The sequence below is a fragment of the Candidatus Seongchinamella marina genome, from assembly GCF_026262685.1.
In the GTDB taxonomy this organism is placed as follows: Bacteria; Pseudomonadota; Gammaproteobacteria; order Pseudomonadales; family Halieaceae; genus Halioglobus; species Halioglobus marinus.
Genome location: NZ_SHNP01000008.1, coordinates 57,672 through 114,552 on the forward strand (window position 1 = coordinate 57,672; position 56,881 = coordinate 114,552).

Sequence of the window (56,881 nt, forward strand, 5' to 3'; positions counted from 1 at the left end):
CTTCAGATCCACCGGACACTCCAACTGCTCCTATGAGCACATCGTCTTCGACTATCGGCACACCGCCACCAAAAGTAACGACTCTCGGGCGCTCGACCATACCTGCCTGGAGTTGCACATTCCCTGCGAGAACCTCTTTCCAGTCCATGGTTGGGAAGCCAAAGCCCGCGGCTGTGTAAGCCTTGTCTTTGGCGATACCCATCGACGGTAGGAACGCATTGTTCATGCGTAAGAACGCGATTTCGGTAGCGGAAGAATCTACCACCGAAACATTGATCGCTATACCCAGGTTGCCGGCGTGGTCAACAGCGGCTTGAGCGATTGCACAAGCCGTTTTCGTTGCAACGTTCCTGTTTGTGACACTGGTCATGAGTTTAGGATACGACTGCCATAAAGCTCTCTACCATAGTGCGGGAATGGTAGAAAATAGCCTGGCCCGAATTATCGGCAGTCCAGGTTAAAACGGGGCTGTCTGGATACCGGTAGCTGTCTTCGGCAAAGACTTCGTTGCGATTGCCCGATGGGTCGAAGTAATAGATTGTCATGCCTCGGGTCAGTCCATGGCGTGTAGGCCCAACGTCCAGAGGGATATCTTTCATTGAAATAATATCGGCTGCCCGTAATACCTGCTCCCACGATCCTAGCAGGAATGATGCATGGTGCAATTTCCCGGGTTCTCCGTGGCGAATAAAGGCAATGTCATGTGCCTTGGTACTGCAGGACAAAAATGCCGCGATTTGTGTCTCACCATCAACAACTTGCTCAGCAAGTTCGAATTCCAGCGCTTCGACGAAGAACCGTACTTCTTCATCATGGTCATCGCCATACAGTAAACAATGATCAAAACGAATCGCTTTCATTCCCACCGTGTCTTCTGACCAAGGAGCGGGGTTAGTTGTGGGGATGCCGTTTCCGACCGATTCTTTTACGGCGTAAAGATCGAACCGGTGACCACCGGGCGCAACGAAACTGACGCGCTCGCCACAACCGTTGAGTTCCCCTGCGGGGATCCTGGTAGTTTCGACACCGAAGTTCTTTACATTGGATTCGAATCGCCACAAATCCTGCTCTGTACGGACCTTAAACGCCATATGATTCATACCAGAAGTGTCTGAAGGTTCCAGAACAACAGAAAACTTATCGTGTTCGTCCCAGCACTTAAGATACACACGACCTTGATCATCCCGATCAGTTTCAATAAGTCCCATATTGTCGCAATAATGAGTTACAGCCTCATCGATATCGAGAACACGTAACTGAACGTGCCCCGGACGCAAAATTCCTGTCATAGCCATGTTGTTTCTCCTGGTTTGTTGAGCAAAAAACTACGCTTTCGTAGTATTTACTGCATCATTCAGGTGACCTAGCACCTGTAATTGAATATCGGATTTAGGAAAAACACGGCAGGCCAATAATGTACCGGCGTTTTCTTCCTGTTCTGTAATACGCACTCTACTCATCTTCTTTGTTTCGTATGTACCACTTAAAATGTGGATTTTACATACACCACAACCTCCACCCCTGCACCCGATGGGAATACCTTTCTTCCCTAACTGCATCATTCCGGCAAGAAGGTGCTGTGTTTCTCGACAACTGAAGGTTTCCTCTGTGTCTGTGATTGTGATTGTATACGTCACAGTAGATCCTAAATATTTTTGAACAGGGGGCTTTTCGTTTTTTCGGTGGCACCGTCCGCAGCGGTCAAAAATTTTTCCATAAACATATCTTTTTCGAAGACGCGGCCACGTATTAAGGCAGTAATACAAGCATCAATCATAGGAGGAGGGCCGCACATATAAGCCCTATAGCCCTCGAATTTTCCTGAGAAGTGTTCGATTGCAACCTCGTGCACGAAACCGGTGGCGCCGTCCCACTCCGCTTCGATATCGGGGCCAGACAAGCCGGGAATATAAGTAAAGTTGTCGTGCTTGCGTTCCAGCTCCAAAAATAAATCCCTGTAATACAGCTCTTGCAGGTTTCTGGCTCCCTGAAACAAGATGATCTCGCGTTTGTCTCCACTTTCTAGTAAATCTAGGACCATGGATTTAGGGCTGGAGAGTCCGGAGCCGCCGCCGAAGAAAAGTAGCGGTTTGGGATCAGAGGTTCTGATGAAAAAATGCCCGTAGGGACCTGAAAAGTCCAGTGTGTCGCCAACCTTCAAGTTTTCGTGAATCCAGGTCGTGGCCTCACCACCTTGAATCAAGGCGATATCAAATTCGATAATATTCTTGTCGTTGGGGGACTGGGCCATGGAGAAGGGTCTGGGTGTGTCTAGCCCAGGAATGTGTAGATTGGCGTATTGTCCGGACTGAAATTCGAGTCCATCGCCTTCGACCTCAAGGAAAACCCCAAGAATCCTTGGTGTGAGTTTCTCCAGTTTTACCACGGTGCCTATATAGTCTTTCACCGGGATATATTGGGCGTCCGGCTCTTCCTCGACGTCCGCCTCAATGACCAGATCGCTTAAGGGCTTACAGCAGCAGGTCAGGCCTTTACCTTCATCGCGCTCAAAATCCATCAGGGCAAAGGGCGATGCCTCGTCACCTATTTCAATGTCACCTTCGAGAATGTCTACTTTGCAGGTGCCGCACAAGCCGTGCCCGCAAGCATGGGGCAGGTAGACGCCCTGTCGCAAAGCGGCATCGAGTATCGTTTGGCCTTCCTCAACCTCAACGGTGACACCCAGAGGTTCAATCAACACCTCATAGCTCATAGACTATATCCTGGTGCCATTGAGGCCTGTGAGACCGGGTGTCTTGAATCGAATGAGTGATTTGTGCTCCACGCCATTTTCAGCCAAAGATTTGTCCATGTCTGGAGAAAAAGCCTTTCCGTCCAGGTTCCACTGGGCCTTGGCCCAATCGATGTCTTTGAATTCATCATGCCAGTTAAATACCGACGGCATTACCTCTGCCACTAGCGCGGCAAAAGGCATTTCGGGGGGAAGCGGAAACGCCTGCGCAGCGCAGAAGACCAAATGATCATCCCAACTGACGTAGACCAGTTGGTTGCCGTGAAAATTCTCGACCTTATCCCGGACAAAATCGATATATCCATCTTTTGCAACAATAGCCACTGTAATCTCCTAGGAAAATGTATTCAAAGAATGCTTAGTCGTCGGAACCGGTTTTTGCCGGTTCGCTCTTGCCGTGCCACTCCTGCCAACGTCTGAAATCTTGTGAGTCGAAATAGTCACTGCCGTCTTCTGCTTCAAACTTGTACCATTTGAGGACTTCTGGAATGGTGGCGCCACCACAATTCCCCTGGAATATCTGATGCACGGGCAACCAGGCCTGTACGTATTTTTCAGGCTCATTTTCAAAAATGTCTTTACAGCCGTCCGAGCAGAAATGGTAGTTATCACCCTTGAATTTAGTACTGCGGAAGCTCAGCTGCATTGGGTCAGTTTCCACTTCGGTGAAGATCATTGGGATCTGGCAAATCTGACAGAGTTGAGGCAAGCTGGGCAGATATTCAAAAGTGCCTTCTTCTTTCTGTTTTTTCCAGTGCTCAAAGCGGGGCCGGTAATACTTGTCAAAGGTATTTGGGTATTTTTCTGACAACCAGTCCATTTTTTCGTCGGACGGTTCGAATGTGTGGAACCCCGTTGCGTTCCCCAAAGCACAAAATACCGACCACACCTGATGGCTGAGGTGTTCAGCTTCTGCGGTGGCCAGCTCATGGTGCTTGGGCATTTTCAAACCGTAGCGACCCAGGTCCTCAAAGAGTGCGCCGCCATTTTCGACAAAATAGATGTCCCAGGCTTCCTTCCAGGACATGGGTGTGTTGGTTAGCATATAGTCCTGCATCGCTGAGACCAGGGCCAATACTCGATAAGCGCGCCAGAAATGTTTGTCTATCCAGCCCTGAATAATAGGCAGGTTGTCTTCGTGCTGTTCCAACATGAACTTGATGATTTCCAGTCCCAGGGTCATGTGCCGTGACTCATCTGACTGCGCAGAAAAGCCAAAGGTCGTCGTGGCCATATCACCGTTGTATGCCGCACCCGACATGAAAGGTACAAAAAGCATGTTGGTCAGCACATATTCAAAGGCGAACGAAATTGAAGTGATAAACTCAAACGGCCCCGCCGATAACGCATCCTCTCCGAATGACTTGGGTACCGACAAATACCAGACTCGATCAGATTGATAGAACGGGTCGTGCAGGCCGGTAAAATGTTTGTTGTAATGGCTAATAGTGTGAATTTGAGTTTGCGCGTGGCGCAGCTCATCGATCGCCTGCATTTGGCATGCGACTCTTGCGCCTTCACCTCGGAAGTGCCGTCCGAGATGTGAAAATCCGTGGTGGGCAGCATACTCCAGCGGTGTTACGCCGGTTATAAAGAGCTTAATGGCGCTGAGATAGCTGGCGTCCACGAGATTGGTCTGGCCATTGTTCTGCGCAAAGCTATCTATAATGGCGTACAGCTTTTTCTCTTTTTCAGCCTGAAATTTCCAATAGGCATCCATGGTGAGACGGAAGGGGTCTTCCCATTTGTCCCAGTCAGTAATCTTGATTCCCTCAAAGGTGTCGTAGGGGAATACATCGTCCATCTTCTGGTAACTCGTCTCCCAACCCATACCCCGGGTCAGTAATTCATAGCGCTTGCGCATATTTAATTTTTTCGCAGCCATTCCAATAACCTCTTATCAATGTTGTCCTGCCTAGGCCTAGCCCCAGCTCAGCTCGAATTTTTCGTCGTCTTCATCAACGTGGCCCGCCAGGGAAATAAGGACGAGGTGAAGTTCTTGTACATCCCATTCGCGACCCGTGAGTTCTTCTACAGTTTCACGTTTCACTATTAGGCTGGCAGCACGTTCCATTCGAACCATACCGGGTTCGTACTGAATATTTACCCCTGGGTTGTCCTGTTCAACCGCCTCGATAATAGGCCTAGCGTCTTCGTTGTCTTGAACAATTAAAAATGCCGTATTTTTTTTCTTGGTGGTCATTTTTCTCTCCCGATTAAATAGTCAGGCCCTGTTTACCCAGCCTGGCAAGCAGTTCTTCTTTGACTTCGGCCAGCTCTGACGTGCCTTCAGGTCCGAATGCCTTGATCGCAACGGGCTCGATTGCCTCACACAGGCGGCTGACCCATTTCTTCAGCCATGCGGATAACAGCTCTTTATTTTCTGTAGATTCTGCCGCGGTAACTTTGGCCAGCGCGTTTGTCCAACGGACTGTTTCGCTATACCACTGGGGCATGAACTCAGTCAGTAACGCGATGGTTCCACCGCCACTTTTCGAAAGTTTTCGTTCAAAGCGATCCCAAAAAAGAGGGAACAACAGGCCATCGAGCACGAAATTTTGGGCAACCATTAGTTCGAACCAATCCTCCAGTACAAACATATCCTCTACGGCATGTCGCAAGCCTTGCCATTCCGGCGCCTCCATCCAGTCAATTTTGGCAGCGTCCAGCGTCGTAGTTTCGTTGCCATCGAGTAGGAGTCCCATACGCGATATATATTGAGCCATACCCAGGCGGTCCATTGCGTTGAACATAGCGACCGAGCAAATAGTTGAGCCGTAGCCCATACAATCGATCTGACAGTTGTTCATATTTGCACCCCATTCGATATGGCGCAGTGGGATTAGGATGTCTCGCACAGACTGCTTGATATCATCGGGTAGTTCTTCCAACAGGTCGCGTTTATCAACGAAGGCGTAATTGTGTTCAGCCACTTCCTGTTGTTTTGATCTGGCGATCGTATAGGTGCCGTAGTAATACTGGCGGGGGTCGGCAAAACTGTACCAGTCCTCCATCACTATGGCCGTGCGACTGGTGTCATAAATTTCATGATTTTTGTCCCACAAGGGGCGATAGTGGAAATTGGTTGTGGGTTGAACGTCGTAAGCCGCTTCCTGATAGCGAGAAGGGGGTCTTTTGTCACCAAAGCGTTCGATCAGGTTTCCATAGCTTAGCCGGATGGGTGTAATTGCCTTCGCTGAAATTTCAATGCTCATGTTTGCTCCTGTGAGGTGACCGTATTCGTTTTTTCATCGGTGAGCCCGGGCACACCAAACCGCCATTTCAGTTTATCGAAGTCGACGGCCGCTTCCTGCTCCGCCGTCAGATGTTGAGCATCGTTGTCTTCGCAAAATTTTCGGAAATGTTCGAAAGGCATGACCAGTTCAACGTTCAAGTTCGGGTCGCCAATCGCAAATTCGAATTCCACGTATTTATCGTGTAACACCTTGGTGACACGAACGTAGCGCTGGCCCGCTATTCCTGCTTGTTGTTTTGATGTAATTGTCATATCACCATATGGCAAAGCAATATCCATGCCAGAGGCGCACTCTGCTGCGCAAAGCATTGCGGCCTTATAAGGTATAGGCACGGGGCTTGGTCAACTTGCAACAACCGCTGGCTGCTGCAGACAGGGCAGTCGCGAGTATCTAAATGCTGAAGTGAGTGTGTGCGTGATCATTTCTTTTATGAATTGATCAAATTGTGCTTATCTTTCTTTCAAGCGAAAAACGTGCTCCAAGAATCGTTTTGGTCGACCGGGAAAACCCGGGAGCATCAGGCCTCCCTGAGGAAGTTTTTCAGCAGTTCGATAAATCGAGCATTGTGCTCTATCTGCGTCCAGTGCCCGCAGCGGCCAAACATATGTAATTGCGAGTTGGGGATCAGCTCGAATAAGGTGGTGGAGGTCACTGGCGGGACAACCAGATCTTCACGGCCGTGCAGTATGAGTGTTTCATGTTTTATCGCCTTGATGTCCTGTGGCTTGCTGGCCAGCGCCTCGACACTCCGCTGACGGGGAGGGGGGAACATCTGGCTGAAGGTCTCTTGAAAGCCGGGCTGGATGCTGGCCTCGTAGCGCAATTGAGCCAGTTCATTGCTCACTAAGCTGCGGTCGTAAGCAAACAAATCCATCATACTGCGCATGTTTTCCACTGAGGGCTCATAGCCCCAGACCTGGTCCAGGCCGGGGGTCAATTCAAAATTGACGCCGGCGGCGCCCATTAGTATCAGCTTATCGACTCGCTCGGGGTGCCGAATGGCTAGGGCAATGGCCAGGGCACCACCAAATGAATTTCCCACCATATGAGTTTTTTCTATGCCCAAGGCATCCATCAGCTCGATGGCGTGCCGCACCCAGTTGTCCATCGTATAGTGGTAGCTATCAACGCGTTCGGTATAGCCAAAGCCCGCCATGTCGGGCGCTATCACCCGATATTGTTCTGCCAGCGCGGGGATGACTAGGCGCCAGTTTGCCCAAGCCGTCACACCGGGTCCGGAACCATGAATGAGAAACAACGGCTCACCCTGACCCACGTCGTGGTAGTTGGTTTTAAAGGCACCTGTTTGGATGGTGTTGGCGATTTCTGGGTTGCTGCTCATGGTCTATGCTCCTGTGGCGTTCGGAAGTTCGAATTGCTCCGCAAGCATTTGGTAGGAACTGATCCGCGGTTTAAACGAGTGTGTGACATTAACAATCATGAGCTCGTCGACATCAAAGGTTTTGGCGATGTGTTCCAGCTCCTCCCGGCACTGGGCGGGAGTGCCCAGAACCATGGTGTTCATGGTTTCCTCGTAGTAGGCCTGGTCTGATGGTTTCAGCTGTTTTACCTTATCCATCACCACATCGGGCGGGAAAAGCGGGTCGCGTAGGCCGTGCCGAAAAGCCTGCACTTTCCAGTAGGTATGACTACTAGCAAGCCATCGAGCCTCTTCGGTCGTATCGGCGCAAATGGTCGCCACAGCGATCGCCGCTTGAGGTTTGTCGAAACTCCCGTTCGATTGAAAAGCCTTTTTGTAGCGCGCGATAATGTCTGGTGGGCGGTCGTGGGTGCCGATGAAGAGTGCCAATACGAAGCCTGCACCTAACTCACCCGCCAGCTCAGCGCTGCCGTCGCTGGAGCCCAGCATCCATACGTCGGGTGCACCCACGTCTCGCGGTACAACAGTGGCGTCGTGATAGGGATGTTCCGAGGGGGTGTTGTTGTTCACGAATCCAATTAAATCCCGCGCCTGCTGGGGATAAAACTGCGTGGGAATAGCCTGCCTGGGAGCTGCTAGAGCTCCTGAAGAAATAGGATTGCCCCCGGGAGCTCGTCCCACACCTAGGTCGATGCGCCCGGGGTGGAAGGCTTCTAGCATTTTGAAGGTCTCTGCTACTTTAAACGCGCTGTAGTGGGGGAGCATCACGCCACCGCTACCTACGCGGATCCTCTGGGTTGCATGGGCGACATTGCTCACCATCATTTCCGGGCACGGGCTGGCGTAGCCCGGAGTATCGTGATGTTCAGCCACCCAGTAGCGGTGGTAGCCAACACGGTCACACAGTTTCGCCAGTTCAATGGTGGTGAATAGTCCGGATGATTCGGAGCCTTCGTCGTGCACTGGGGATTGGTCCAAAACGCTAAGTTTTAAGCTGGACATTATTACTGTAGCCATGATTCAAAGAGATAATAGCCATGGGCGAAGCAATCTTCATGCCACATGAAGGTGTAGTTGAGCGTTATTCAGCGGCTGGTGTTGGTAGCTTGGCGAGCCGGTAGGCAAAAGCCGGGCGAGACAGGCCCAACAGTCTGGCTGCCTTTGACACATTATTGTCGGATAATGCCATGGCCTTGTTTACCAATTCCGCCTCCACCGCTTCCATGGATATAGACTGCTCAAAAATGGTGTCGGCCCAGCTGTCTTGGTCACCATTATTCGTTGCCGTCGAAGTTATACCATCGATGGCAATATCGACATCCAACTGCTGAGCTGCGCGCGTGCCTGAGAGCAACGAGTCCGCGGTAATGCGTTGATTTTTCTCAGTCAGGATCACCCCGCGTTCAATGGTGTTTTCAAGCTCTCGGATATTGCCAGGCCAAGGGTGGTGGAGGAGATGACCCATTGCCCGGTCTGTCAGGCCCAGGGTTTTTGTTGTATAGAGCGATTCGTATTTGTCGATAAAAAATTCTACCAGTAGCGGTATATCGTCGTGACGCTCTCTCAGTGGTGGTATGTGCAGAGGGAAAACATTGAGGCGGTAGAACAGGTCAGCGCGAAATTTTCCGCCCTTTACGGCCTCCTCCAGGTCCTCGTTGGTGGCGGCTATAATGCGCACATCGACGCTGCGGGTTTGGGTGCCGCCCACGGGCTCGAATTCGCGTTCCTGCAATACCCGCAGCAAGCTGGCTTGGGCACGCGCCGACAACTCGACCACCTCGTCGAGAAAAATGGTGCCTGTGTTTGCGCGCTCAAATCGTCCCTTTCTCGCGTGTGTGGCCCCGGTGAAAGCGCCTTTCTCTACCCCGAACAACTCGGCTTCCAGCAGTTCCTGGGGAATCGCCGCACAGTTAAGGGCAATAAAGGGCATCTCGGATCGTTCGCTGTGCAGGTGTATACCTTTGGCGATCATCTCTTTACCTACGCCGGTCTCGCCGGTCAGCAGGACAGAGGCCTTCGAAGTGGCGACCTTGTTTGCCATGGTGCACATTTTTTTGAAAACAGCAGATTCGCCTACCAGCGCGGAAAAGATTCGTTCTTCTTTATGATCTTCTATAGAGGATCTGTCGATCGTTTTGGCCTGCAGGTCATACAGTGTTTCAATTAAAGAATCTGAACTGCTAAAAATCTCGTAGTCTTGGGCGTCCTCCCAATCAGCCAGCGTTTTGCCAACAATATGGCATTCATTGTCGCCCTTGCCTCGGCAGCAAACTTCCTTAAATAAAATTTCAAAGCCCATAATGGTCGAACTAAATCCGCAGGCATAACCAAGCAGGTTCCAACACACAGGCATGTCAAGAACGCCGAGTTCTGCAAGAGAAATTTCCACTTCGTAGGAATCAACCCAAGCAAGCTCCATTAAGAATTGTTTTTTTACGGCGTTCAGTTCTAAAACCGAGGGTATTACCTTGGCCATACCGCGAAGCATGTGTAACTGAGGGCCTGCCAGGAATAGGTCGGTAAGACTGGCCTTTGGTCTTTGCTTGCGGGCTAGCTCAGCGTCTATCTCGCCATTTCGAAACCCCGAGCGCATAAACAAGTTTCGCGAGCGTTCAACGCCGATAGAGGTGACAATTTCCCGCCATATGCTGGCCATAGCGGGAAGGGTCTGGAGAATGCCCCGTTGTTCATCCAACCACACTTTCCCCTGTTCGGGATTAAAATGGACATGGCTGGAAAGATCCGAAGCATCGGGAAGTTCAATTACCACAGCAGGCTCCTGTTATAGGGCGGTGGGGCGAGTTGTAAATCTATTATTCTTGCTTATAAATTCACTATATCATCAACCCGGCACATCACCCAAGTCCTATTTTTTGTTAGCTGGCCAGATGTTTTATTAAATGGTGATAATTTGTTAGATCTCGACTATCTCTCGATAAACCTCCTCCTGTGGTATAGATATTGCTTTAAGAATAACTATATTGTTTATTCTATCGGGCACAACGGATGGCACATCAGGTAACAGTCGGGCACCCGGGGAAAGTTTTTCAGGTGGAGGAGGGGCAAACCATTCTCGACGCTGCTCTTCGCAGCGGTTTCTATTTGCCTCACGCCTGCTCTAGGGGCGTATGTTCAGCGTGTAAAATCCAAATAGTGCAGGGGGAGGTCGACGTCGGCAACGCGTCCGAGTTTGCTTTGATGGACAGTGAGCGCGATGAGGGTCAGTGCCTTGCTTGCTGCGCATCACCGCTGAGCGACCTGACCATTGAAGCGGATGTGGACGAGGAGCCAGATGCACAATACCACACTGTTCGCGATTATCAGGGTGTGGTTACCAGTATTAAGACGCTAACACCCAATATTAAGTCTGTATTTCTCGCCCTGGGGGATGACGGAATTGCTTTTCAGGCGGGGCAATATATCAATTTACACATCCCGGGAATCGGAGGTGGACCGCGTGCATTTTCCATCGCGAGCCCGCCTTCTTCGAACAATATTATCGAGCTCAACGTCGCCTTGATTGAAGGAGGTGAGGCGACTCACTACATTCACAACGCGCTGACAGTGGGAGATGTTCTAAGTTTTAGTGGTCCGTATGGACATTTTTACCTGCGTAAATCACTGCCCGAGCCCTTCGTATTCTTCGCCGGTGGCTCGGGCTTGTCGGGAGTCAAATCGATGATCATGGAGCTAGTCGAGGGGCACGACCCCAGGCCGGTAACATTGATCTATGGGGTACAGAATGAAGAGGATGCCTACTACCGGGAATTGTTTGAGCTCTACGCTCGAGAGCGCCCCGGTTTTACGATGTTACTTGCGGTGAATGAGCCTGGTTCGAAGCAGAGTCACGATGGCGGCTGGGGCTATCTGCAAGAGTGCGCCAATCAGCACTTTGAGGGGAGTTTTGAAGGCAATAACGCCTATGTTTGCGGGCCTCTCGATATGGTCGACGCCTGTCTGGTCAGCTTGATCCAAGGCCGATGTTTCGAAAAGCACATATTCGTCGAAAATTTCTACCATAAAGGCAGTCAAGTCGACAGGTCGAAGCACCTCCTCTTCAAGTATATCTAGGCACCCTTTTCCCGTTCATCGACTCTAGTGAGGTTTTATCATCTGCGCAACTTTCTGTCTGGGGTACCCGGGAGTTAACCAAATGACAATGTTATGTCTATGTATGCGTTCCGGTATACCTGGGTCAGCTGGCCCTTCGTGACTTGGCACCACATTTGCATAAGGTAATCGAGAGGTTGCAAAAATTCTTGGGTTATCCTAGCATGCTTGCATGTTAGTGCGCCCAACCAAAATAATTAAGGAGCGTGTCTTGAAGTTGTGTTTCACCACTCTGTCTGTCGCTAGAGCCGTATTCGTCGGAGCTGCAGCTCTTTTTGCGGTTTGGGCTAGCGCTGCCGATGAAGGCGAGTCATTTCACCGGTTTTGGCCGGACAACTTGTTCGCCGTGGATTTTGTTTCCGAGCAAACGGGCTATATCGCCGGTCAGGGTGGCACCGTATTACGTACCACGGACGGGGGTGAGCAATGGGATGCCCTTTACGTTGGCAAGAACGAGTTGATCCGACGGCTCGACTTTGTCAGTGACACTGAAGGTTGGGCAATTGGTCATCGTGGCTCCATCTTCCATACCTCCGATGCAGGTCTTAGTTGGGAAATTCAATTTGAAACCCCCGGCACTTATCTGCGTGATGTCGCCTTCGTGGATAAGAACCATGGTTGGGTAGTCGGCCACGACGCCACTATATTGCATACCGCTGATGGCGGCGTCAGTTGGAAGAAACAGAAAATGCTAGGGTTTACTGGCCGCGATCTACCGCGCTTGCATGGTGTTTATGCCAAAGACAAAAATACCGCAGTGATCGTGGGAGAGTTTGGCACTGTCGTCCACACTGAAAACGGCGGCGAGTTGTGGCTCCTTACGCCATCCGACATCGGCGTTACATGGCTGGCAGTGTCCGGTCAGGGGGGCTTGATTTATACGGTGGGTGCAGATGGTACTGCAGCCTATCTGGCATTGGCTACGGATGCGCAGCGAAAGGAAATTGACAGGGAAACTGCTGAGGTTGCGGTAAAGAAAGAACTAAAGGCGCGCAAAAAAGCTAAGCGGCGCAAAAAAGAATTTGTAGCCAAGATGGTTGAAGCGCTGCCCCGCGCTGATATCGAGTATATCGTTAATCCCATCGATACGGGAACGGAGGAACATCTTTTTGATTTGACCGCGTTATCCGATGGATCAGCACTGGTGGTGGGCCGTTCTACTGTGCTCAAAGTATCAGTAAATGGCGCCGAGCCACTGTCTCCCGCCATCGATGTGCCTCTCGGCTTTGTTTGGATGGGCGGTGTTTCAGTCGCGCCATCGGGCACTTTCTGGGCAGTGGGGATTCGCGGGATGGTGGTGAAGGGTGATACAACAACATTGCAGTTCGCCACCGCTTTTAATCTGGCCTCGTCAGACAATATAACCCTAATAAGTAATCAGTGGACGGAACGCAATGGTCAGTAGAGTTAGCAGGTTTGTGACGAGCCGCGCGAAGGCAGTCTTCGCGATCTTGATGCTGCTCACAGCTGTGCCTGCGTATTTTGCCTACAGCGGCTTATCTCTCAATGTGGTGCTTGAAGAAATGCTGCCGGAGGGCTCGAAGAACGTCGAGTTATTCCAGCGTTTTGGCGCCGAGTTTGGCGGCGCCAATACCACGCTGATAGAGGTGAAAAATGAAAAGGGCAACATCTACTCAATAGATTTCCTGGAGAAGTACAAGGAGATAGCGGACGAGGCCTATTACAATCCTGATACGCAGCGTCACCTCAGCCAGTCGTTGGTCTTGCGTAAAACCAAAGCGATTAGCGGCGGGGGGGGTAAGGTGGAAATCAGCGCCGTTTTATGGCCAGACTTGCCCCGGGATGAAGAGGCCATGGCGCAGTTCCGGCGAACAGTCAATAACCAGTACCGGGGATTTCTGGTCTCCGACGATGAAACATCGGCGATGGTGATTGTCGATTTCAAAGACGATATTGACTTTGAAAAGACGCTGGAATTTTTCCAAGAGCTGCGCACCAAATATGAAGATGACAGCCTGACGTTGCAGGTCGTGGGCCGACCCATATTATTGGGTTATATCTACCAGTCGCTGGATTCAGTTCTTTTAATTATGCTGACGTCGCTACTCATTATTGCGGCAGTTCTTTACCTTTACTTCAGAACCTGGATCGGTGTATTTGTGCCGATGTTTACGGCGACCATCGCCACCACCTGGGGGCTTGGCGCAATGGGGTTCGCGGGGTATAACCTGGATCCGCTACTGATTCTGTTGCCGGCATTTATTTTCGCCATTGTGTTGTCCCATGGCGTTCAGTTGACAACACGAATACTGGATCACCTGTCAGATGAGGGCGTCAATCCCGAGAACTGTGTAGAGATAACGGAGCGCGGTCTAAGGGGGGTTTTGCTGCCCAGTACCGGCGCGATTATAACTGATGCTGCTGGCTTCGGCGTGTTGGGCTTGGTGGCGATCCCCAGTATCCAGGGCCTTGCGATAATATGCGGCGTATGGCTTTTATCCATAGCGCCAGCACTAATTCTGGCATCGGCGACAATGTGTCTGCTGCCGCCTCCCAAGTCGCATAATACAGGCTCGGTTCTGCTTAATAAGGTGTGGACCTCTGTGGTGAATATTGAGGACCATAAATACATCGTGATTACCATTGCGGCTTTGCTGTTTGCTGGCGGGCTGTACTATTCAAAAAACCTGACGGTGGGCGATACCAAAGGTAGCGCCATTCTATGGCCGGATTCTCGTTTTAACGCCGATTCCGAGGCGGTAAATTCGCGTTTTTCGTTCCTTGGATCAGATGTTATGCAGGTGTACATCGAGGGGGATAAAGACACCATGCTGTCCCCAACCGTCTATCAGCAGACCGAAGCGCTAGACCGCTACATGTATGAGCATATGCCCGAAGTACGTCCCGCGCAAAGCCTTGTGCCAATTATAAAACTGGTTAACTCGGTATTGTTCGAGGGTGACCCCTCTTATGAATTATTGCCGGATAACAAGGAAGAAATTGGTTTTGATATCTATATGTATCGCTCCCGGGGGGAGCCGGGTGATTTTGCGGCCTATACCAATAAAGATTGGGAGATAGGTAATGTCTCGTTCTATCTTCAGGACCACAGCATGCCCACCATTGGCAAACTGAGGAAGCACCTTGATGACTTCTTTGGTGATGAAGCGAATATCACCAGTGAAGCTGACTTTTTGTATTCAGGAGGGCAGGTAGGCATCACTGAAGCTCTCAATGATGAGATCTCGACCTCGAATCAGAAAATCATGGTTGCGATTACGCTCGTCATTGCCGTGTGCATCATGACGTTGTACCGCTCGATATCTGTTGCGCTAATACTCATATTTAGCCTGGCCACTGCAAACGCGCTCACCTACGCCTTTATGGCGTGGCAGCAGGTTGGCCTCAATATCAGCACATTGCCCTTGGCCGCGCTAGGTGTCGGCCTAGGGGTGGACTACGGAATTTATATGATGGATCGGATTAAGGAAGAGTTCAAGCTATGCGGCAGCGTGATTGAGGCGATGCACCGTGCGCTCATGACATCGGGTAACGCCATCGTCATTACAGCTTTAACGATGATACTGCCGCTGGTGCCATGGATAGTCATGTCTCCGCTGCGTTTTCAGGCGGAGATGAGTATGTTGCTGGGCATGGTGCTAATGATGAATATGTTGGGCTCGTTGTTGTTTGTTCCGGCGGCACTGGCAGCCCTGAGACCGAAGGCAATTTTCCCAAAAGAAATACATTGCGACTCGGAGCAAAAAATAGCGGCGTGAAAACGATCATTTTACCTGCAGTTCTGTATGGGTATTAGCGTTAAAACTGGAAAGAGTAAAGATATGAGTATTCTAATAATGAGAGGTGATGTATGAAACTGAAGAAGATTCGAATTGGTCTACTTTCCCTATGTGCGCTTGCAAGTTCGTCAGCTGTGTTTGCACTGGATACCGGGATAAAAGGCTTTACCTTGGATGGACGTTTTGTCCAAAGCTATTCAACACTCTATGACCTGGACGAGGGTGGGTCTGAGGAGGGGCCTGCCAACTACACTGGCGAAGTGAAATTCTCCTTTAGGCCCGACCGGAAATTTACTTTTGTCGGCAACTTTTGGATTCGTGGGAACTGGAATGACCCGGACTGGATAGAACCCGAGGGTGGTTTGAAGAACCTGTTCAACGGTCCTCAAACCGGATTCTCAAGCGGGAGTTTTCAGCACGGCACCAGTCGTTGCGACCTCAATGCCAGGGAGTTTTGCGCACCTAATGACCAGGTCGATATTTACGATGATTTCAACGACGACATTATCCGTGAATTGTCGATGAAATATCGTGACCCCAAGAACCGTTTTACGGCCAAGATTGGTAAATTTCAACGCGGATGGGGCCAATCAGATGGATTGCGATTACTTGATATCGTCAACCCTCAGGATCTTCGCAGTCACTTTGTTTTCAAAAATGCAGATGAAACCCGAATTCCTCTGTGGATGCTTTCCATGGACTTTAACCTTAAAAAAATGGGTCTTTCCAAACCTTTTGAGGCAATTGGTATGAACCGACCCGTTCTGGAGCTAAACATAGCCCCAGAAATTCGTCACAGTGAAATAGTCGTCAATAACCCGACTCCTGGCGCTAATACAGACGGCGGTCTCTTCGGCTTGCCGTGGCCTGATCTGGTTGACGCAGGCTTGCCGCATCAGTCTGGTTTGGGCGCAGTTGGATTTGGTGCGGCGCTATCTGATAACGAGCGCGATGATTTCGAATGGTCCGATCCGGAAGTGTCCGTACGACTAAAGTTCGAAACCCTTGGCGGTACCGCGACACTTAACGGGTTTTACGGGTACCAGGATCTTCCCCTGGTACTGCTGCAAGGCGGAACAGTGCATGTTGGTTCCGGCGTCAATGATGCGTCAGCAGCAGTAGCTAACCAAGATGTAAGTCACCAGGATTTGATAGGCGCAATTTGGGCTCCCAGCTTCGACGGCTCTCCCACTACCGCCGGTACACCCTCGGGGTACCTGCCATTTCTGCGCGGGGCTGCAGGGAAAGGTCCATTGACCACCAGCCCGCTGACTGCCCTAACCGGAGGTGCGTGTAATGACCCGGTGAACAATCCCGGCGGTGGGGGCCTAGAGTGCTCTGTCACGGCCAACCTGGACCTGGATTACACTTTCAGGCAAAAAGTTGTGGGCTTTAGTTTCACGCGCGACATGAGTGATTTTATTTCGGTCGGCCCTAAGGGCACGGGACCGGCTCTCCGGGCTGAGGTTTCCCACGAATTTGACAAACCGTTCAATTCGAGCTTGGTACAGAACCCGTTTAATCCTGCGCAACTCGAGGCGGGCAGCCCTGCTTTGTTGGTATCTCCGAGCGCTGCAGTGGTGGAAAGAGACGTGACATCGGTAATGATTGGGCTGGATTATCCCCTTTGGGTTCCAGGTTGGAAGTCTCAAGAAAAATCCATTTTCACCAGTATCCAATGGTTTAACATCCATACGGAAGATGCAGATAACTTGTTGGCGCAGGCTCCTTATGCCTTCACCGAGGTAGAGGAAGATCAGAATTTTGTCACCTTTCTCTGGGACATGAAGCTTGACAACCAACGCCTGGTTGCTGAGGGACTGTATATCCACAATATACAGGGGCATGGTACCGCCTACAGGCAGCGCATAGACTTCAATTATTTTGGAGGCCACTGGCGTCCGCGCATTGAAGTGCAGAGTTTCAGCGGTAGAAAGGAAGTTGCCCCCGTAGGATTGTTTGACGACAAGGATTACGTCGAAATTTCATTAACCTATCAGTTCTAACAAGTACTCTTTTTATTAAAAAGGATATAGCGATGAATTATTTAAAAGTTTCAATTCGTGCAGTTCTGGCAGGCACTGTGTTTACCAGTTTGTCTTTGGCTGCTGATACCAACCGCGCACTGGATGCGTGGAAGGCTTACGCAGCGCAATCGGGGAATCCCGATCACGCCAGGTGGGTGGAAGAGATTTCAAAGCCGGAAGCTCTGCGCTTGGCCAAAGAGTGGTCGGAATTAAGGGGTTACGATGCCTATGACTTAATTGATAAAGCTGAAATACCGGCTGATTTGAAGCCGGGGTTGAAGATCACCAAAGACAATGCCGACAAATACCCTTGGCTAAAAGACTACTTGCCAGCTGAGCACCTTGCTGCGCTGACCTCAGATTGGGGAAACATAGCTGAGATCACCATTGTGCCAACCAATACCTATTACATGCACGAAGGGTATTTGAAAGGCACCAGAGAACTCAAGGAAAAGGGGGTTGAAATACAAATCTCTGACAAAGGTGAGCTGCTTTATCCGGATGGCTCCTACGCTTTGATGTCGGGTGCGGCGGCGACGGCCATTCCTTTTTTAGACCCGAAGAATGGTCTAGAGCTGAACTGGGATTATGTGGCTCACTCGGTGGGTACCGATACACTGGATTTTGAGCCCATTCACATGCGCGCCTGCACACCTGATGGAAAGATCGACGTTGATTATAAGGCCGACCTGTGGTGGTGGCATTATCACAATCGACAAAACGTGGGACCAATGGGTGAGATCGAAGGCAAAGAAGATTACATTGAAGGCGGTTCCATCTTCTTTAAGGAACCCTACGATATTCGCGGCCTAGCCGGTGTTCGTCAACGCTACCCGGAAGCAGGGAAGCCCGATGATTTCAAGGTCTTTATTCCCAGTCTGAGACGAACGCGGACTCTCACGGGGTCAGACGCCCAGGACCCCATCGCTTCGGGCTTGGAGCTGACCTGGGATGATTGGCGGGCCTACTGGAGTAAAACAGATGTCGACAATTTCGAGTATAAAATGGTTGGCCAAGGATTTATCCTCGCCTCACCCGAGGTAGGCTATGTCTACGACTCCATGGTGTGGACCGAGAATGCATGCAATGTCAAGTCGCTTGAGTTGGAACTCAGACCGGTCTGGATTTTCGATATTATCGATAAAACGGGCAAATACATGTACTCCAAGCGCCGCACCTGGGTGGATAAGGAGTTTTATTACATGCAGTACCATATGACCTGGGATCCCCGCGGAAATCCGCTTCGCAATTGGGATGATGTAAGAGCCTGGCGTCCTTCTGTAGGAGACGCACAATGGAAATCTGTTATCGTCAATAACTATGTCACTAAGCGCTTTAGTTCACTCAACATGGACTCGCAGTGGGAAGACCGGGAGGACCGGGTTTCAGAAGAAATGTTCGATGTCGACCAATTGCGTGATTATCAATAAACGCAGTTAGAAGCTGTACTTTTCTAGAACCCTGTAGACTTTTCTACAGGGTTTTTCGCTATTTGGTCCTTTGTAAACTCGGGGATACTCGCGGCTAATTGTTTGTCTTAGTTTGAAATTATTCTTTGCTATGCTAGCATGTAAGTTGATTGAAAAGACGACTTCATGTCTGCGGAGACTCCCATGGGAAAACAAAAAACAAGGCTAACGGTAGAAGAAGTCAACGGTGCCTGGGCAATAATACCCACGCCTGCCATCGAGGGGTCTGAAGACTGGCGTATCATAGACACAGTAGACTATGACGAGGTAGCCCGTTCTGTCGCAGGTTTGATTGATGCCGGCGTCGATGGGATTATGTGTCAGGGCACCTTTGGCGAAGGTGCCACCATGACCTGGGATGAAAAGAAAAAGATGACCGAGGTGATGGTAGAGGCCTCAGCCGGTCGTGTTCCCATTTTTGCGGGAGTGACCACCCTCAACACCCGCGAAACTATTGTGCAGTTGAAACATGCGCGAGATATCGGCGCGGACGGCACCATGCTGGGCGTGCCCATGTGGCAGGAAATTGATGTACCCGGTGCCGTGCAGTTTTATAAAGATGTGGCCGAAGCTGTTCCGGAAATGGCAATCTGTATTTACGCCAATCCTGAGGCCTTTAAGTTCTCCTTCCCCACGCCGTTCTGGGCGCAAGTTGCAGATATCCCACAGGTTGTCAGCTGCAAATATATCAACATAGCGCAGTTACAGCTCCATACGATGGTTTCTCGCAAACAGATTCGTTTTATGCCGCTGGAGTTTGACCATAAAGATGCCGCCAGAATGGACCCGGAGTTTCATACGGCTTTTTGGTCGCCCTGTGCTTGTACCGGGCCCGAACTGACGATTCATTGGCGCGATATCATTAAAGAGGCTGTAAGCACGGGTGACTGGTCCAAACCAGATGCCCTGTACCCGCGTCTGATGTCGGTACTGTCAAATCTGTTTCCACCTGGGGGCTTCGCCGAGTTTTCTCGCTACAACATCCAGTTGGAAAAAGAACGAATTAATGCGGCGGGTTGGATGAAAGCTGGGCCTTGTCGTCCGCCATACAGCACTGCCCCCGAGGCTTATCTTGCGGGTGCCACGTTGGCCGGAACCGGCTGGGCAGAACTCAATGAAATGCTAAAAGTAGGTAGCCTTTAACCGCGCACATCCCGAGACCTGCACTAAATAAAAAAGAGGATACTACATATGTCTGACACATCTAATGCGGACCCTTCGCTATACCAGAGCCAGTATGGACATTTCATCAATGGCGAATGGGTGACAGGAGACAGCGGCAAAACGATCGACTTAATGAATCCGTTTAACGCTCAAGTGCTCTCACATATAGCGGCCGGCAATAGTCGTGACGTGGAGCGAGCAGTGGCGGCGGCGAAAAATGCGTTTGGCAGTTGGTCGCAGAGCTCACCTAACGAAAGACAGGAACTACTGGTGGAAATCGCCAGGCGCCTGAAGAATCGCCTCGAAGACTACGCCATGCTGGAGACGCTGAACAACGGCAAACCACTGCGCGAGTCGCTCAACTTTGATCTACCCCAGGCCATTGGGCAATTTGAGCTTTTTGCGGGTGCCGCCTACCATCTTCACGGTGAGACGTTGGACTACCCCGATGCGATCGGCCTCGTGCACCGCGAACCAATCGGTGTATGTGCTCAGATCATTCCCTGGAATGTTCCTCTTCTTATGATGGCCAGTAAAATTGCTCCCGCGCTTGCAGCGGGCAATACCATTGTGATCAAACCGGCCGAAAGTGTCTGCCTGTCGATAATGGAGTTCTTTAGAGAAATGGGGGATATTATTCCGCCGGGTGTTGTGAACGTTGTAACGGGTTACGGTGCCGATGTGGGTGAGCCTTTGGTGACACACCCGGATGTACGAAAAGTGGCCTTTACAGGCTCGGTCCCCACAGCACAAAAAATTATGCAGTATGCCTCCCGCAATATAATTCCTCAGACCCTGGAACTGGGAGGCAAGTCAGCACAGATTGTCTGCGCTGATGCAGACCTCGAAGCCGCGGTCGAGGGCGCCACCATGTCAACTGTGCTCAATAAGGGTGAGATATGTCTGGCAGGTTCCAGATTGTTCCTGCACGAGTCCATCCAGGAAGAGTTTTTGGCGCGCCTGAAGGTTTCCCTAGAGGATATTCGCCTGGGCGACCCCGCGCGCATCGAAACACAGATGGGCCCGCAAGCCTCGGTAATGCAACGCGACAAGGTGAGCTCTTATCTGGAGCTGGGCTTGGAGGAAGGTGCAAGCGTAGTGACCGGTGGGAGCCGAGCATCCGGTGCTGGCCTAGATCAGGGTAACTTTATTCAACCCACTATTTTCAGCGATGTGAGCAATGACATGCGCATTGCACAGGAGGAGATTTTTGGCCCGGTAACCTGCGCCATCACCTTCAAAGATGAAGACGAGGTCATTCGCCTGGCCAATGAGTGTAACTACGGCCTGGCCGGCGGTGTGTGGACGCAAAATATCGGCGCTGCACATCGAATAGCTAGAGGTATGCAAACAGGCACGGTGTGGATAAACCGCTATTACAACCTGAAGTCCGGAATGCCCATTGGCGGCTACAAGCAAAGTGGCTTTGGTCGGGAGTTTTGTTTCGACGTGCTTAACCACTACACCATAACCAAGTCGGTCATTATCAACTTGCAGGACGGCCCCATGGGTATGTATGCGCAATAGGCCGGCAGTGAACATTCGATTGGGAGATTACCAACCATGAGTGAACTGGTCAGACTCTGTAAGGTGGAGGAAGTCATAGAGGGCACGCCCCTGGCTATCGCCTCAGAAGGGTTTCCGCCGCTGGCGGCTTACCTGCACGAGGGCACCTACTATGTCACCGACAATACTTGCACCCACGGCATGGCAATGTTGAGTGATGGCTATCAGGACGGTCACGAAATAGAGTGCCCGTTCCACGGCGGAGCCTTTGATATTACCAATGGAGAGGCAGTTTCTTTTCCCTGTCAGATTGCCTTGAGAAGCTATACGGTCACCCTCGATGGTGGAAATATCTGTGTGCCGGCTTCTGAGGCAGTTGCGTCCTAAAAGCGCATTACTTTAATAAATCAACTTTTCGATGAAAGGCTAAGAACATGAAGATACAAGCAGCAGTCATCCGGGAACAATCGGGAAAGTTTCAACTCGAAGAGTTAGAGCTTGAGGAACCGCGCGCCAACGAAGTAGTGGTTCGCATCGCCGGCGTAGGCATATGTCATACCGACATTATCTGTCGCGATCAGTATTACCCGATCCCCATGCCTGTCGTGTTTGGCCATGAGGGCTCAGGTGTTGTGGCGAAAGTGGGCTCGGCCGTAACCAAAGTGGAGGTCGGCGACCATGTGGTGCTCAGTTACCTAAGTTGTGGGCATTGCCATCCTTGCCAGGAAGGTAAATCGGTTTACTGCCTGGAATTGTTTCCCAGAAATTTTTCGTGTACCCGAGAAGACGGGTCCACCACTTTGCGCAAGGGCGATGAAGTGGTACACGGTAACTTTTTCAATCAATCATCCTTTGCCTCTCACGCGCTGGCAGCCGAAGAGAATATCGTCAAGGTTTCAAAAGATGTGGATATCGAGTTACTGGGCCCACTGGGTTGCGGTATACAAACCGGTGCGGGCGCCGTGATTAACGCACTAAACCCCTCTGCCGGTAGCTCCATCGCAATCTTTGGCTGCGGCCCCGTAGGGTTAGCTGCGGTGATGGGAGCACTATTGACCGGTTGTGTTCAGATTATTGCTGTGGACATGAATCCCGCTCGTCTGGCTATGGCCAAGGAGTTGGGGGCGACCCACACCATAAATCCCACCGACTCTGATCCTGTGGAAGCGGTTCAGGCTATTACGGGTACAGGCGCACATTATTCCCTGGAGTGTACCGGTTTGCCTCAGGTGACTCGGCAAGCAGTGGACTGCCTGACACTGACCGGTATCTGCGGGCAAATTGGTGCAGCACCGCTGGGTACAGAATGTGCCATTGATATGAACAATATTTTATTTGGACGCACGTTGCGCGGCATTGTAGAAGGCGACAGCATTCCGGATATTTTCATTCCACGTATGGTCGAGCTCTATAAGCAGGGGCGTTTCCCACTGGACAAACTGGTGACCTATTACAATTTTGAGGATATTAATGATGCCATTAAAGATGCCGAAGATGGCACCGTTCTGAAAGCCGTACTGCGATTTTGAATTGAACTGAACTGAACTGAAGGTAAACGCCGATGGACTATTTACGTTACTACCTCGCCACGGCAGTCGTATTGTGCGGCTTTGTGGGCTTTTATTGGGGAGGTTATTGGGTCTTTCTAGGGGTGGGTACGTTTATACCCCTGTTGATCATGGATACGTTGCTACCCTATGACCATAGGCCGCGAGAAATTCGTTACCCCATTCTGGCAGATATTCCGCTTTACCTGCATGTCCTACTTATGTTCATGGTTTATGCTTCATACATTGGTTGGGCTGCCAGTGCTGGTAGCAGCACCGTACCTATTACTGCGGGCCAATGGCTGGGCGCTGTTCTGACATTGGGCTGGCTCGGAGCAGTACCGACCCTGCCGGTTAATCATGAATTGATGCACAGGCGCGGCCGTATTCCCCGGGCCTGCGCGACGATCCTGGGTACCTTTTATGCGGATCCCACGCGTGATGTAGCACATGTGCATACCCATCATATACATCTGGCGACGCCTAAAGATTCAGACACTGCGAGGCGAGGTGAAACCGTATACGGCTTTGTTTTTCGCGCCACAGCGGGTTCGTTTAAGGACTTCTTCCAACTGGAAAAGGAGAGTTGTACTAGGCGAAATGCCGGTTTGTTCAGCCCGCGTGGGCGTATTTTAAGGGCACTCTTGCAGGTGGCAATACTGTTGGGAGCTTGCGCCTGGTTTGCCGGGTCCGCAGCCGCCCTGGCTGCACTGGCCGGCACCATCGTCGCTAAATTATTGGTGGAGATGTTTAATTATTACCAACACTACGGGCTAGTGCGCGTGCTGGGAAGCAATTATGGTCAGCAGCACCTGTGGAATCATCTCAAACCTGTCAGTCGGCAGTTGGCATTCGAAATAACCAACCACAACGACCACCACATGGACTCCTACCTGCCATTTTATCGCCTTCAGCCGAAGGTAGAGGGCCCACAAATGCCCAGTATATTTTTGTGCTTTCTTGCAGGCTTGATTCCTCCATTATGGTTTTCCTACATAGCGCAACCACGATTGAAAAACTGGGATCTTGAACACGCAACAGGGGAAGAGAGAGAGTTGGCTAGAGAGGCAAACCGCGTGGCTCACTGGCCGGACTGGCTGGATGCCAGCTCAGCGAACTAAGGCAAAGGCGATATCACCTTGTTCGGTAAATTAATAAGCAAAATAAAGAGCCAGTTTGAACCGCGTCTTGCGACTGTGGAGCCCATTGGTAGAACATTCGAAGTGGCAAGTGATCAAACCTTGCTACAGGGTGCCCTGGCGGCCGGGCTCGCTTTCCCTCATCACTGCACGGTGGGTACGTGTGGCAATTGTAAATGCCGGCTCCGGGAGGGGGACGTCAGGGCGTTAGTGGATTCTTCAGTAACTTTAACGCCGGCGGAACTAGCAGACGGCTTTATTCTAGCGTGCCAGAGTATGCTTAAAAGCGCAGTGACAGTAGATGTTGACCTGCACGATGAGCTTGAAGCGCAGGTGTCTGCACAACACATGGGTACGATAATGGCGGTGGAGAAATTAACCCACGATATTATGAAAGTATTCGTAGAAATTGAGCAGCCCATGAATTTCATGGCCGGGCAATTCGCCGATATCGGCTTGCCTGGATTTGGTCGGCATCGCAGTTACTCATTTGCCAATACGCCTGTCACAGGTGGTACTAGCCAGCTAGAGTTTATTGTGCGCAGCGTTTCCGGCGGCCAGTATACCCAGTGGTTGTTTGCGCAGGACCGGCTAGGTGAGCCCTTTGAACTGCATGGTCCCCAGGGCTCATTTTGGCTTCGGCCCGCCGAAGCGCCTGTTTTATGTATTGCCGGTGGCAGTGGCATGGCGCCGATACTTTCCATCCTGGGGGATATGCTCAATAAACGTATCGAAAGACCCGTAGCTTTCTTTTTCGGCGCCAGGCAGACACGCGACCTGTACTGTTTGCAGCAACTGGAATCTATCAGGCAGCAGTGGCCCTGTGAGTTTCGATTTGTTCCAGTGTTGTCAGAAGAACCTGAACCCTCAGACTGGACGGGAGCCCGGGGGATGGTGACGGAATTTCTGGGTCGAGAATATGCGGGCTTTGATATAGCCCTTAGTCATGCCTATCTATGCGGTCCGCCACCTATGATCGATGCAGCTTTAGCCGAGCTACAAGTTTGTGGGCTGAGCACCGAACACACTTACTACGACAAGTTTCTGGACTCGCGCCAGCTTGAAGTCGTGCAAAACGAGGAAAAATGACAATGGCCAGGACAATCGACTTCAGTTCCTATATTGATGAGCGCCCAGATGAAGGTATCTATCGGGTGGACCGGAGCATATTTACCGATCCGGACCTATTCGAACTTGAGATGAAATATATTTTCGAGAAAACTTGGGTCTTTTTATGTCATGAGAGCCAGATCGTGAACCCGAACGATTTCATCACCACGCATATTGGACGCCAGCCAGTAATCGTCAATCGCGATTCGAGCGGAAATATTAACGCCTATATCAATGCCTGTGCGCATCGCGGATTGCTGGTGGAAAACTGCAGCCGGGGCAACAAAAAACTGTTTATGTGCCCTTTCCACGGCTGGTGTTATAAGTCCAGTGGTGAGCTCGTGCACTTTGGTGATTCTGAGCAAGCCGGCTATTCCGACACCTTCGATGGTGGCGAAATGAGTTTGGTAAAAATCGGTCGTGTCGATAGCTATGGAGGATTCGTTTTTGGCAGTTTATCAGCGGATGCACCAGAATTAACAGATCATCTAGCGGCCTCCACTCCACTCATCGATATGCTAACAGACCAAAGTGATGAGGGCCTTGAAGTACTGCCGGGTATTCAAACCTACACCTTTGATGGCAACTGGAAGCTACAGGCTGAAAATGGAGTAGACGGTTATCACGTTGACACCATTCACGCAAACTATGTCAAGACTATCCAGCGTCGGCGGGAATTGCTGCGCGGTGATGACCCGGTCAAGGCAGCGGATGTGGGTGGAATCAGTAAAGCTCTGGGTGGTTACTACGACCTGGATAACGGTCATGTACTTTTGTGGAGTGAGTTCCCCAACCCCGAGGCACGCCCCTTGTACTGGAAGCACAAACAGCTTTGTGAGCAGTACGGAGAATTGCGGGCCAAGTGGATGGACGGATACCTGCGCAACTTGTTGCTCTACCCCAACGTTTTTCTTATGGATCAGATGAGCACACAAATTCGGGTATTTCGCCCTGTATCGGTGAATAAGACTGAGGTGACCACCTATTGCTTCGCGCCCAAAGGCGAGCCCGCTGAATCCCGCAGCACCCGTGTTCGTCAATACGAAGATTTCTTTAATGCCAGCGGCATGGCCACACCCGATGATCTGGCTGCCTTTAACCAAAGCCAGCGCGGCTTCGAGGGGAGCAATGCGAGGTGGAGTGATATGTCCCGGGGTGCTGCTAATTTTATTCCTGGGCCAGACCAGTACGCCGAAGAACTGGGTCTTTCTCCCTTGGGTTCGGGTTCACAACTGGAGGATGAGGGTATCATTGTCACGCAACATCGCCGCTGGTTGCACCTGATGGAACAGGGTCAACAGCAAGAGGAGGGTGTATAGATGTTAATTGAACAACGGCTCGCGGTAGTCGATCTGGTTTTAACAGAGAGCGCTTGTTTGGACGAGAAGAACTGGGCTGGATGGCTGGACTTGTACACAGAGGATGCCGAGTACTGGATTCCAGCGTGGGACGATGAGCATACTCTTACAACTGATCCCCAATGCGAGCTTTCACTGATCTACTATGGCTCGCGCGCAGGCTTGGAAGATAGGGTATACCGCTTAGAAACCGGCTTGTCACTGGCGTCAAGCCCGCTCCCTAGAACATGCCATACCAACAGTAATTTTCGGGTGGAACAGCGCGGCGAAGATGTGTTGGTGCACTCGAGTTGGGTCACACATTCCTACCGCATGAAAAAGTCTCAGATCTATTATGGTCATCAAACCCATACCATGCGGCGTTCTGGCGGTGAATGGAAAATAAGCGGACGATACATTGTTTTGCAAAACGATAGCATCGATAGCGTACTGGATGTTTATTCGGTTTAGTGCAGATTCGATTCTGAATCAGCGCTAGGTCAGACTAGTAAGGGAGAGGGTTATGCGTTTAGAGAATCAGGTTGCGTTGGTTACCGGGGGAGGCACCGGTATCGGTAGGGCAGTGGTAGAGCGTTTTATTAACGAAGGCGCAACAGTGGGTGTTATGGTCAAGGAGCAGACCCATGCAGATGACCTCACCACCACCTTTGGCGACAAGGTTGTCGTCAGTGTTGGTGATGTGCGCAAATTTGAGGATAATCAGCGCGCCGTTGATTCGGTAGTGAGTACATACGGCAAGTTGGACTGCTTTGTCGCTAACGCCGGCATTTGGGACTATATGGGTAGTTTGCAGGAGCAAGACGCCACTACAATTGAGAACAGCTACGCAGAATTGTTCGATATCAACGTCAAAGGCTATGTGCTCGGTGCAAAAGCGGCCCTGCCAGCTCTTAAGAAAAGCCGCGGGTCTATGATCTTCACCGCGTCCAGTTCCAGCTATTTTACCGGGGGAGGCGGCTTCCTCTATGTGGCTACCAAGCACGCGGTACAGGGTCTGATCAAGGCGTTGGCCTGGGAACTGGCCCCGGAAATTCGTGTCAATGGTGTGGCGCCTGGTGGCACACTGACCAATTTGTCCGGACCGGCCTCCACCGGCATGGATACTGTACATATGTTGGATGCACCGGGTATCGAGGAGCTGATTGCTGGCATTACTCCACTGGGTATTCCGGCGCAACCTGAAGACCATGCCGGTATTTTCGTACTGCTGGCCTCGCGCGAAGACGGGCGCTACATGACGGGTACCACTATCCTCAGCGACGGTGGTATTGGCGTTGGGAAAAGGCCAGAAGAGTGAGCGGCGAACTGGAATATTTTTTTGACTTTATGAGTCCCTTTGCCTATCTAGCGCACGATAGCGTGTGCCAATTGGCAAAACGTTATGACAGGGATCTCATCTACAAACCCATCAACCTGCCCGAGGCGAAAATCGCGGCGGGCAACACCGGCCCATCCAATCGTGAGATCCCAGTCAAGCTACGCTATCTTATGATCGATATAAACCGCTGGGCAGAGAAACGTGATTTGCCCGTAGCGTTTCCCGCGTCGCTGGATTCCCACAAAATGAATGCGGGCACTTTTTATGCTCTGGAGAGGGGTGTTGCGGAAAAATATGTAAGGGAAGCCTTTGCGCTGGGCTGGGGGCAGGGCGGGGATATGAGTGCTGAGCGGACCCTGTCCGACCTGGCAGAGACAATGGGCTGGTCAGTGGCGGAGTTTGTCGCTTATGCCAGCATGGCGAAAGAGCTGCCCGAATACATAGCCTCAAACACGGAGGCGGTAGAAAAAGGGGTGTTTGGCGTGCCAACAATTATTATTGACGATCAGATGTGGTGGGGCAACGACCGACTGAGTTTTGTCGAAGAATTTCTTGCACAAGAATAAGTCAGCGATGAACTCGCAGCCCCGCTATTGCTATTATTGTTCCACCTGCGCGTGATTCAATGCACGTTTTATTTTGGCTCGAACGTCTTTGGAATCTTCGCTGAGTAAATAGGCATTTTGATAGGCGCTAACAGCCTCGTTGTATCGCTTGAGGTGCATATAGGCGTCACCGACGATCACCCAGCCTTTCTCTTTAGGTTCGGTTTTAAGCTTTGCTTCAATGCGTTTTATCTGTCGTTCAATTTCCTGCTGTTCTGCCAACGCTTGAGTTTGTGTCGTGTGCTCAACGCTCGCTCGTTGGCTTGATACGCGTGTCTGGTTAGGCTCTGTGGCCATCGATGTTGCAGGCAGTGACATACCGGCCGCTGCTATCGCGATCAGTAGCGGGGTGAATTGGTAACGTCTTTGATATTGCATACTGTATTTACCCTGCTAATTTAAGTTCTGCAACGCCCATGCCGCATATCCATTCAGGAATTGGCTCGTAGCAAATAAGCTCTGCTCCCTTAGCACCGACAGCGCCCATTGCCATAATCCAGTTGCGAATTTCCAGTGAGCCATTGCCGGCGGTTTCAATAAGGTATTCATCGGACATGGCGATCAGCGCCTCCACGTCACCGGCCGCGACCTTATCCAGTACCATGCGGTCGAACTCTTCATTGACCTGGCCCATTTCCGCAGTTCCAACCCAGTGGCTGATGCCTCCTGTGCCAAAAATTGCGACCCTCTCGGCACCTTCGTAAGCCGCCACTGCCTGGCCAATCATCTGGCCCAGTTCGTAGGCGCGGCGTGAGCGCAATAGTGGTTCGACGCCCGATGCGGTATAAATCGGAATGGATTTAATACCACTTTCGTTCGGTTTCACCGCAAAGTGGACGGGTATCATCGTGCCGTGCTCAAGCGTAATATTTTTGGCTACAGCCCAATCAAAGCCGCGGTCGAATCCAAAGTTCATAATGTGTGTGGCCAACTCCGTGTCTATTTGAACTGGATACCGGTCAATGCCCAACCAGGGTTCCCTCGGGCCATCCGCATCGCCAATGGCAATAAGGTACTGAGGCAGGCAGTGAGGGCCAAAGTTGCAGTAGTGGTCGTCGCCGATGACGATAACGGTATCGACATTCATGGCCTTGATCCGGCGGTTCACTTCTTCGAGTGCCTCAAACACAATATCTGCTTTGGCCTGCTCATTGATTTGTGGCGTCGACGCCATCAAGGGGTCGTGGGGGAGACAAAATCCAGCAACTAGTTCAGCCATGCTCATATCCTCATGTAAGTGTGATTGGTTTGCGGTTCAGGAAGCCGGCGGCGCCGAGACTTTTTCATCGCTCATATGATCCAGGTAAGCGAAGGGCATTCCTTCTGGTCCATTGATCATAGGCCAGACCATCATGGTCAGTAGGGTGCTTACACCCAGTTCGGCCAGTGTTTTGAGGTCAACTTCCGTCAGGGCCTTACTCTCTTCATCATCAAGTTGATAGTGGGAGAGATATTCAACGGGGTTTGCCTGAAATTGCCCAATTCGTTCCGGGTTCTCACCAAACTCCCACAATATGCGTTCAACAGTATTTACACTCATGATTATTCTCCGTGGCTACGGCTAGGCAAAAAAGTAAAGGTTTTTGTCCTGAACGACGCGAGCGTCCAAGTCTATCTTACGGCGCGCTAGTTTAAATGTCGTTCCGTCCTGGCGCAGCAAATCCTCTCGGCCGCCAGTGTGGGTGTAGTGCTCCGTTTGCCGACGATGGCGCTGTATCGTGAAGTTGCTGTATACCCGCAGCTCTCCGGGTATTTCGGTGTGGTAGGCCTCTACATTCGAAATATTATGCCGTATGCGGGACGGAGGGTCCTCCATCCAGACCTGTCCAGTGTAGAGTCGTTCCACACGCATTTTCAGCATGGCATAATCATCGTTGTAAATGGCGGCGTCATCGGGGGTCGGTGCCGGGCGTTTGTCTCTCCGAAATCGCTGCTCATAGACGGGCAGCCAATAGTGAATGTCCGGAGCCACTAAGTGTTCAAGCCACTCTCTATAAAGCCCGTCTTGAAGCATGCGGGCCTCAGTATAATAATGTTGTTCAATCTGGTGTTGAAGCTCCGCTGTTACACGTCGCGCGGTTTCCGCGGGGGCTTCTTTTGGCTGTGTGTCAGTCGGCATAATTATCCCTGGAATCAAGACGCGGTGGGGTGGTTTTTCCAAAAATCGCGGTTTTCAAAAGTGCTGTCCCAGCTGTCATCCTTGTCCCGTATTGCATACCAGTTCTCGGCCTTTAGCATCTCTTTGTAAAAGCGATAAAAACCACGATAGCTGGTTTCACCGATGAAACTGGCACCTACAATACCCGGGTAATCCGGATGGGGCCCCTCATGATTCAGCCCCATTGTAGATCGGATGGTACCGCGCCGTGTTACAGAGCCGCGATTTGAGTAGGTACACGTCATCATGTTCTCGCCGTCGTCTGCCTCCAGCGTACCGGCGGTGCCGAAACTGAATGCAGCCCCTTTCTGTATCTTTTTTCTCAAGTCCAGATCCATATCCTTGTGTACCAGTGTCCAGGTCCACACTTCGATCTGATGTGGGCCCCGCGGGTGCCAGACTTTGAAAGTATTGGTCCCGTATAGAAATGAGTTGTTTGGAAATAGCGTACTGTTCCAGTGTCCGTTAAACAAATTCGCCCGGGCTTCTCCCAGATTTTCAGCCACTTTCGGCAGTTGCTCCGCAATAAATTTATCGTAGTCAGCGCGGTCGACTTGTATTGAAGTCGCGGCGTTGTTGATCACTCCGAAACCGTGGCCATGCCGGGTGGTAAATTGTTTACCCATGTCATCGAAGGGCATGTCCGCGCGATTCCCGGCCAACCCGGCCAGTTCTCCACCCATGACTTCCAGGGCTGCAGCGTGTGTCCAGCCAACATGATAGGCGTCACCCACAAAGTTTTCCGCGGGCACCTTCCAGTTACAATCGAGGATAGACTTACTGGGTGGCCCCAGTAGCTCAGCACCATTCCCGGCGCCAATCATCCAGGTATCCAATAGCCAACCAAATTCCCCCAGGTACTCTTCCAGGGAAGGCGCATCTGCATCGAAGCAGCCATAGAGGAAACCACGGTAGGACTCAACCCGAACCTGCGGGAGGCCGCAATCTTCCTTATTCACCTGAGCGTGGCAACGCTGCTCTAAAGGTATGTCAACAAGGGCGCCGTCGGTACCAAATGCCCAGCCGTGGTAATTGCAAATGAAGGCACGTGCGTTGCCGCTCTCAGCGTGGCAGACTTGATTGCCCCGGTGAGTACAGGAATTGATGAAGGCGCGAATGGAGTCGTCTTTCTGGCGGCATACAATGATTTCATCTTCGGCCATGCGGGAAGTGACAAAATCGCCATAGTTGGGTACGAGGCTCTCATGAGTCAGGAAAAGCCAGCATCGGCCAAAAACCCGCTCGATTTCCAATTGATAAAGATCCTGATTCCAGAATATTTCCCGAGACTGTTCACTCCCATCGTTATTGACTAATTCATCGAGATCAATCATCTTTCCAGCCTTCTTTAATTGCTCCAGCCCGGTTACCGGATTACGCTGATATCTGTGCACCTGCACAGATATGGGTAAGCTATATAGCTCGGATTTTATAGAAAATCATAGCGCGCTGAATATTGTAATGCTAGCATTACAGTTTGGTGCTTGGCAACAAGAATGCTCTTTTCGGTCTTATGGAATAATTCTCAAATGAGCCACCACATAGGGAAATATAATGAGTACGGTAACGACACAACGGAAAGATTCCAAAGGTGCACTGTCGGGTAAAGCGGGTTTGATACTGACCGAGCTGGAAAACAGGTTTGTCAGTGGTAAATACCAATTTGGAGAGCTGCTTTCCATCAATTCTTTGGCCGAGGAATTTGAGGCGAGCCGACAGCCGGTTAGTACGGCAGTCAGTTACTTGCGGAGCATGGGCTATGTCAACATAGTTCCTCAGGTTGGGTGCAAAGTGGTGTCTCCTAGTAAGCAAGAGATTGCAGACTTTTTCTATACCCTGGGGAAGGCAGAAAGCGGAATTGCTGGTAAGGCCGCTACTCGATGGATTGATAACGAGATTGAGCAGCTACAGCAGGTGGAGTCCGTCATTTCGGGCACAGCCTTTGATACGTTGGAACATCGGGATGCCTATGCCGATTCGGTCAATCATTATCACTACAAAATCCACGATATGGCGCGCTCCCCGAGTATTTCGCTATGGCTGGAGAGCCTGTGGCGGCTCGCGGACTTTTACCTTTGGCAGGGAGCCAGTATCAATTTTACTAAAGGAAAAGTTCAAACAGCCCATAAGGAACGCAGAGCAATCATCCGCGCAATCAAACAGTGCGATGTGTCATTGGTTGAGTCACTGATGGAGGAGCATGTGAATGGCAAACCCCGGCGTGTCGGAGTTGTCTAAGCCCAACATTGCAATAATGATCGGTGATCCCGCCGGTGTGGGCCCCGAAGTTGTGGCTCGTTCTTGGGCCAGCGGTGAATTGCATCAAGTGTGTCGCCCCATTCTGATCGGCAGCGGAGCAGTCATGCACCAGGCGATGCGCGATTGCGGCTTGTCCCTGGCCATAAATATCGTTAACTCCTTAACAGAGCAAAGTGATGACGAAGGAGTATTGGACATTCTTGAGCCAACCGAGTTTGACTCTGGCAGCTACACCCCAGCTCAGGATAACCTTAGCTGTGGCGCTATCAGCGCACAGTGGTTGGATGAAGCCGACCGGATGGCCAGAACGGGAGAGTGCGTCGCCACGGTGATGGCACCGATCAGTTCTGTCTCCATGAAGATGGCTGGCGTTCTCGACAAGGTGGTCAATGTGGAACCGGGGCAAAGTTACCTTTTTCTTATCAGCGGGCCGCTGCGGGTGATGCATCTCACAGATCATATGCCTTTGCGTCAGGTGTGTGACGTAATCACAAGTGAGTTGGTGACAAGTGCTCTTAAGATGCTGGATACAGCATTAAAATCCTGGGGAATAGAAAAACCCCGCATCGTGGTGGCTGGACTGAACCCTCATGCCAGCGGTGTTGAAGAAGACCAGGAAATTGCGCCCGGGGTGGCTCGTGCACAGTCCATAGGTATCGATGCGACAGGCCCCGAGCCACCTGATTCCGTGTTTAGGCAGTGTATCGAAGGGCGCTACGATGTGGTGCTGGCGATGACTCATGACCAGGGTCATATCGCGATTAAAACCTGGGGCTTTGCCGGTAATTGTGCATTGGTTTTAGGTCTTCCTTATGTGCACACTACAGTAGCACACGGCACAGCCTATGATCTGGTTGGTACCGGTCGCGCCGACCACACGATGGTGTTGACTGCCATAAAAACCGCTGCCAGCCTGGTGGCAGGTAAGGGGTTCCTTGAATAGAAGAAGACACGAAGCTCCATTAAGTATGAGGTAATTATTATGGCAACCCCCGTTACATTTGGAAGTTTGTTGGAGATAGATGGCGTAACAAGTGCTGTTCGCTGGCGAGAAGCTGTGCCTGGCAAGGGCGCTGTCTCTCCTCCGCTCCTGCTTGAGTTTATTGGCGACATGACAAAAGACAGAGCCAGTCGTCTGATGGCCCACGCCGAAGCGGCGGGCTTGGCTGTTTTTGGTATCAGCCAACTCAGTTACCACCGGGCACCTCAGGACAAGTCGGTGGTTTACCCACTCGATGCCTACTATGTGCACAGCATGAATGGTTCGGTAGTGGCCAGCATCAACCGGGTTGGTGTGTTGCTGGATAACGCGGTAAACACCGACATCCAGGGTTTGATCCAAAAAATGAACCTCGTGGACAATAGCTAACAGGAGCTAAAGTAATGGTTTTCGACGCGCATGAAAAAATGATTCCATCGGGAGAGCTGGCCAGCAATTGCCTGTTGGCAGGCGACCCTAAGAACCCGCCCTTGTTGTTGCTACATGGTGCCGGGCCCGGGGCGAGCGCCGCATCAAATTGGCTGCTGTGCGCCCCCGATTTAGCCCGACATTTCTACGTCATTGCGCCCGATGCCATTGGTTTTGGGAAGTCTGAAATGCCCAATCCAATACCTGAAAAAATCAGCAAGTGGATGGGCTACAGAGTTGAGCAGGTCAAGGGTCTACTGGCTGAGTTGGGTATTGAAAAAACCCATATTATTGGCAATTCAATGGGTGGTGCGCTGGCCATGCAATGTGTCATTGAAATGCCCGAACTTTTCGATAAGTGCATGTTGATGGGCGCTATCGGAGCGCCATTTACGAAGTCGCCCACGCTCGCGCGGATGATGAGTTTTTATGACGACCCCCGTATCAGTCGCTACCGGGAGCTCATTGAGAGCTTTGTATACGACCCGAGTGTATTTGACAACATAGATGAGATAATTCAGGAGCGCTTTGCCAAAGCCATGGATCCCGAGTTGCGGCCTATTCAGGAGTTGATGTTCAAGGCGATGAATGAGGGCATGGATAGCATAATCATCCCTCCGCCCGTCCTGAATCGTATGGAGCACGAATGGGTTATTGTGCATGGCAGACAAGATAAAGTCGTTCCATTAGAAACCAGCCTTTATTTTCTCGAGCACTTGAAAAACGCCGAGTTACATGTCTTGGATCGCTGTGGCCACTGGGCGCAAACCCAGCGCTGGGACGCGATGCTTCCTATCATCATGAATCACTTTTTGCCCCAGGTGGCATGCTAGACCAACGGGTCATCGAGGATGCAGCACGAGCGCTTGATTCAGCGCTAACAAGTGGTGTCACTATAGGTCAGTTTTCGACGCGTTACCCTGATATGACTATTGAAGATGGTTATGCCATTCAGTCGCGATGGACGCGGTTGAGGATGCAGCAGGGTCACAAAATTGTGGGTCGTAAAATAGGTCTCACCTCCCGGGCCATGCAGCAGTCAGCGCAGATAACAGAGCCCGATTACGGTATCTTGTTTGAAGATATGGTGTTTTCAGACAATTCTGAAATCCCCTTTGATCGGTTTATTGCGCCTATGGTCGAGCTCGAAATAGCCTTCGTGCTCGGAAAGCGTTTGGAGGGTGAGCACATTAGCTTGTGTGATGTATTGAGCGCAACAGACTACGTCTGCCCGGCGGTTGAAATTGTCGACTCCCGTGTGATCCGCATTGATCCCCAGACGGGTAACCGTCGCAAGGTCTTCGATACCATCGCCGATAATGCCGCCTCTGCTGGCCTTATTACGGGCGGACTCCCGGTTAAACCTGGAGAGGTAGATTTACGCTGGGTTGGCGGGATCCTGTCACGTAACGGGCTTATCGAAGAGACAGGCGTGGCAGCGGGCGTCCTCAATCATCCGGGTAATGGGGTGGTGTGGTTGGTTAAGAGGCTGGCGGCCCACGGCATTGCTCTGGAGGCAGGGCAGGTCATTTTGGGCGGTTCTTTTACGCGGATAGTGGTTGCCGAGCGGGGCGACACCTTTCATGCGGATTTTGGCTCCCTGGGTAGTCTAGGCTTCCGTTTTGTATAAACTGGCTGACATCTCTGGATAAAAGATGCATGTACCGATAATCGAAAACTCGTTCAAACGGGCGCTAAATGCCGGGCAATTGCAACTTGGTGCGTTTATGGCGCTGGCCGACGCGACCACAGCAGAATTGATGGCAAACACTGATTTTGACTGGTTGGTGATTGATGGCGAGCACGGCCCAAATGATATTAATAGTATTACACGGCAATTGCAGTCATTGGCGGCATACCCTGTAAAACCAGTTGTCAGGCTAAAGGATCACAACGTAGCCAATATCAAACAGACTCTCGATATAGGGGCTCAAACCCTATTGATACCAATGGTAGAATCATCCGGACAAGCCACACAATTAGTCAAAGCCATCCAATATGCTCCTAAAGGTGTTCGTGGACTGGGTGGCGGATTGACCAGGGCGACCCGCTGGGGAGCGATCACCGATTATCTTCACAAAGCGGAAGAGGAGATATGCCTGGTGTTGCAAATTGAAAGCCCTGAAGGTATCGAGGAACTCGAGGGAATTGCTCTTACTGAGGGTGTTGATGCTGTATTTATAGGCCCGGCCGATCTTGCCGCATCGATGGGATATCTGGGGCAACCCGGCCACCCTGATGTCTGTCTTGCTGTCGAACAGGCCATAGAAAAAGTGCACACGCTCGGGAAGCCAGTGGGTGTTTTCTGTGGAGAGCCATTGCAGGCGAAACGATACAGGGAGATTGGCGCGAGTTTTTTTCTGATTGGTGCGGATACCATGCTGTTAAAAACGGCAGCTGACCATCTGGTCGCGCGATTTCGTACTTGAAAACTAAATAGTGAATTAATCAGAGATTTGTTAATTCTAGAATAGGAGCTAATCATGTCATTGTGGCTGGATTTTATGGGCGCAGAAATTCGCTATGTGAAAACGGCGTCTTACGGAAAAACCCGTATTGCGGAGGCCGGCACATGCAACAAGGAGACACTGATTCTCTTGCACGGGGTAGGTGGGCACTGCGAAGCCTACGCAAAAAATGTGGTTGCCTTATCGGATGAGTTTCACGTAGTAGCGTACGACTATGTAGGGCAGGGCATGTCCGACAAACCCTTGCTTGATTACACACCGATGGTTTTAGTTGATCATTTACGCGAATTAATGGATGCACTGGGTGTTAAGCAGGCGCATTTATCAGGCGAATCCATGGGTGGCTGGGTGTCAGGGCTTTTCACCATTGAATACCCCGATCGCGTTTTAAAACTAAATTTAAATACCGCAGCCGGCTTACCGATTATTACCGACAAAGGCCGAGAAGAGTTACAAGACTTGATCGACCTGACATCCAAAGCCACAACAATGGGCCCACCCACGTTTGAAAGCGTTAAAAATCGTATGAAATGGTTATTTCACCCGAATAACCACGATAGCATGATAACCGATGAGCTGGTGAACACTCGGCTTACATGTTACCGGCAACCCGGCTCAAAAGAAGTGGCTTCCAAAGTGCTGGCCATGATTGGTATGCACGACGACTACCTGATTCCAATGGAAAGAATAAAGAAGGAAACCCTTTTCCTATGGACCCATGACAACCCATGCCATGATGTTCCTTGTGCCGAAAACAGCGCGGCAAAAATACCAGGCTCGATGCTCTACATAATGAAAAATGACGCTGCTCATTGGCCTCAGTACGAATCACCCGAAGAGTTTAATAAGGTATTACGCAGTTTCTTGCGCACCGGAAAAGTCTAATAATTTGGATACGGGCGTATCAAGGCCAAGTAAATTCAGTTGCTATGGATCCTGGCATGAATGGGGACGCGACTACAAGTCGCTTGGGGATTGAATGCCGCGATTCATCTCGCTGGCCAATTTTCTCCACGCGATGATATTACGGTCCGCTTCAAATAGCTGTTCATTGACCCAACCCCAATCATCTTCGTAAAAGGTTTGCATTGCTTCACGCGCCCAAATATCGTCATCATTAAAGCCGTGTAAACTTAGCGGCTTCCAATGTTCATGGAATTCTTTTTCATAGGCCGCTTCTTCAACAGGATTTTCGACACGCCGTCCCAGTGTTCGAAAATACCAATGCGAGGTCTCATCCCGTGGAACATACCATTCAAACTGAATAAGTGAAGGATCGGGGAAAGGATCTACCTTTAGGGCACCGGGCAGCCAAATAGAAATTTGCAGTGCAATGCGCTTGTCGCCGCCCATCACACTATGGACAACCGGTTCGCCCTGAATTGTACCTTCAAAAATCGGTCTTGAATGGGCGCCAAGATTGTCAAACACACCCGTTGGTCCCTCATCACCTTTAACCAGGGTGACCATTTTATTTTCTTCGCCACGATTTGGAGAAAAACCGAGGGGTACCACCGTTTCATTTTCCGGCATCATCTGGCTGTCTTTATGAATAAAAACGTGGGTAGAGTCAAAACCATTTTCAGCACCCATACGCCAATTAGAGTTCACCTTTGTTTTGATGCCATGAATCGCCATATTGTCATCTAAAAAGTTCGGTGGTACATCATGTGATAAAGGAGGAGGATCAATATCCCCCATAAAAACAAAAATCAGCCCCTTGGCCTCCTGGGCAGTGTAGGTTTTGAGTTTGAGTTTGCCGACTCTGCGGCTGCCCGGGTCAGTCAGGATGTCGCAAAGCAGGCCATCCTTCCATTGATACGTCCACGCATGATACCAGCAAGTGATGGTGTCCTTGGTGTAACACTCGAGCTTTTGGGATAGTGGAACCCCCCGGTGTAAACACCGGTCTTTGATAACAAATACGTCGCCATCGATCCGGTTAATGAGAATGTTTTCGCCTAATAACTTCGTGCTAACCGGCTTGCCTTCATTTACTTCGCTGGAGAAAAAAATGGGGTACCAATGATTTCGAAAACCCAATTTGGCTTGCACGTAGCCACGCCACTGCTTGGTTTTTCTTAAAACATCTTCGTTAACCATTTCCATGACCTTTATCTGCTGGGTTCAGAGGTATACATTTAGGTTTTTGCTGAGCAAGATGTTTTGTTTAAGAACGATCAGGCGCTTTACCAGTTCGAAGCTGCTGCCCTTGCGCCGCCAAAGATCTTCCCGGTTACCTAACAGCGTATCCTGGTCCCGTTCATTACGATTGCGATACGCGAGGAAATTCGAGTATACGCGGAAGTGATCGTCCTGGTCGCTTAGTTCAACTTCGACATTGGTGATTAGGTGGGTGTAGCGTGTGGCTGGGTCTTCCGACCAGGCCGTACCTGTTTCGAGGCGTCGCAAGCGCTTTTTTAAGTCGTCCAGATTGTCGTTATAGTAGGCCATTCGTGTCTGGTCTCCAATCTGGTCCGTTTTGTCCCGTCGATAGCGTGTTTCGATGCCGGGCATGAAATAGTGTAAATCTTCAGCCAGCATCTCCACCCACTCGCTGTACCTCTCCTGGTCCATTAACCTGGCTTCTTTATAGAGAACCTGTTGCAGCGAGATGATCAGGTCCAAGGTGGGAGCTTCAAGTTTTGCAGATCCAGTCGTCATTCTACTTCCCCCCATTTTTTAGGTCACTGAGGCCAGCGATATCCCGGGTTTCCAAGCCGCTAAACTTTGGCTCCCACCGGTAGGGGATATCGTTCGCGGTCGGTGCTTCCATCATATCGACCCAATGTTGATAGAAGTTACGCTGGTTGGCATCGTTATACTGGCCGCGATAAACCAGGCCAGGCAGTATCGGGTGATCATCGACTTTGCGATTAATACCGCAGCGGTAGTGGAGTTTCTCCTGGCGGGTCACGACTCCCCGATTAACTGTCGTGCAGTTCTCCCAGTTTTCCCCATCATCCATCTCGAAAGCCCCGCCGGGCCCGAACGTTTGCATGACGCCCCGGGTGACCTCATCTTTGATGTCATCGGGCATTGCTTTGTTGACGATCACCCAGGTTTTCAGTTCAAACTTCCAGGGGCCTTTGGGCTGCCATTGACGGAAAGTGGAAATACCGGGCAAAAAAGAGATGTTGGGAAAGATTGACGCGGAGGCCACAGAGCCAAAAATTTTGGAACGCATCTCACCCAGCCGTTTAGCCATGTCCGGCCGGATCCTGTTGTAGTATTCAATCACCTTGGGGCGCCCCAGCAGTACCAGGTCGCCCATTCCCTCCAGGCCAAACTCCCAGCCGTGACCGTTGATGCTGGCGTGGAAAGAATTCTCCATGTCGACAGGGGGGAAAGGTTCGCCATTGTTCATGGCGCGAGACCCCGAGTCATGGGTCCAGCCAGCGTGATAGGCATCCCCGATAAAATTTTCAACACCAAGCTTCCAGTTGGCGTTGATCTCGGACTTGATGCAGCCACCAATCAGTTCGGTACCACCGTCTTCGTTGTCCAGTAGGATGTCCAGATACCAGCGGAAGTCACCCAGCCATTGCTCCAAAGAGTGGGCACCGGGATCAAAATTGGCAAATATCAGGCCTTTGTAATTGTCCACATGGGCCACCTGCTTCAATCCGTGTGTCGATTTATCGATATCGCCTGGGTCGTAACAATACTCCTCATGCATGCCCATTAGTGAGCCGGCTGAATCGAAGGCCCAACCGTGATAATTGCAGGTAAACCTGCGGGCATTACCGGCATCGGCGAAGCATACCTTGTTGCCACGGTGGGGGCAGGAGTTGAGAAAAACTTTTACAGCCCCGTCTTTTTGCCGGCTGACGATAACTCCATCTTCTCCCATAGATGTGGTGACGAAATCACCGGCATTGGGGATCTGGCTTTCGTGCGCGACAAACAGCCATGAGCGGGCAAAGATCCGATACAACTCTTGCTCATAGATTTCTTGTTCACAAAAAATCTGGCGGTCTACCCAGCCCTCGTTTATGTCAATTAAGTGATTGAATCCCATGGTCTTTTTTATCAGGTTCGCGTCCATTACCAAGCCTCTACTGTTTGGGTGTTCTCTCGTGATTAAAGTTCGCCTTGAAGCGTACATATGCTAGCATGCCAGTTGGACATCCTACAAACATTGCTCGCTGGGGGAAGATATCGACTCCCATCCCAAATTGACCTGGGCTACCCACTGAATTCTACCGCGTCTGCATAACCCGCCCCTTGGTAAAAGGACCGATCATGCTGGAGTCTCGGCAGCTGTGCTGCCTTGTAGACGCTGGAACAGCATAATCAGGATCACAGCCATAGCCAGGAAAAGCAATTGCCCAACTGCGAAGTTTAACCGTGAGGTATTCAGCAAGGGAATGGCGATGCTGGTGACTACGGCACTAATGGCGACCTGTACAAAACCCTGCATTGATGTGGCGCTGCCTCGTCTCAGCGGAAAATAGTCAAGGGCCAAGATCGTGATAGCCGGCATGATCATGGCATAGCCGAAAGCATACATGACCAAAGGCGCGATGACGGAATACAGCGTGGCGGTACTCAGCAGTGAACTGAGCAGATTTAACACCGCAGCGATTATCATTATACAAAAACCTATCGCTATAGTTCGGGCCGGCGGCCACTGGTGTGCTTTGCGCCCTGAATAATAGGACCCCAATATCATACCGCCAACCAAGGGCACGAAGTGTAGACCAAAGTCAGTTGTAGAAAGCCCCAGAAATTCGTAGACAACCGTGGGGGCGCCAGCAATATAGACGAACAAGCCCGCGAACCCCAGGGACAGACTGAAAACCAAGCAAACGAACTGTCTGTGCAGGGCGATTTGCAGATAGGCGGCGCTTACTTTGTAAGGATGAAATGATTGGCGCTTGTCACCGGGAAGAGTTTCCCGTATCGCAAACCCCAATAGCAGAAGTAGGGCTCCAAAGCTGCTGAGAAACCAAAATACACTACGCCAGCCGAACTGGTCCTGTAGGGCGCCGCCCAATATCGGAGCGATTGCCGGGCCCGTGGCGAATATTAAGGTTACCTGGGCCATGGCTTTGTGGGCGGAACTGGTATCGTAACTATCGCGAATCATTGCCCGCGCGATAATAAAGCCGCCGCTGGCTGTCAGCCCTTGTGCAGCGCGCGACATGAGGAAGCTCTTTGCATCGGGAGAAAGAGCACAGGCCATCGAAGCAATTAGATACAGTGACATGCTAACCAGCAAAGTCCTGCGGCGCCCAATTCGGTCTGATAGTGGCCCCCAGAATAAGGTGGAAACAGCAAACGCGAGTAGATAAACGGTCAAACTTTGCGCGAGCAATGCGCGGGTCGCGTCAAAGGCTGCTTCAATATCGGGAAAAGACGGCAGATAGGCATTGATGCTAAACGGCCCCACCATTGAAAGCAGAGCCGCCGTAACTGTTAGCTGCCGCCTGGAGTTTTTATTTTCTTGTGGGCTAAAAGAATCAGTGGGCATCTATGTCGGAAATACTGGAGAGAAAGCGCATTGGGGGCAAGAGTCTTTACCTTATCAGCAAATAGGACTGTTGTTGATTTGCATAAATTGCAATGCTAGCATGCCAGTACAATGCTAGCAACGCTACTGTGGGTGGCCGGCCAAGTCGAGGTGGCGCGTGTATCAGGCTGCTAGTCGTATGTGATCGGAGTACAGGGAGGAATGACGGATAAAATGATGACCCAAGAGCTGAAAAACGAAGTAGAAGACTTGCTCAACCGGTATGTGCAATGTATCGATGACGATGAACTTGAATCCTGGCCAGCGTTTTTTACCGACAGCTGTCTTTACCGGATTATTCCCAGGGAAAATGAAGAAGTCGGTCTGCCGGCAGCGGTCATGTGGGGCGACAGTAAAGGTATGCTCGAAGACCGAGTCGTTGCGCTTCGAAATGCTAATGTGTATCAGGTTCAATGGTATCGGCATATCATTAGTAATCCGTGTATTCGGTCAGTAAGCGATGGGGCAATCAGTGTTCAGTCGAACTATGCAGTGTTTAAAACCTGCAACAATGGTGAGAGTGAAGTTTATAATGTGGGAAAGTATGTAGACCTTATCGTTCGAGATAGTGGTGTATTGAAGTTCAAAGAGCGTTCCGCAATTTTTGATACCCACAAAATTACCACTCTCATGGTAATCCCGATTTAACCACGCTGATTTAAGCCTACTGTCCCGTTGCAGGGATAAAGTAAAAGAAGGAGAAACTGGATGACTGTAAGCAATCGTATGAAATGGCCGGAAAATGCCGACCATACTGCTGTCCCCTATTATGTATTTCACGACCAGGATATTTACAATCGTGAACAGGATAAAATATACAACGGTCCTGCCTGGCATTTTGTTGCGTTGGAAGCGGAGCTGCTCCAACTGGGTAGTTTCAAATCCACCTATATCGGTGACACGCCTGTCGTCGTGACGCGGGGTCAGGATAATGAAATCTATGCCTGGGTAAACCGATGTGCGCATAGGGGAGCTGAAGTGTGTCGACATAGACACGGAGTTTCCGAGGACGGCACATTCACCTGTGTTTACCATCAGTGGGCCTACGATGCCAAGGGCGACTTACGCGGCGTGCCCTTTCAGCGCGGGCTGGCAGGAAAAGGGGGTTATCCGAAAGACTTCGATAAAACTCAACACGGCTTACGTAAAGTTAAAGTGGTTAGTTACTGTGGTGCGATTTTCGGGACCTTCAGTGATGCGACACCTGATATCGAAACTTATATGGGAGAGGATGTCAGTTTGTTCTTCAAACGTATTATGAACCGCCCCGTGGAGGTTCTGGGTACGACTCGCCAGTATATAAAAGGCAATTGGAAGTTTTACGCTGAAAACTCTAAAGACCCCTACCATGCAAGCTTGCTGCACCTGTTTCACGCGACCTTTGGCCTTTATCGGTCCTCTCAAGAGGGGGCTACACTCATTAATAACGATTTCCACACGGTATTGTGGGCGAAGAGCGGCGAGGAGGACGAGGCAGCGCTGGAGGATGTCAAAAAAGACAAACTGAGAACCTATCAGGCAGGCACTTACACTCTCAACGACCCATCGCTCCTCGTGGGACAACAAGAATTTGACGACGGCATTTCACTGGTCATCCTCACTCTGTTTCCCTCTTTGGTATTGCAGCAAATACAGAACACGTTGGCGGTTCGCCAGATTTTGCCCAAGGGTAAAGATGAGTTTGAATTGGTGTGGACGTATTTTGGCTATACAGATGACAGCGAAGAATTGCGCAACATACGGCTGAAACAGCTTAACCTGATTGGCCCCGCCGGATTGATTTCCATGGAAGACGGAGAGTCTACTGAGCTGTGCCACAAAGCGATCGTGAGCGATGGTGATCGCACCAATGTTATTCTCATGTCGGGTAGCGAGACTCAGAGTGAGGGCCACCTGGTTACGGAGTCCGCTGTCCGTGGCCTGTGGAAAGGCTACCGCAAGATGATGGATCTGTAATCCCAAACTGTCATAAACCACGTCCGACGCAGCTGTCAGCTGCGTTCAATCTACGGCAGACCTATTAAGCCGCTGTTGATCGGTATGGAGCAGTAAATGACGCTCTCAAGAAAATGGTCAGTCTGTTATCTGATTGGCACTGTGTATTGCAGTACGGCAATGGCGGGTGGGGGCTATTTTTCCCTGGGTGATGGCCCAATTGCAAGGCAGACAGCAGGGGCGGTTACTGCGGTGGCTGAAGATGCATTCGCGGGCAGTTCCAATCCCGCTAAGCTCACAGCCGTAGGAGATCGTGTTGAAATAGGACTGGAGTTTTTTAATCCCCATCGCAAGGTTAAAAGAACGGACGCCGCGGGCCCTGGAGAGGTTTACAACTTCTCCTCCACCAGTAAGAACTCCCTGTTTCTGATACCGGAAATTGCCTGGTCACGGCAGCTCAGTGATCGATTTGCGCTGGGTGTGACCGCTTATGCCAACGGTGGCTTGAATAGCGAGTATGAACAAACTACCGGTGTTGATGGCACCAACGGAAACCCTGAAACGTGCAAGGACAAGCCAGGCAACTTCTTTCTTGGTTGCGGCAATGCTGGGTTTGACCTGAACCAATTGGTGCTGGCCCCCACTCTTGCCTGGAAGATAACGGAACATCAAAGCATTGGAGTTGCACCGTTAATAGCGATACAGCGTTTTGAGGCTTTTGGCCTACAAGCGCTAACACCGCTTTCTCGTTTTCCAGAAAAGGTAACCAACCGTGGCCACGATATCGCTGTGGGCACGGGTGTAAGAATCGGTTGGTATGCAAAACCGCTACCGTGGATCAGCATCGGCGCCGCATACGCCACAAAAACATCAATGCAGGAATTTGATAAATACGAAGGTTTGTTTGCTGAAGGTAGTTTTGATATTCCTGAAAATTACAATATTGGCGTTGCAATGCGACCGAATCATCAATGGAGTTTGTCCCTGGATATCCAGAAAATTCATTACAGCGATGTCAAAGCCCTAGGCAATAGTGTGACGAACTCGCTCATCGACCCCGTGGTTAGCCCTTTGGGAAGTGCTAGCGGTAGCGCCTTTGGATGGCGCCGTGATCAGACAAACTACAGGGTGGGAGCCGCTTACCGATCGACTCCGCGGCTGACGATAAGGGCGGGGTACGCTTACGGAAAACGGCCCAATAAAGAGAGTATCGAGGCGGTAAGTTTCAGTATGTTGACGCCCAACCCCATCCATCAAGCCACACTCGGGTTTAGTTGGGAAACGACAAGGGGTAACGCCCTACATGTGGCGATAGCCCGCTATCTGAGGAGCAGCTACCGTGGACCTTCAGCGCTAGTGCCCGGTGCGACCGAAACGCTTGCGGCGCATGTTAACACGCTGTCAATTGGCTGGACCTGGGTGTTATAGCGAACAGCCGCTCGCCGTTAGTCGGGTAATGATTTCTCAAGTAGCCGTTTTATCACCGGTGATTATTTGAAAAATTTGGGTATGTGGGATGCCAAAATGGGATTGCCTAGGGTTTTATCAATTGGTGAAAACGGGATTTCGCTGGCACATTCAGGTTTCGTGATAAATCCTATAGAAAACAGCTATATAGGAGGGCTTTTGGTCTCTGGTACGATATTTGCAGTGTAAATTACGAAACTAAGTGTTTACAGTCTTTTGTTAGAGCGACGTCCTGACGATTGATCATACAGTTAACTTTGGTGAGGAATCTTATGAAAGCAGCAGTCTACTTTGGACCTGAAGATATAAAGGCGACAGACGTAGACGATGCGCGCCTGCAAAATTCTCACGAAGTACTCGTAGAAGTTGCCGCCACCTCCCTTTGTGGTTCAGACTTGCACCTGTATCGAGGGGCCCTTGATGGCATCATGGAAAAAGGCCGCTCCCAGACCGGACACGAGCTGATCGGTACGGTCCGTGAAGTGGGAAGTACCGTGGGTAAGTTTAAAGTAGGAGACCGTATTTCCATGGGCTATTCCTGCTCCTGTGGCGAATGTTTTATGTGTCATGTGGGTCAGACCGCTCATTGTGAAACCACCAATAAAGCGGTGTACGGATTTGGTGTCGGGTTTGGTGATCTCAACGGCACCCACTCCGAGGCGCTGGTGTTACCTCATGCAGACGGTCACGCCATCAAAGTGCCGGACAGCATCTCCGACAGCGCTGCACTTACCCTATCTTGCAATCTTCCTACGGCAATCATTGCCAATCAGCTGGCGAATATACAGCCGGGCGAAAAAGTTGCCCTGGTGGGCTGTGGCCCCACCGGTTTATTGTGCCTGGATTTAATCACCCAGCGCGGAGCAGGGCTTGTGGTTGCCATGGATACGCTCGACTACCGTCTCGGTATTGCTGCCTCTAAGGGTGCCGATACCATCAATACGGCTCGTGATGACTGGAAAGAAAAAGCCATGGCCGCTAGCGATGGACGCGGCTTTGACAAGGTAATTGAAGTCGTGGGTAGTCCGGAGTCTCTGCAAATCGCATTGGATATTATCCGCCCCGGCGGCGTTATCGCTGCAATGGGTGTGTTCTGTGATGATCAGTTTAATCTGGTTTTAATCGATGTATTCTTGCGGGACATCTCCTTGCATATGAACGGTTTTGCCAATGTTCAACCATTTATGTGGGAAGGCTTGCGTATGCTGGAGCGCGGGGCCATCCAACCGGATCAATATTTCAGTCACAACTATTCACTGGCCAATATCGATGAGGCTTTTAAAACCTTCCATGAGAAAACGGACGATGTACTCAAGGTCTTGATTCGACCTTAAAGCAATAGTTAAGCCGGCGTTTAAGGCCACTAATTTTAGATTTGATTTATAGCGAGAGATAAAACCATGGCAATACACCAAAGAAATGACTGGTATGACCTGACCAGGGCTACCAATTGGACTCCCAGCTACGTCACCGAGGACGAACTATTCCCCGATGAAATGTCCGGTTCTATGGGCATTCCGATGGAAAGTTGGGAAGTTTACGACGAGCCCTACAAAACCACGTTTCCCGAGTATGTAAAAGTCCAACGTGAGAAAGATGCCGGTGCCTACTCGGTAAAAGCGGCGCTGGAGCGGGCGAAGATTATCGAGAAATCCGATCCTGGCTGGGTCACTATTCTCAAGCAGCACTACGGCGCGATCGCGCTGGGAGAGTACGCAGCGGTAACCGGAGAAGCGCGCATGTCACGTTTTTCAAAGGCCCCGGGCAACCGCAACATGGCGATGTTCGGTATGCTGGATGAAACCCGCCACGGTCAAATACAGCTGTACTTCCCGCACGAGTACTGCAAAACCGATCGCCAGTTTGACTGGGCGTGGAAGGCGTACCACCAAAACGACTGGGCTTCTATTGCGGCGAAGCATTTCTTTGATGACATTATTACCGGCCGCGATGCCATCAGCGTGGCTATTATGCTCACCTTTGGCTTTGAGACCGGCTTCACCAATATGCAGTTTTTGGGTCTTGCGGCGGACGCAGCTGATGCCGGCGACTATACCTTTGCCAACCTGATTTCCAGCATCCAAACCGATGAATCACGCCATGCGCAGCAAGGTGGCCCCGCATTGGAAATCCTTATTGCCAACGGCAAAAAGGAAGAGGCCCAGCTGAAAGTCGACATGGCGGTATGGCGAGCTTGGCGTTTGTTCGCCATTTTGACTGGCCCAGCACTGGACTACTACACTCCCCTGGAGCATCGCGGACACTCCTTCAAAGAATTTATGCACGAGTGGATTGTCGGGCAGTTCGAGCGTTCACTGATAGACCTTGGGCTGGATAAACCCTGGTACTGGGACACCTTTATGGAGGAGTTGGACTCCACACACCACGGCTATCATCTGGGTGTCTGGTACTGGCGTCCCACCATCTGGTGGAACCCCGCAGCGGGTGTCACACCGCAAGAGCGCGATTGGTTGGAAGAAAAGTATCCTGGCTGGAACGCCCGCTGGGGGCAGTGTTGGGATGTGATCACCGAAAACCTGATAGCCGACAAAGAGGAGTTAACCCTGCCCGAAACACTTCCTCTGGTGTGCAATATGAACCAGTTGCCCATTTGTGGCATCCCCGGTGAAGAGCATTGGGATATGAAAGTGTACACGGTAGAAAAAGATGGCAGATTGTTTCATTTTTCTAATGAGGTGGACCAATGGGTTTTCGAACAAGATCCCCAGCGCTACGAGCAGCATATGAGTATTGTCGACCGATTCCTCAACGGCGATGTCGAGCCAATGAACCTGCAAGGTGCCCTGGAATACATGGGCATGGAGGGTGTCGCAGAGCTGGGTAGGGACGCGCACGATTATGCGTGGATTGAGAAAGTGAAAGACAACATGAAAAAAGCCAGCTAGCTTTTTGACTTCAACTCGATAAAAGGGGCCAGCCCCAGGAGATTTAACAATGGCACTTTTCCCATTGCATTCCAGTTTTCAAGCTGACTTTGTTGTCCAGCTCGTGCCGGTCGATTCCGAGGACACTATGGATCGGGTTGCCGAGCAATGTGCTCACCACTCCGTCAACCGGCGCGTACGTAAACAGCCGGGAGTAATGCGTGTCCGGCGCCATCGCACCGAGGAATTATTCCCCAGGGATATGAAGGTCAGTGACAGTGGGCTAAAACCTACAGAAGTCATCGATATTATTTATCAACAGAGTTAAGGGATTGATCTATGGGCTATGAAAAAGTTGCCTCACTGGAAGATTTGTGGGAAGGCGACATGGACACATTTGAAACCGGCGATGGTACAGAGGTTCTGATTGCCGTCGCTGACGGTGGGGAAGTGAAAGCTTACCAGGCCATGTGCCCTCATCAACAAATCTTGCTTTCTGAGGGCACGTTCGAAGAGGGGATCATCACCTGTAGGGCTCATCTGTGGACATTTGAATGTAAAACGGGTCAAGGCATAAACCCGGCGACAAGTTGCCTGGCGGAATATCCTACCGAAATTCGCGGTGAAGATATCTACGTCAATGTAGAAGGTATTGAACCCGTAATGGCCCCGGCCTAAAAAAGGTAAATAAGTTATGAGCAACAAAAGCGAAACTGACAAACTGCTACACAATAACAATGTGGGACCGATCGTGCGAGCGGGTGAAGTTGCCGAGGCAGTTGCAGAAGCCGCCATCATCGATAACCCGGAAAAAGAAGTCACGGTGGAAGCCAACGGTGCATACTCCAGAATTTACGCAGAAAGTGAGTTGATCGTCACACGAGAAACACTGCAAGAAGAGCTCGGTCGGGATTTCAAAATGAATGAACTTGAAATCAATTTGGCGTCTTTTGCGGGACGAATTGAGGTGACTGAAGACCAGGCGCGTTTTTACTACACCACCACGCTTTAACGGATAACAGACTATAGCAGGCTAAAACCATGGCATTTGATTTAGAACAAAAACCACTGAGAACTTGGAGCCACCTGGCAAAGAATCGCAGAAAGCCCAGTGAGTACGACATTGTCTCTAAAAATCTTCATTACAGTATGAACAATGCCGATGCGCCCTGGGAACAGGCGCCGAACTCACCGATGAATATGTGGTACAAAAAGTACCGCAATGAGACTCCACTTAAACACGAAGACTGGGATGTATTCAGTGATCCGGACAAATTGGTATATCGGACGTATAACCTGCTGCAGGATGGCCAGGAAAATCATGTCCAAAGTCTCTTCGACCAGTTTAATGAGCGCGAGCACGACAAAATGCTGGAGGTCGACTGGGTGTCGGCGCTCGCCCAGCTCTACACGCCGCTGCGATATGTCTTTCACGCGCTACAGATGTCTTCCACCTATGTGATGCAAATGGCCCCGGCCAGTACGATTTCGAACTGTGCGACATTCCAGGCTGCTGACCTTCTGCGCTGTGTAACCCACACCGCTTATCGTACCTTTGAGTTGTCTACCACCTACCCCGACATGGGCTTTGGTGCCGCTGAGCGCGGTTGCTGGGAAGATGCGGCCCACTTTCAGCCCATGAGAGAGCTCATTGAAAAGCAGTTGGCCAGTTACGATTGGTCCGAGGCCGTGGTCTCCCTTTGTTACGTCGTATTGCCCATGTTGGCAGAGGGTGTCCTCAAGCCACTATCTGAGGCGAGCCGTCAGGGTAACGACACCTTGATGCCAATGCTCATCGATTCTCAGTTGCATGATTCGCAGCGCCATCAGCGTTGGGCGACTGAGTTGCACAAAGTGCTTTTGGCAGATAATGAGAGCAATGAAGCGGTTATTCAACAGATAGTCGACAAGTGGGTACCCTTGGCCGATGCCGCGATGGATGCTTATATTAGCGCTATTCCAAATTCTCCAGTGAGCGCGAATGACGCCATTGCCGCAGCGGAGAAAGTACGCCGGGACATAATGGGAGCTGCATAAATGGCCACGGTAAAAATCGATGGTGGCGACACAACCTATGATTGTGGCAGCGAAGACACCCTGTTGCGGGCCGCCCTGAGGGCGGGCCTACAAATTTCATACGAGTGCAATTCCGGCGGCTGCGGTTGCTGTAAGGTGCGGGTGCTGGAGGGCGAAGTGGAGAACCTCTTTCCTGAGGCACCGGCGCTCACAGAGCGCGATTTACGTAAGGGGTTTGTGCTGGCCTGTCAAAATAAATGTGCCAGTGATGGCCTGGTCTTAAAGACGCGCCTGGAAACCTGGAACCCAAAATTACTCAAGCCGGCGCGATTTACGGCCACGCTGGCGCAAAAGATTGAGATTGCCAGCGATCTAATTGAGTTCGTTTTCAGCATCGAACACGATGTTGATTATCTCGCAGGCCAGTTTTTCATGCTGAATATTCCCGGTGTTGGCGAGCGGGCCTATTCCAATTCGTCGATAGCTACTGGGTCGCGCGAAATCAAGTTTGTTATCAAACGCATGCCGGTTGGAAGAGGCAGTAATTACCTGTTCACAGAGGCAGTAATTGGAGACGAGTTCGGTTGTGACGGTCCCTATGGCCACTCCTATTTCCGTGATGATGTAAAGCGCGATGTTGTTCTCGTTGCCGGCGGCTCTGGTTTGTCTCCCATGTTGTCTATCTTGCGGTATTTGAGTGTCAACCCGAGTATTGCCAGGGGCGTACAGTTTTACTACGGCGCCAAGGCCTTGAATGAACTCAATGAGGAATACATACGCGAGGCGGCGGTGGGTCTGGGCGATCGATTTTCTCTGAGCTGTGGTTTGTCGGGCTCGGAAGAAGAATGTGGCGACTGGCGCGGAGAGAAGGGCTTCATCCACGAGGTTGTAGATCGCAATCTGCAAAATTACAACGACAACGAATTTTATCTTTGCGGCCCGCCTCCCATGACGGCCGCGGCGCAAAAGCATCTGATGGTAGAGAGGAAAGTACCCTTCGATCAAGTGCATTTCGACCGCTTTTTCTAACGCTTGGGCCAACGATTCATCGGACCAGTGGCAACTGTACGCAAGGTGGGATGGGGTGAAGAAGGGAATAGATAAGTTGGATTGCACGACTATCAGCCTGGTCGCAGATTGAATATCGGCATACTCCATCCCGGTGAGATGGGCAGTCGTATTGGCGGAGCACTCGTTGAGGCGGGGCATCGGGTGCTGTGGGTTTCCACGGGTCGTAGTAAGGTCAGTGCGAACAGGGCGCGTGCGGATGGACTTGAGAGCTGTAATACGCTTGCGAAGTTGGTTGCGCTTGCGGAGGTTGTTCTCGCCGTCTGCCCGCCCCACGGCGCGCTCAAGCTGTCGCAACAGGTAATGGCCGAGGGCTTTGGCGGTATTTATGTGGATGCAAATGCAGTGGCCCCGGATACGATTAGACGGATTGCCTCTGTCGTGACCGCAGGCGCAGATCTCGTGGACGGCGGTATCATCGGCCCACCTCCCAGAGTGCCGGGTAGCACCCGCCTGTATCTCTCGGGTGCTCGTGCCCCGGAAATTGCAACTCTGTTTGATGACAGTTTGCTTGAGGCTCACACCATCGATGGGGTTCCAGGTCGCGCTTCGGCGCTGAAAATGTGTTATGCCGCTTGGACCAAAGGCAGTGCAGCGCTGTTGCTGGCCGTCGCTGGATTGGCACGGGCCGAAGGAGTGGAGAATGTGCTATGGCAGGAGTGGGATAAATCTCAGCCACAACTTCCCGCGCAATTAGAAGCTGCCGTCCAGTCCAGTGTGTCCAAGGCTTGGCGTTTCGGTAGTGAGATGCTTGAGATTGCCCGCACTTTTGAGGGCAGCGGCCTGCCAGATGGTTTCCATCAGGCTGCGGCCGATGTCTATGGGCGGCTGTCGGACTTCAAAGATGGTTCCGCGCCTGAAACAGATGATGTGCTGAACGCACTCTGTAAATAACCGTGTAACACGGCCAGAACTCAGTAAAATGGATTCTTCAATGCGCAGCCTGCTGACAGCCACTCTCGCCCTGCTGGGCTTGATATTAACCCCGTATATCAACGCGGAAGATTTGTCCGCAGTCACTGGGGAGTTCGCTCCCGTATTAGAGAATGCTGACAACCCACTGCTGGCAGCCGGTGCGACGATAAGCCACGAAAACGTAGATCAGTACGCCAGCTGGCTGGACGAAGCCGTGGTCGAAAGCGTGCGCGCGAAGCGATTCCAAATCACCCTCGGGCCCAAGCTGCATTTCCCCACGCACCCGCGCTACTTCAAAGCCACGGAAGACAATCTCGGTGCTACCAAGATTGGCCGGGAACCGGGTGACCTGTCCGACTACATTGGCGGCCGGCCGTTTACCGGTCTGGATACGGAGGATCCGCAGGCGGGCATCAAGGCAGCCTGGAACATGCGCTATGTCTATGCGCCCGACGAGACCGAGACCGCGCGTTTTATATGGCGCTACCGCGATATGAAGAAAGGCAAGCTCGAGCGCACGCTCACCATGTACGGGGCGATTTTGAGGTATACCCACCGCCATTCCCACGATCCAGTGCCTTCACTGGAGACTAATCCCTCGAATCTCTTCTCGGCGCTCTATCTGCGTGTAAGCAGCCCCCAGGATATCCGTAACACTCAGCTGTTGATCCACCGGGCAGAGGAAGACACCGAGCCCGAGCAGGCCTGGATGTACCTGAATACCCAGCGCCGCGTAAAGCGTATTGGGACGGGGCAAAAGACCGATGCCTTCCTGGGCAGCGATATCATGATCGAGGATTTTCTCGGCTACAACGGGCGGATCGTGGATATGGAATGGACCTACCTGGGGAGTGAAGAATTGTTGCTGCCCATGTACGCGCACAACCAGCTCGACCTGGCACAGCAGGAGCCTGACAAAGACGGCTACCGTGACATCGCATTCGCCGGCAAAGGTAGTTGCTTTCCGAATGTCACCTGGCAACTGCGCAAGGTGCACCGATTGGAAGCAGTTCCCAAAGATCCAAGTCACCCGCTGTCACGACGCCACTATGTCATCGATGCCGCCACTTTTTCTCCTATGCTGACGCGCATTTACGATAGGACCGGCGAGTTGTGGAAGCTGGGGATATCCTCTGTGAGTCACTCGGGTTTCCACTCCCCGGAAAATGAGCTCTGGCAGGGCGTGATCACCGATGGCGTGAGTATGATTGATCTACAGGCGGAGCACTGCACTACGCTCACCTTGAAATCGAGATTAGCGGAAAAGCCACTGCGACCTAAATCTTTCACCACAAGTTACCTGCGACAGATGGGACGCTGAGGTGGAATTTCCTGTCTGATATCGTGCGGCGGCGCTTCAGCTGTTCCTATTTTCCTCTAGCAAGCGACTGGTGATTTCGGCAGTGGTCCGGATATGCTCTTCATTGGCTTCGCAGATGGTTTTTGTATCCTTGGCCAGGGCAGCGTCGCAGATAGCGATATGTTCATCGTGCACGTTGCGTCGAGCACTGCCATCGATGCGCGCCAGATTGCGATAGCGCTTGTGCTGGTCATAGAGGATCTCGTGGAACCGCATCAACCAGGGCGAATGGCAACACGATACCAAAGCCAGGTGAAACTCCCGATTGCGGACCTCCCACTCTTGGATATCGGGTTCAGCTAGGGTTTCTGACTTGGTGAGGTGGTGAAACGCGGCGACAACCCGTGACTCCCAGTCATCATCGCTGTTCTGGATACTTTGAGTAAGTGCCATGCCTTCCAGAACCACACGTAGGTCTGTGATCTCCGCGAGCTCGTTCAGCGACATATCAGCCACCCGGAAGCCACGCTGGCCCTGTACGTTGACAAAGCCATCGGCGCTGAGTTGGTAAAGAGCCTCCCTGAGCGGCGTAGCGCCCACCTCATAGGTGCGCTTGAGTAATTCGATGCCCAACTTTTCGCCCGCTTTGAACTTACCGTGGACGATATCCTCCCTCAACAGCAGGTAGGCCTGGTCCGTTAGTGTTTTTTGTTCCATTACTCGCTACTCGTTGGTCGTGTTGATGCGGGTCCAAGGATACAAGTTGGTAGCTATCCCGGATATAGAAGATAGCGTTCATTGTAGAGACTTTCTTGAAAATTCTTATATCTAATGGGCTTAAATACTATATATATAAATCAAATAAATATCGATAAAGTATTGTTAAAACCCAAAGTATCGACTATCGTTATAATATATAAATATCGATAATGGTAAAATATATATAAATATCCCAAATTCAGGAAAGCATAACGCCTAAAAAAAGGCATAACACCTGCTTGGTGTTGTTACTACGGGGGAAGACTGAAATCGATGCATCAGCAGGCCTCCCAAGACGTAATGACCTATTTGTACCCCTCGCTTAACAAACAACAGAAGAGCTAGCAATGAACGAAGTAAAAAACTTTATTAATGGTGAATATTGCGCCTCATCCGGTGGTAAGACCTTCGACAATGTTAATCCCTGCACGGGCTCGTTAAATGGCTCCGTTCACGAGGCCACGCGCCAGGATGTAAACGCGGCGGTGTTGGCGGCCCGAGAGGCTCTGAAAGGCCCCTGGGGCAAAATGACCGAAGAAAAGCGCAGCGCCATTTTGCACGCAGTGGCCGACGGTATAGATCGACGTTTTGATGAGTTCCTGGCCGCGGAATGCGCCGATACAGGCAAACCGTACAATATAGCCAGCCACATCGATATCCCGCGCGGTGCTGCAAATTTTCGCGTGTTCGCCGATGCCGTCAAAAATTTTTCCACCGAGGCATTCCAGATGGCGACGCCGGATGGTAACGGTGCTTTCAATATAGCGGTACGCAAACCCAAGGGTGTGATCGCTGTGATCAGCCCATGGAACCTGCCCCTGCTGTTGATGACCTGGAAAGTTGGCCCGGCGCTGGCCTGTGGTAACACAGTGGTCGTCAAGCCCTCTGAAGAAACGCCTACCACCACTTCACTTTTGGGTGAGGTTATGAATGAGGCGGGAGTCCCTCCCGGTGTTTTTAATGTGGTGAATGGCTTCGGTCCGGATTCCGCTGGTGCATTTCTCACTGATCATCCTGGTGTTGATGCGATTACGTTTACCGGCGAGACCCGCACCGGCGAAATCATTACCCGCTCCGCAGCCAAAGGCTTGCGTGATGTTTCTATGGAGTGCGGTGGCAAGAACCCGGCATTGGTTTTCGCCGATTGCGATATGGACAAGGCGATCGAAGGTACGTTGCGTTCGGTCTTTGCCAACTGCGGTCAGGTTTGTCTAGGCACGGAACGGGTCTATGTAGAACGTACGATTTTCGATGAGTTTGTGGCTCGTCTCGCTGGGGAAGCGGCCAAGTTCAAACTGGGTGTGCCTGATGACAAGACTGTGGACATGGGCCCGGTAGTCTCCCACGAACACCAGAAGAAAGTGCTGTCCTACTATCAGTTGGCGGTCGAAGAGGGCGCCGAAGTGGTACTGGGTGGTGGTGTGCCCGATATGCCCGCTGAGCTCGCGGGTGGCGCATGGGTACAACCAACTATCTGGACAGGTCTGGCGGACGATGCGCGGGTGGTGAACGAGGAGATCTTCGGCCCTTGCTGTCACATTCGACCCTTCGATACCGAGGAGGAGGCCATCGCCCTAGCAAACGACACAGCCTACGGCCTAGCGGCGGCAATCTGGACAGAAAACACTTCCCGCGCGCTGCGTGTTTCCACACAGATCGAATGTGGAATCGCCTGGGTTAATAGCTGGTTTTTGCGCGACTTGCGCACTGCCTTTGGCGGCTCAAAGGAATCAGGTATGGGTCGAGAGGGGGGAGAGCACTCCCTGGAGTTTTACACCGAATTGCAGAACGTCTGCATCAAGATTTGAATCAAAGGAAACGGATACGTTATGAGTACATTGAGTCCCGAAGTCATTTCCCAACTGGCAGAGCACCTTGAGAATGCCGAGTTGCAGGTCCACGACGTCAGCAAAATTACCGACGATTACCCCGATATGGATTTCGAAGATGCCTATGACATCCAATGGGAAATCCGTCGTCGCAAAGAAGCGCGTGGCACCAAAATTGTCGGCATGAAAATGGGGCTGACCTCCTGGGCGAAGATGGCGCAGATGGGTGTTGAAGTCCCCTGCTACGGTTTTCTGGCGGACTACTTCAGCTGCGCCGATGGCGCCGTGATTAAGACCTCTGAATTGATTCACCCCAAGGTGGAAGCCGAGATTGCCTTTGTGACCAAGGCTCCCCTCAAGGGTCCAGGAGTGCATGTGGCAGACGTTATAGCGGC

The 56,881-nt window shown here is 51.2% G+C and carries 58 protein-coding genes and 1 pseudogene (2 of these 59 only partly in view); 37 read left to right on the forward strand and 22 right to left on the reverse strand.

The window, feature by feature from the left end; all coding sequences use genetic code 11:
• The 12 genes from EYC87_RS17885 to EYC87_RS17940 form a co-directional block, all read right to left on the reverse strand.
• Positions 1-370 carry the 5' portion of a GlcG/HbpS family heme-binding protein gene (locus tag EYC87_RS17885; RefSeq protein WP_279254088.1) on the reverse strand. It extends 86 nt beyond the left edge of the window, so the window shows 370 of its 456 coding nt (coding positions 1-370); its start codon is at positions 368-370; its stop codon lies off the left edge, out of view.
• A gap of 4 nt (positions 371-374) precedes the next feature.
• Positions 375-1,295: a catechol 2,3-dioxygenase gene (locus EYC87_RS17890; protein WP_479723017.1), complete on the reverse strand. Its 921-nt coding sequence runs from the start codon at positions 1,293-1,295 to the stop codon at positions 375-377.
• Positions 1,296-1,325: 30 nt separating this feature from the next.
• The gene (locus EYC87_RS17895) at positions 1,326-1,637 is read right to left on the reverse strand and encodes a 2Fe-2S iron-sulfur cluster-binding protein (RefSeq protein WP_279254089.1); all 312 of its coding nucleotides are present in this window, start codon (positions 1,635-1,637) and stop codon (positions 1,326-1,328) included.
• Positions 1,638-1,645: 8 nt separating this feature from the next.
• Entirely contained in the window at positions 1,646-2,713 is a 1,068-nt protein-coding gene (locus EYC87_RS17900; RefSeq protein WP_279254090.1) for an NADH:ubiquinone reductase (Na(+)-transporting) subunit F, read from the reverse strand.
• Between the two features lie 3 nt (positions 2,714-2,716).
• Positions 2,717-3,076, reverse strand: a complete 360-nt coding sequence (locus tag EYC87_RS17905) for a phenol hydroxylase subunit P4 (protein WP_279254091.1) — start codon at positions 3,074-3,076, stop codon at positions 2,717-2,719.
• A gap of 34 nt (positions 3,077-3,110) precedes the next feature.
• Positions 3,111-4,637, reverse strand: a complete 1,527-nt coding sequence (locus tag EYC87_RS17910; protein WP_279254092.1) for an aromatic/alkene/methane monooxygenase hydroxylase/oxygenase subunit alpha — start codon at positions 4,635-4,637, stop codon at positions 3,111-3,113.
• Positions 4,638-4,673: 36 nt separating this feature from the next.
• The gene (locus EYC87_RS17915) at positions 4,674-4,955 is read right to left on the reverse strand and encodes an MmoB/DmpM family protein (protein WP_279254093.1); all 282 of its coding nucleotides are present in this window, start codon (positions 4,953-4,955) and stop codon (positions 4,674-4,676) included.
• A 13-nt stretch (positions 4,956-4,968) separates the two neighbouring features.
• Positions 4,969-5,967 carry an aromatic/alkene monooxygenase hydroxylase subunit beta gene (locus tag EYC87_RS17920; RefSeq protein WP_279254094.1) on the reverse strand — a complete coding sequence of 333 codons (999 nt, stop codon included), beginning with the start codon at positions 5,965-5,967 and terminating at the stop codon, positions 4,969-4,971.
• Positions 5,964-6,287: a phenol hydroxylase subunit gene (locus EYC87_RS17925; RefSeq protein WP_279254095.1), complete on the reverse strand. Its 324-nt coding sequence runs from the start codon at positions 6,285-6,287 to the stop codon at positions 5,964-5,966. The genes EYC87_RS17920 and EYC87_RS17925 overlap by 4 nt, the downstream gene beginning before the upstream one ends.
• A 239-nt stretch (positions 6,288-6,526) precedes the next feature.
• Positions 6,527-7,351: an alpha/beta fold hydrolase gene (locus tag EYC87_RS17930; protein ID WP_279254096.1), complete on the reverse strand. Its 825-nt coding sequence runs from the start codon at positions 7,349-7,351 to the stop codon at positions 6,527-6,529.
• Between the two features lie 3 nt (positions 7,352-7,354).
• On the reverse strand, positions 7,355-8,392 hold the full coding sequence (locus EYC87_RS17935; protein ID WP_279254097.1) for an LLM class flavin-dependent oxidoreductase: 1,038 nt from the start codon (positions 8,390-8,392) through the stop codon (positions 7,355-7,357).
• Positions 8,393-8,471: 79 nt separating this feature from the next.
• Positions 8,472-10,160 carry a sigma-54-dependent Fis family transcriptional regulator gene (locus EYC87_RS17940; protein WP_279254098.1) on the reverse strand — a complete coding sequence of 563 codons (1,689 nt, stop codon included), beginning with the start codon at positions 10,158-10,160 and terminating at the stop codon, positions 8,472-8,474.
• Positions 10,161-10,396: 236 nt separating this feature from the next.
• Between EYC87_RS17940 and EYC87_RS17945 the strand changes: the two genes are divergently transcribed.
• From EYC87_RS17945 to EYC87_RS18015, 16 genes and pseudogenes are all read left to right on the forward strand, one after another.
• A complete protein-coding gene (locus tag EYC87_RS17945) occupies positions 10,397-11,461 on the forward strand; it encodes an NADH:ubiquinone reductase (Na(+)-transporting) subunit F (RefSeq protein WP_279254099.1) in 1,065 nt (354 codons plus the stop codon).
• Positions 11,462-11,711: 250 nt separating this feature from the next.
• A complete protein-coding gene (locus tag EYC87_RS17950) occupies positions 11,712-12,905 on the forward strand; it encodes a sialidase family protein (RefSeq protein ID WP_279254100.1) in 1,194 nt (397 codons plus the stop codon).
• Positions 12,906-12,954: 49 nt separating this feature from the next.
• Positions 12,955-15,240, forward strand: coding sequence for an efflux RND transporter permease subunit (locus tag EYC87_RS17955; RefSeq protein ID WP_279254166.1), 2,286 nt, complete (start codon positions 12,955-12,957; stop codon positions 15,238-15,240).
• A gap of 92 nt (positions 15,241-15,332) precedes the next feature.
• The gene (locus tag EYC87_RS17960; RefSeq protein ID WP_279254101.1) at positions 15,333-17,267 is read left to right on the forward strand and encodes a DUF1302 family protein; all 1,935 of its coding nucleotides are present in this window, start codon (positions 15,333-15,335) and stop codon (positions 17,265-17,267) included.
• 32 nt (positions 17,268-17,299) lie between these two features.
• Positions 17,300-18,718 carry an outer membrane lipoprotein-sorting protein gene (locus tag EYC87_RS17965; protein ID WP_279254102.1) on the forward strand — a complete coding sequence of 473 codons (1,419 nt, stop codon included), beginning with the start codon at positions 17,300-17,302 and terminating at the stop codon, positions 18,716-18,718.
• Positions 18,719-18,901: 183 nt separating this feature from the next.
• Entirely contained in the window at positions 18,902-19,900 is a 999-nt protein-coding gene (locus tag EYC87_RS17970) for a dihydrodipicolinate synthase family protein (protein WP_279254103.1), read from the forward strand.
• A gap of 48 nt (positions 19,901-19,948) precedes the next feature.
• Positions 19,949-21,448: an aldehyde dehydrogenase family protein gene (locus EYC87_RS17975; protein WP_279254104.1), complete on the forward strand. Its 1,500-nt coding sequence runs from the start codon at positions 19,949-19,951 to the stop codon at positions 21,446-21,448.
• A gap of 36 nt (positions 21,449-21,484) precedes the next feature.
• The gene (locus EYC87_RS17980; protein WP_279254105.1) at positions 21,485-21,814 is read left to right on the forward strand and encodes a non-heme iron oxygenase ferredoxin subunit; all 330 of its coding nucleotides are present in this window, start codon (positions 21,485-21,487) and stop codon (positions 21,812-21,814) included.
• Between the two features lie 47 nt (positions 21,815-21,861).
• A complete protein-coding gene (locus EYC87_RS17985) occupies positions 21,862-22,956 on the forward strand; it encodes an NAD(P)-dependent alcohol dehydrogenase (protein WP_279254106.1) in 1,095 nt (364 codons plus the stop codon).
• A gap of 32 nt (positions 22,957-22,988) precedes the next feature.
• Positions 22,989-24,095 carry an alkane 1-monooxygenase gene (locus EYC87_RS17990; protein WP_279254107.1) on the forward strand — a complete coding sequence of 369 codons (1,107 nt, stop codon included), beginning with the start codon at positions 22,989-22,991 and terminating at the stop codon, positions 24,093-24,095.
• A 75-nt stretch (positions 24,096-24,170) separates the two neighbouring features.
• A pseudogene (locus EYC87_RS19530) lies at positions 24,171-24,383 on the forward strand (2Fe-2S iron-sulfur cluster-binding protein); the annotation flags it as partial.
• A 6-nt stretch (positions 24,384-24,389) separates the two neighbouring features.
• On the forward strand, positions 24,390-25,202 hold the full coding sequence (locus tag EYC87_RS17995) for an FAD-binding oxidoreductase (RefSeq protein ID WP_279254108.1): 813 nt from the start codon (positions 24,390-24,392) through the stop codon (positions 25,200-25,202).
• Positions 25,203-25,204: 2 nt separating this feature from the next.
• Positions 25,205-26,542, forward strand: coding sequence for an SRPBCC family protein (locus EYC87_RS18000; RefSeq protein WP_279254109.1), 1,338 nt, complete (start codon positions 25,205-25,207; stop codon positions 26,540-26,542).
• Positions 26,543-27,031, forward strand: coding sequence for an aromatic-ring-hydroxylating dioxygenase subunit beta (locus tag EYC87_RS18005; RefSeq protein ID WP_279254110.1), 489 nt, complete (start codon positions 26,543-26,545; stop codon positions 27,029-27,031).
• Between the two features lie 52 nt (positions 27,032-27,083).
• Positions 27,084-27,878, forward strand: coding sequence for a 3-(cis-5,6-dihydroxycyclohexa-1,3-dien-1-yl)propanoate dehydrogenase (hcaB, locus tag EYC87_RS18010; protein ID WP_279254111.1), 795 nt, complete (start codon positions 27,084-27,086; stop codon positions 27,876-27,878).
• Entirely contained in the window at positions 27,875-28,465 is a 591-nt protein-coding gene (locus tag EYC87_RS18015; RefSeq protein ID WP_279254112.1) for a 2-hydroxychromene-2-carboxylate isomerase, read from the forward strand. Before hcaB ends, EYC87_RS18015 begins: the two co-directional genes overlap by 4 nt.
• Positions 28,466-28,498: 33 nt before the next feature.
• Here EYC87_RS18015 and EYC87_RS18020 read toward each other — a convergent pair whose 3' ends face one another.
• The 5 genes from EYC87_RS18020 to EYC87_RS18040 are packed head-to-tail and all read right to left on the reverse strand — an operon-like array spanning position 28,499 to position 31,996.
• Positions 28,499-28,882: a tetratricopeptide repeat protein gene (locus EYC87_RS18020; RefSeq protein ID WP_279254113.1), complete on the reverse strand. Its 384-nt coding sequence runs from the start codon at positions 28,880-28,882 to the stop codon at positions 28,499-28,501.
• 7 nt (positions 28,883-28,889) lie between these two features.
• Positions 28,890-29,723, reverse strand: coding sequence for a DODA-type extradiol aromatic ring-opening family dioxygenase (locus tag EYC87_RS18025; RefSeq protein WP_279254114.1), 834 nt, complete (start codon positions 29,721-29,723; stop codon positions 28,890-28,892).
• A 36-nt stretch (positions 29,724-29,759) separates the two neighbouring features.
• On the reverse strand, positions 29,760-30,044 hold the full coding sequence (locus EYC87_RS18030; protein WP_279254115.1) for a hypothetical protein: 285 nt from the start codon (positions 30,042-30,044) through the stop codon (positions 29,760-29,762).
• 21 nt (positions 30,045-30,065) lie between these two features.
• The gene (locus EYC87_RS18035) at positions 30,066-30,623 is read right to left on the reverse strand and encodes an aromatic-ring-hydroxylating dioxygenase subunit beta (RefSeq protein WP_279254116.1); all 558 of its coding nucleotides are present in this window, start codon (positions 30,621-30,623) and stop codon (positions 30,066-30,068) included.
• Positions 30,624-30,637: 14 nt separating this feature from the next.
• The gene (locus tag EYC87_RS18040) at positions 30,638-31,996 is read right to left on the reverse strand and encodes an aromatic ring-hydroxylating oxygenase subunit alpha (protein ID WP_279254117.1); all 1,359 of its coding nucleotides are present in this window, start codon (positions 31,994-31,996) and stop codon (positions 30,638-30,640) included.
• Between the two features lie 220 nt (positions 31,997-32,216).
• Between EYC87_RS18040 and EYC87_RS18045 the strand changes: the two genes are divergently transcribed.
• From EYC87_RS18045 to EYC87_RS18075, 7 genes are read left to right on the forward strand one after another with little or no spacing between them, the layout of a single operon-like run.
• Positions 32,217-32,900, forward strand: coding sequence for a GntR family transcriptional regulator (locus EYC87_RS18045; RefSeq protein ID WP_279254118.1), 684 nt, complete (start codon positions 32,217-32,219; stop codon positions 32,898-32,900).
• Positions 32,869-33,864 carry a PdxA family dehydrogenase gene (locus EYC87_RS18050; RefSeq protein WP_279254119.1) on the forward strand — a complete coding sequence of 332 codons (996 nt, stop codon included), beginning with the start codon at positions 32,869-32,871 and terminating at the stop codon, positions 33,862-33,864. Before EYC87_RS18045 ends, EYC87_RS18050 begins: the two co-directional genes overlap by 32 nt.
• A 39-nt stretch (positions 33,865-33,903) precedes the next feature.
• A complete protein-coding gene (locus EYC87_RS18055; protein ID WP_279254120.1) occupies positions 33,904-34,290 on the forward strand; it encodes a hypothetical protein in 387 nt (128 codons plus the stop codon).
• Positions 34,291-34,304: 14 nt separating this feature from the next.
• Entirely contained in the window at positions 34,305-35,162 is an 858-nt protein-coding gene (locus EYC87_RS18060) for an alpha/beta fold hydrolase (RefSeq protein ID WP_279254121.1), read from the forward strand.
• The gene (gene hpaH, locus EYC87_RS18065) at positions 35,156-35,959 is read left to right on the forward strand and encodes a 2-oxo-hept-4-ene-1,7-dioate hydratase (RefSeq protein ID WP_279254122.1); all 804 of its coding nucleotides are present in this window, start codon (positions 35,156-35,158) and stop codon (positions 35,957-35,959) included. The genes EYC87_RS18060 and hpaH overlap by 7 nt, the downstream gene beginning before the upstream one ends.
• Positions 35,960-35,984: 25 nt before the next feature.
• On the forward strand, positions 35,985-36,758 hold the full coding sequence (locus tag EYC87_RS18070; RefSeq protein ID WP_279254123.1) for an aldolase/citrate lyase family protein: 774 nt from the start codon (positions 35,985-35,987) through the stop codon (positions 36,756-36,758).
• A gap of 54 nt (positions 36,759-36,812) precedes the next feature.
• Entirely contained in the window at positions 36,813-37,682 is an 870-nt protein-coding gene (locus EYC87_RS18075; protein WP_279254124.1) for an alpha/beta fold hydrolase, read from the forward strand.
• A 72-nt stretch (positions 37,683-37,754) separates the two neighbouring features.
• Here the strand turns inward: EYC87_RS18075 and EYC87_RS18080 are convergent, their stop codons facing one another.
• The 4 genes from EYC87_RS18080 to EYC87_RS18095 form a co-directional block, all read right to left on the reverse strand.
• A complete protein-coding gene (locus tag EYC87_RS18080; protein ID WP_279254125.1) occupies positions 37,755-38,906 on the reverse strand; it encodes a Rieske 2Fe-2S domain-containing protein in 1,152 nt (383 codons plus the stop codon).
• Between the two features lie 18 nt (positions 38,907-38,924).
• The gene (locus EYC87_RS18085) at positions 38,925-39,461 is read right to left on the reverse strand and encodes a 3-phenylpropionate/cinnamic acid dioxygenase subunit beta (RefSeq protein WP_279254126.1); all 537 of its coding nucleotides are present in this window, start codon (positions 39,459-39,461) and stop codon (positions 38,925-38,927) included.
• A 1-nt stretch (position 39,462) separates the two neighbouring features.
• A complete protein-coding gene (locus tag EYC87_RS18090) occupies positions 39,463-40,845 on the reverse strand; it encodes an aromatic ring-hydroxylating oxygenase subunit alpha (protein WP_279254127.1) in 1,383 nt (460 codons plus the stop codon).
• 195 nt (positions 40,846-41,040) lie between these two features.
• Positions 41,041-42,273 (reverse strand): multidrug effflux MFS transporter, encoded by a 1,233-nt coding sequence (locus EYC87_RS18095; RefSeq protein ID WP_279254128.1) that lies wholly within the window; start codon positions 42,271-42,273, stop codon positions 41,041-41,043.
• A gap of 201 nt (positions 42,274-42,474) precedes the next feature.
• Between EYC87_RS18095 and EYC87_RS18100 the strand changes: the two genes are divergently transcribed.
• From EYC87_RS18100 to EYC87_RS18155, 12 genes are all read left to right on the forward strand, one after another.
• The gene (locus EYC87_RS18100) at positions 42,475-42,960 is read left to right on the forward strand and encodes an aromatic-ring-hydroxylating dioxygenase subunit beta (protein ID WP_279254129.1); all 486 of its coding nucleotides are present in this window, start codon (positions 42,475-42,477) and stop codon (positions 42,958-42,960) included.
• 60 nt (positions 42,961-43,020) lie between these two features.
• Entirely contained in the window at positions 43,021-44,268 is a 1,248-nt protein-coding gene (locus EYC87_RS18105; protein WP_279254130.1) for an aromatic ring-hydroxylating dioxygenase subunit alpha, read from the forward strand.
• Positions 44,269-44,364: 96 nt separating this feature from the next.
• Positions 44,365-45,675, forward strand: a complete 1,311-nt coding sequence (locus tag EYC87_RS18110; RefSeq protein ID WP_279254131.1) for an OmpP1/FadL family transporter — start codon at positions 44,365-44,367, stop codon at positions 45,673-45,675.
• A 311-nt stretch (positions 45,676-45,986) separates the two neighbouring features.
• A complete protein-coding gene (locus EYC87_RS18115; protein WP_279254132.1) occupies positions 45,987-47,048 on the forward strand; it encodes an alcohol dehydrogenase catalytic domain-containing protein in 1,062 nt (353 codons plus the stop codon).
• Positions 47,049-47,114: 66 nt separating this feature from the next.
• Positions 47,115-48,620: a ferritin family protein gene (locus tag EYC87_RS18120; protein WP_279254133.1), complete on the forward strand. Its 1,506-nt coding sequence runs from the start codon at positions 47,115-47,117 to the stop codon at positions 48,618-48,620.
• Between the two features lie 49 nt (positions 48,621-48,669).
• The gene (locus tag EYC87_RS18125) at positions 48,670-48,927 is read left to right on the forward strand and encodes a toluene-4-monooxygenase system B family protein (RefSeq protein ID WP_279254134.1); all 258 of its coding nucleotides are present in this window, start codon (positions 48,670-48,672) and stop codon (positions 48,925-48,927) included.
• Positions 48,928-48,938: 11 nt separating this feature from the next.
• Positions 48,939-49,277 (forward strand): monooxygenase system ferredoxin subunit, encoded by a 339-nt coding sequence (locus EYC87_RS18130; RefSeq protein ID WP_279254135.1) that lies wholly within the window; start codon positions 48,939-48,941, stop codon positions 49,275-49,277.
• 16 nt (positions 49,278-49,293) lie between these two features.
• Positions 49,294-49,611, forward strand: coding sequence for an MmoB/DmpM family protein (locus EYC87_RS18135; protein ID WP_279254136.1), 318 nt, complete (start codon positions 49,294-49,296; stop codon positions 49,609-49,611).
• Between the two features lie 29 nt (positions 49,612-49,640).
• Entirely contained in the window at positions 49,641-50,636 is a 996-nt protein-coding gene (locus tag EYC87_RS18140) for an aromatic/alkene monooxygenase hydroxylase subunit beta (protein ID WP_279254137.1), read from the forward strand.
• Positions 50,637-51,644 carry a 2Fe-2S iron-sulfur cluster binding domain-containing protein gene (locus EYC87_RS18145; RefSeq protein ID WP_279254138.1) on the forward strand — a complete coding sequence of 336 codons (1,008 nt, stop codon included), beginning with the start codon at positions 50,637-50,639 and terminating at the stop codon, positions 51,642-51,644.
• A gap of 81 nt (positions 51,645-51,725) precedes the next feature.
• Positions 51,726-52,577 (forward strand): NAD(P)-dependent oxidoreductase, encoded by an 852-nt coding sequence (locus EYC87_RS18150; protein ID WP_279254139.1) that lies wholly within the window; start codon positions 51,726-51,728, stop codon positions 52,575-52,577.
• A 40-nt stretch (positions 52,578-52,617) separates the two neighbouring features.
• A complete protein-coding gene (locus EYC87_RS18155; RefSeq protein ID WP_279254140.1) occupies positions 52,618-53,919 on the forward strand; it encodes a DUF1329 domain-containing protein in 1,302 nt (433 codons plus the stop codon).
• Between the two features lie 36 nt (positions 53,920-53,955).
• Here the strand turns inward: EYC87_RS18155 and EYC87_RS18160 are convergent, their stop codons facing one another.
• Positions 53,956-54,615 carry a GntR family transcriptional regulator gene (locus EYC87_RS18160; protein ID WP_279254141.1) on the reverse strand — a complete coding sequence of 220 codons (660 nt, stop codon included), beginning with the start codon at positions 54,613-54,615 and terminating at the stop codon, positions 53,956-53,958.
• Positions 54,616-55,004: 389 nt separating this feature from the next.
• On the opposite strand from EYC87_RS18160, the gene EYC87_RS18165 reads away from it, so the two are divergent.
• Together EYC87_RS18165 and dmpH are read left to right on the forward strand one after the other, a co-directional pair.
• A complete protein-coding gene (locus tag EYC87_RS18165; RefSeq protein ID WP_279254142.1) occupies positions 55,005-56,465 on the forward strand; it encodes a 2-hydroxymuconic semialdehyde dehydrogenase in 1,461 nt (486 codons plus the stop codon).
• A 21-nt stretch (positions 56,466-56,486) separates the two neighbouring features.
• Positions 56,487-56,881, forward strand: the 5' portion of a protein-coding gene (gene dmpH, locus EYC87_RS18170; RefSeq protein WP_279254143.1) for a 2-oxo-3-hexenedioate decarboxylase. It continues 397 nt past the right edge of the window; the window shows 395 of its 792 coding nt (coding positions 1-395); it begins with the start codon at positions 56,487-56,489; its stop codon lies beyond the right edge, outside the window.

What these genes read in the sequence shown, in the direction of transcription:
- EYC87_RS18090 (WP_279254127.1), bottom strand. Translation starts at nt 40,845, where the DNA reads ATGGACGCGAACCTGATAAAAAAGACCATGGGATTCAATCACTTAATT.
- EYC87_RS17890 (WP_479723017.1), bottom strand. Translation starts at nt 1,295, where the DNA reads ATGGCTATGACAGGAATTTTGCGTCCGGGGCACGTTCAGTTACGTGTT.
- EYC87_RS17930 (WP_279254096.1), bottom strand. Translation starts at nt 7,351, where the DNA reads ATGAGCAGCAACCCAGAAATCGCCAACACCATCCAAACAGGTGCCTTT.
- EYC87_RS17915 (WP_279254093.1), bottom strand. Translation starts at nt 4,955, where the DNA reads ATGACCACCAAGAAAAAAAATACGGCATTTTTAATTGTTCAAGACAAC.
- EYC87_RS18035 (WP_279254116.1), bottom strand. Translation starts at nt 30,623, where the DNA reads ATGCCGACTGACACACAGCCAAAAGAAGCCCCCGCGGAAACCGCGCGA.
- EYC87_RS17995 (WP_279254108.1), top strand. Translation starts at nt 24,390, where the DNA reads ATGCTTAAAAGCGCAGTGACAGTAGATGTTGACCTGCACGATGAGCTT.
- EYC87_RS18110 (WP_279254131.1), top strand. Translation starts at nt 44,365, where the DNA reads ATGACGCTCTCAAGAAAATGGTCAGTCTGTTATCTGATTGGCACTGTG.
- EYC87_RS18100 (WP_279254129.1), top strand. Translation starts at nt 42,475, where the DNA reads ATGACGGATAAAATGATGACCCAAGAGCTGAAAAACGAAGTAGAAGAC.
- EYC87_RS18105 (WP_279254130.1), top strand. Translation starts at nt 43,021, where the DNA reads ATGACTGTAAGCAATCGTATGAAATGGCCGGAAAATGCCGACCATACT.
- EYC87_RS18160 (WP_279254141.1), bottom strand. Translation starts at nt 54,615, where the DNA reads ATGGAACAAAAAACACTAACGGACCAGGCCTACCTGCTGTTGAGGGAG.
- EYC87_RS18125 (WP_279254134.1), top strand. Translation starts at nt 48,670, where the DNA reads ATGGCACTTTTCCCATTGCATTCCAGTTTTCAAGCTGACTTTGTTGTC.
- hpaH (WP_279254122.1), top strand. Translation starts at nt 35,156, where the DNA reads ATGCTAGACCAACGGGTCATCGAGGATGCAGCACGAGCGCTTGATTCA.
- EYC87_RS18005 (WP_279254110.1), top strand. Translation starts at nt 26,543, where the DNA reads ATGTTAATTGAACAACGGCTCGCGGTAGTCGATCTGGTTTTAACAGAG.
- EYC87_RS17920 (WP_279254094.1), bottom strand. Translation starts at nt 5,967, where the DNA reads ATGAGCATTGAAATTTCAGCGAAGGCAATTACACCCATCCGGCTAAGC.
- EYC87_RS18020 (WP_279254113.1), bottom strand. Translation starts at nt 28,882, where the DNA reads ATGCAATATCAAAGACGTTACCAATTCACCCCGCTACTGATCGCGATA.
- EYC87_RS17955 (WP_279254166.1), top strand. Translation starts at nt 12,955, where the DNA reads ATGCTGCTCACAGCTGTGCCTGCGTATTTTGCCTACAGCGGCTTATCT.
- EYC87_RS18040 (WP_279254117.1), bottom strand. Translation starts at nt 31,996, where the DNA reads ATGATTGATCTCGATGAATTAGTCAATAACGATGGGAGTGAACAGTCT.
- EYC87_RS18055 (WP_279254120.1), top strand. Translation starts at nt 33,904, where the DNA reads ATGGCAACCCCCGTTACATTTGGAAGTTTGTTGGAGATAGATGGCGTA.
- EYC87_RS18140 (WP_279254137.1), top strand. Translation starts at nt 49,641, where the DNA reads ATGGCATTTGATTTAGAACAAAAACCACTGAGAACTTGGAGCCACCTG.
- EYC87_RS18085 (WP_279254126.1), bottom strand. Translation starts at nt 39,461, where the DNA reads ATGACGACTGGATCTGCAAAACTTGAAGCTCCCACCTTGGACCTGATC.
- EYC87_RS17925 (WP_279254095.1), bottom strand. Translation starts at nt 6,287, where the DNA reads ATGGATATTGCTTTGCCATATGGTGATATGACAATTACATCAAAACAA.
- EYC87_RS18075 (WP_279254124.1), top strand. Translation starts at nt 36,813, where the DNA reads ATGTCATTGTGGCTGGATTTTATGGGCGCAGAAATTCGCTATGTGAAA.
- EYC87_RS18135 (WP_279254136.1), top strand. Translation starts at nt 49,294, where the DNA reads ATGAGCAACAAAAGCGAAACTGACAAACTGCTACACAATAACAATGTG.
- EYC87_RS18030 (WP_279254115.1), bottom strand. Translation starts at nt 30,044, where the DNA reads ATGAGTGTAAATACTGTTGAACGCATATTGTGGGAGTTTGGTGAGAAC.
- EYC87_RS18165 (WP_279254142.1), top strand. Translation starts at nt 55,005, where the DNA reads ATGAACGAAGTAAAAAACTTTATTAATGGTGAATATTGCGCCTCATCC.
- EYC87_RS18095 (WP_279254128.1), bottom strand. Translation starts at nt 42,273, where the DNA reads ATGCCCACTGATTCTTTTAGCCCACAAGAAAATAAAAACTCCAGGCGG.
- EYC87_RS17975 (WP_279254104.1), top strand. Translation starts at nt 19,949, where the DNA reads ATGTCTGACACATCTAATGCGGACCCTTCGCTATACCAGAGCCAGTAT.
- EYC87_RS18115 (WP_279254132.1), top strand. Translation starts at nt 45,987, where the DNA reads ATGAAAGCAGCAGTCTACTTTGGACCTGAAGATATAAAGGCGACAGAC.
- EYC87_RS18060 (WP_279254121.1), top strand. Translation starts at nt 34,305, where the DNA reads ATGGTTTTCGACGCGCATGAAAAAATGATTCCATCGGGAGAGCTGGCC.
- EYC87_RS18000 (WP_279254109.1), top strand. Translation starts at nt 25,205, where the DNA reads ATGGCCAGGACAATCGACTTCAGTTCCTATATTGATGAGCGCCCAGAT.
- EYC87_RS17965 (WP_279254102.1), top strand. Translation starts at nt 17,300, where the DNA reads ATGAATTATTTAAAAGTTTCAATTCGTGCAGTTCTGGCAGGCACTGTG.
- EYC87_RS18155 (WP_279254140.1), top strand. Translation starts at nt 52,618, where the DNA reads ATGCGCAGCCTGCTGACAGCCACTCTCGCCCTGCTGGGCTTGATATTA.
- EYC87_RS18070 (WP_279254123.1), top strand. Translation starts at nt 35,985, where the DNA reads ATGCATGTACCGATAATCGAAAACTCGTTCAAACGGGCGCTAAATGCC.
- EYC87_RS18045 (WP_279254118.1), top strand. Translation starts at nt 32,217, where the DNA reads ATGAGTACGGTAACGACACAACGGAAAGATTCCAAAGGTGCACTGTCG.
- EYC87_RS17985 (WP_279254106.1), top strand. Translation starts at nt 21,862, where the DNA reads ATGAAGATACAAGCAGCAGTCATCCGGGAACAATCGGGAAAGTTTCAA.
- EYC87_RS18130 (WP_279254135.1), top strand. Translation starts at nt 48,939, where the DNA reads ATGGGCTATGAAAAAGTTGCCTCACTGGAAGATTTGTGGGAAGGCGAC.
- EYC87_RS18025 (WP_279254114.1), bottom strand. Translation starts at nt 29,723, where the DNA reads ATGGCTGAACTAGTTGCTGGATTTTGTCTCCCCCACGACCCCTTGATG.
- EYC87_RS17980 (WP_279254105.1), top strand. Translation starts at nt 21,485, where the DNA reads ATGAGTGAACTGGTCAGACTCTGTAAGGTGGAGGAAGTCATAGAGGGC.
- EYC87_RS18145 (WP_279254138.1), top strand. Translation starts at nt 50,637, where the DNA reads ATGGCCACGGTAAAAATCGATGGTGGCGACACAACCTATGATTGTGGC.
- EYC87_RS17910 (WP_279254092.1), bottom strand. Translation starts at nt 4,637, where the DNA reads ATGGCTGCGAAAAAATTAAATATGCGCAAGCGCTATGAATTACTGACC.
- EYC87_RS17945 (WP_279254099.1), top strand. Translation starts at nt 10,397, where the DNA reads ATGGCACATCAGGTAACAGTCGGGCACCCGGGGAAAGTTTTTCAGGTG.
- EYC87_RS18120 (WP_279254133.1), top strand. Translation starts at nt 47,115, where the DNA reads ATGGCAATACACCAAAGAAATGACTGGTATGACCTGACCAGGGCTACC.
- EYC87_RS17990 (WP_279254107.1), top strand. Translation starts at nt 22,989, where the DNA reads ATGGACTATTTACGTTACTACCTCGCCACGGCAGTCGTATTGTGCGGC.
- EYC87_RS18080 (WP_279254125.1), bottom strand. Translation starts at nt 38,906, where the DNA reads ATGGAAATGGTTAACGAAGATGTTTTAAGAAAAACCAAGCAGTGGCGT.
- EYC87_RS17935 (WP_279254097.1), bottom strand. Translation starts at nt 8,392, where the DNA reads ATGTCCAGCTTAAAACTTAGCGTTTTGGACCAATCCCCAGTGCACGAC.
- EYC87_RS18050 (WP_279254119.1), top strand. Translation starts at nt 32,869, where the DNA reads ATGGCAAACCCCGGCGTGTCGGAGTTGTCTAAGCCCAACATTGCAATA.
- EYC87_RS17970 (WP_279254103.1), top strand. Translation starts at nt 18,902, where the DNA reads ATGGGAAAACAAAAAACAAGGCTAACGGTAGAAGAAGTCAACGGTGCC.
- EYC87_RS17900 (WP_279254090.1), bottom strand. Translation starts at nt 2,713, where the DNA reads ATGAGCTATGAGGTGTTGATTGAACCTCTGGGTGTCACCGTTGAGGTT.
- EYC87_RS17960 (WP_279254101.1), top strand. Translation starts at nt 15,333, where the DNA reads ATGAAACTGAAGAAGATTCGAATTGGTCTACTTTCCCTATGTGCGCTT.
- hcaB (WP_279254111.1), top strand. Translation starts at nt 27,084, where the DNA reads ATGCGTTTAGAGAATCAGGTTGCGTTGGTTACCGGGGGAGGCACCGGT.